At 74.0% G+C, this 53,523-nt stretch carries 59 protein-coding genes and 1 pseudogene (1 of these 60 only partly in view); 28 read left to right on the forward strand and 32 right to left on the reverse strand.

What is annotated here, in order from left to right:
• Nucleotides 1-137: 137 nt before the first annotated feature.
• From ACZ6ZR_RS27400 to ACZ6ZR_RS27455, 12 genes are all read right to left on the reverse strand, one after another.
• Nucleotides 138-713 carry an RICIN domain-containing protein gene (locus ACZ6ZR_RS27400; RefSeq protein WP_465646665.1) on the reverse strand — a complete coding sequence of 192 codons (576 nt, stop codon included), beginning with the start codon at nt 711-713 and terminating at the stop codon, nt 138-140.
• Nucleotides 714-860: 147 nt separating this feature from the next.
• A complete protein-coding gene (locus tag ACZ6ZR_RS27405) occupies nt 861-1,292 on the reverse strand; it encodes a hypothetical protein (protein ID WP_465646667.1) in 432 nt (143 codons plus the stop codon).
• A gap of 61 nt (nt 1,293-1,353) precedes the next feature.
• Nucleotides 1,354-1,683, reverse strand: a complete 330-nt coding sequence (locus ACZ6ZR_RS27410) for a cyclic-phosphate processing receiver domain-containing protein (protein WP_465646669.1) — start codon at nt 1,681-1,683, stop codon at nt 1,354-1,356.
• A 41-nt stretch (nt 1,684-1,724) separates the two neighbouring features.
• Nucleotides 1,725-2,078: a hypothetical protein gene (locus tag ACZ6ZR_RS27415; RefSeq protein WP_465646670.1), complete on the reverse strand. Its 354-nt coding sequence runs from the start codon at nt 2,076-2,078 to the stop codon at nt 1,725-1,727.
• Nucleotides 2,079-2,174: 96 nt separating this feature from the next.
• Nucleotides 2,175-2,681: a GNAT family N-acetyltransferase gene (locus ACZ6ZR_RS27420; protein WP_465646672.1), complete on the reverse strand. Its 507-nt coding sequence runs from the start codon at nt 2,679-2,681 to the stop codon at nt 2,175-2,177.
• The gene (locus ACZ6ZR_RS27425; protein ID WP_465646674.1) at nt 2,678-3,313 is read right to left on the reverse strand and encodes an isochorismatase family protein; all 636 of its coding nucleotides are present in this window, start codon (nt 3,311-3,313) and stop codon (nt 2,678-2,680) included. The genes ACZ6ZR_RS27420 and ACZ6ZR_RS27425 overlap by 4 nt, the downstream gene beginning before the upstream one ends.
• Nucleotides 3,314-3,352: 39 nt before the next feature.
• Nucleotides 3,353-4,978, reverse strand: coding sequence for a (2,3-dihydroxybenzoyl)adenylate synthase (locus ACZ6ZR_RS27430; protein ID WP_465646676.1), 1,626 nt, complete (start codon nt 4,976-4,978; stop codon nt 3,353-3,355).
• A complete protein-coding gene (locus tag ACZ6ZR_RS27435) occupies nt 4,975-6,168 on the reverse strand; it encodes an isochorismate synthase (protein ID WP_465646678.1) in 1,194 nt (397 codons plus the stop codon). Before ACZ6ZR_RS27435 ends, ACZ6ZR_RS27430 begins: the two co-directional genes overlap by 4 nt.
• Before the next feature lie 86 nt (nt 6,169-6,254).
• Complete coding sequence (locus tag ACZ6ZR_RS27440; RefSeq protein ID WP_465646679.1) at nt 6,255-7,004, reverse strand: 2,3-dihydro-2,3-dihydroxybenzoate dehydrogenase; 750 nt, start codon at nt 7,002-7,004, stop codon at nt 6,255-6,257.
• A gap of 225 nt (nt 7,005-7,229) precedes the next feature.
• Nucleotides 7,230-7,382 (reverse strand): hypothetical protein, encoded by a 153-nt coding sequence (locus ACZ6ZR_RS27445; RefSeq protein WP_465646681.1) that lies wholly within the window; start codon nt 7,380-7,382, stop codon nt 7,230-7,232.
• Nucleotides 7,383-7,612: 230 nt separating this feature from the next.
• Entirely contained in the window at nt 7,613-9,052 is a 1,440-nt protein-coding gene (gene pntB / locus ACZ6ZR_RS27450; RefSeq protein WP_465646683.1) for a Re/Si-specific NAD(P)(+) transhydrogenase subunit beta, read from the reverse strand.
• Between the two features lie 7 nt (nt 9,053-9,059).
• Entirely contained in the window at nt 9,060-10,631 is a 1,572-nt protein-coding gene (locus ACZ6ZR_RS27455) for a Re/Si-specific NAD(P)(+) transhydrogenase subunit alpha (protein WP_465646685.1), read from the reverse strand.
• Between the two features lie 226 nt (nt 10,632-10,857).
• Between ACZ6ZR_RS27455 and ACZ6ZR_RS27460 the strand changes: the two genes are divergently transcribed.
• Nucleotides 10,858-12,165 carry a cytochrome P450 gene (locus ACZ6ZR_RS27460; protein ID WP_465646687.1) on the forward strand — a complete coding sequence of 436 codons (1,308 nt, stop codon included), beginning with the start codon at nt 10,858-10,860 and terminating at the stop codon, nt 12,163-12,165.
• A 29-nt stretch (nt 12,166-12,194) separates the two neighbouring features.
• Here ACZ6ZR_RS27460 and ACZ6ZR_RS27465 read toward each other — a convergent pair whose 3' ends face one another.
• Together ACZ6ZR_RS27465 and ACZ6ZR_RS27470 are read right to left on the reverse strand one after the other, a co-directional pair.
• Nucleotides 12,195-12,815: an L-threonylcarbamoyladenylate synthase gene (locus ACZ6ZR_RS27465; RefSeq protein WP_465646689.1), complete on the reverse strand. Its 621-nt coding sequence runs from the start codon at nt 12,813-12,815 to the stop codon at nt 12,195-12,197.
• Nucleotides 12,816-12,873: 58 nt separating this feature from the next.
• Entirely contained in the window at nt 12,874-13,824 is a 951-nt protein-coding gene (locus ACZ6ZR_RS27470) for an AraC family transcriptional regulator (RefSeq protein WP_465646691.1), read from the reverse strand.
• A 152-nt stretch (nt 13,825-13,976) separates the two neighbouring features.
• Here ACZ6ZR_RS27470 and ACZ6ZR_RS27475 point away from each other — a divergent pair, with 152 nt between their 5' ends.
• Nucleotides 13,977-14,693, forward strand: coding sequence for an SDR family oxidoreductase (locus ACZ6ZR_RS27475; protein ID WP_465646693.1), 717 nt, complete (start codon nt 13,977-13,979; stop codon nt 14,691-14,693).
• 221 nt (nt 14,694-14,914) lie between these two features.
• Here the strand turns inward: ACZ6ZR_RS27475 and ACZ6ZR_RS27480 are convergent, their stop codons facing one another.
• Nucleotides 14,915-16,813 (reverse strand): CBM96 family carbohydrate-binding protein, encoded by a 1,899-nt coding sequence (locus ACZ6ZR_RS27480; protein WP_465646695.1) that lies wholly within the window; start codon nt 16,811-16,813, stop codon nt 14,915-14,917.
• Between the two features lie 179 nt (nt 16,814-16,992).
• Here ACZ6ZR_RS27480 and ACZ6ZR_RS27485 point away from each other — a divergent pair, with 179 nt between their 5' ends.
• From ACZ6ZR_RS27485 to ACZ6ZR_RS27505, 5 genes and pseudogenes are all read left to right on the forward strand, one after another.
• Nucleotides 16,993-17,976 (forward strand): WD40 repeat domain-containing protein, encoded by a 984-nt coding sequence (locus ACZ6ZR_RS27485; protein ID WP_465646697.1) that lies wholly within the window; start codon nt 16,993-16,995, stop codon nt 17,974-17,976.
• 124 nt (nt 17,977-18,100) lie between these two features.
• Nucleotides 18,101-18,341, forward strand: a pseudogene (locus tag ACZ6ZR_RS27490) (ATP-binding cassette domain-containing protein); the annotation flags it as partial.
• A gap of 71 nt (nt 18,342-18,412) precedes the next feature.
• Nucleotides 18,413-18,868, forward strand: coding sequence for an SAM-dependent methyltransferase (locus ACZ6ZR_RS27495; RefSeq protein WP_465646807.1), 456 nt, complete (start codon nt 18,413-18,415; stop codon nt 18,866-18,868).
• A 195-nt stretch (nt 18,869-19,063) separates the two neighbouring features.
• Nucleotides 19,064-19,627 (forward strand): RNA polymerase sigma factor, encoded by a 564-nt coding sequence (locus tag ACZ6ZR_RS27500; RefSeq protein WP_465646699.1) that lies wholly within the window; start codon nt 19,064-19,066, stop codon nt 19,625-19,627.
• Nucleotides 19,618-19,893, forward strand: coding sequence for a hypothetical protein (locus ACZ6ZR_RS27505; protein ID WP_465646701.1), 276 nt, complete (start codon nt 19,618-19,620; stop codon nt 19,891-19,893). The genes ACZ6ZR_RS27500 and ACZ6ZR_RS27505 overlap by 10 nt, the downstream gene beginning before the upstream one ends.
• A gap of 24 nt (nt 19,894-19,917) precedes the next feature.
• Here ACZ6ZR_RS27505 and ACZ6ZR_RS27510 read toward each other — a convergent pair whose 3' ends face one another.
• The 3 genes from ACZ6ZR_RS27510 to ACZ6ZR_RS27520 all read right to left on the reverse strand — a co-directional run bounded on the left by ACZ6ZR_RS27510 (nt 19,918) and on the right by ACZ6ZR_RS27520 (nt 21,454).
• Entirely contained in the window at nt 19,918-20,397 is a 480-nt protein-coding gene (locus ACZ6ZR_RS27510) for a GNAT family N-acetyltransferase (RefSeq protein ID WP_465646703.1), read from the reverse strand.
• Nucleotides 20,398-20,540: 143 nt separating this feature from the next.
• Nucleotides 20,541-20,924 (reverse strand): hypothetical protein, encoded by a 384-nt coding sequence (locus ACZ6ZR_RS27515; RefSeq protein ID WP_465646705.1) that lies wholly within the window; start codon nt 20,922-20,924, stop codon nt 20,541-20,543.
• 53 nt (nt 20,925-20,977) lie between these two features.
• Nucleotides 20,978-21,454: a YfbM family protein gene (locus ACZ6ZR_RS27520; protein ID WP_465646707.1), complete on the reverse strand. Its 477-nt coding sequence runs from the start codon at nt 21,452-21,454 to the stop codon at nt 20,978-20,980.
• Nucleotides 21,455-21,691: 237 nt separating this feature from the next.
• On the opposite strand from ACZ6ZR_RS27520, the gene ACZ6ZR_RS27525 reads away from it, so the two are divergent.
• Nucleotides 21,692-22,837: a DUF3103 family protein gene (locus ACZ6ZR_RS27525; RefSeq protein WP_465646709.1), complete on the forward strand. Its 1,146-nt coding sequence runs from the start codon at nt 21,692-21,694 to the stop codon at nt 22,835-22,837.
• 71 nt (nt 22,838-22,908) lie between these two features.
• On the opposite strand, the gene ACZ6ZR_RS27530 is transcribed toward ACZ6ZR_RS27525, so the two are convergent.
• Nucleotides 22,909-24,135 (reverse strand): cytochrome P450, encoded by a 1,227-nt coding sequence (locus ACZ6ZR_RS27530; RefSeq protein WP_465646711.1) that lies wholly within the window; start codon nt 24,133-24,135, stop codon nt 22,909-22,911.
• Nucleotides 24,136-24,210: 75 nt separating this feature from the next.
• The gene (locus ACZ6ZR_RS27535; RefSeq protein ID WP_465646713.1) at nt 24,211-24,408 is read right to left on the reverse strand and encodes a ferredoxin; all 198 of its coding nucleotides are present in this window, start codon (nt 24,406-24,408) and stop codon (nt 24,211-24,213) included.
• Nucleotides 24,409-24,720: 312 nt separating this feature from the next.
• Between ACZ6ZR_RS27535 and ACZ6ZR_RS27540 the strand changes: the two genes are divergently transcribed.
• Nucleotides 24,721-25,032, forward strand: coding sequence for a type III secretion system chaperone family protein (locus ACZ6ZR_RS27540; protein WP_465646714.1), 312 nt, complete (start codon nt 24,721-24,723; stop codon nt 25,030-25,032).
• Between the two features lie 36 nt (nt 25,033-25,068).
• On the opposite strand, the gene ACZ6ZR_RS27545 is transcribed toward ACZ6ZR_RS27540, so the two are convergent.
• Nucleotides 25,069-25,512 (reverse strand): hypothetical protein, encoded by a 444-nt coding sequence (locus tag ACZ6ZR_RS27545; protein WP_465646716.1) that lies wholly within the window; start codon nt 25,510-25,512, stop codon nt 25,069-25,071.
• 59 nt (nt 25,513-25,571) lie between these two features.
• Entirely contained in the window at nt 25,572-26,420 is an 849-nt protein-coding gene (locus ACZ6ZR_RS27550; protein ID WP_465646718.1) for an SDR family NAD(P)-dependent oxidoreductase, read from the reverse strand.
• A 137-nt stretch (nt 26,421-26,557) separates the two neighbouring features.
• On the opposite strand from ACZ6ZR_RS27550, the gene ACZ6ZR_RS27555 reads away from it, so the two are divergent.
• Nucleotides 26,558-27,142 (forward strand): TetR/AcrR family transcriptional regulator, encoded by a 585-nt coding sequence (locus ACZ6ZR_RS27555; RefSeq protein WP_465646720.1) that lies wholly within the window; start codon nt 26,558-26,560, stop codon nt 27,140-27,142.
• A gap of 28 nt (nt 27,143-27,170) precedes the next feature.
• Here ACZ6ZR_RS27555 and ACZ6ZR_RS27560 read toward each other — a convergent pair whose 3' ends face one another.
• Nucleotides 27,171-28,106: a LysR family transcriptional regulator gene (locus ACZ6ZR_RS27560; RefSeq protein ID WP_465646722.1), complete on the reverse strand. Its 936-nt coding sequence runs from the start codon at nt 28,104-28,106 to the stop codon at nt 27,171-27,173.
• Between the two features lie 134 nt (nt 28,107-28,240).
• Between ACZ6ZR_RS27560 and ACZ6ZR_RS27565 the strand changes: the two genes are divergently transcribed.
• Nucleotides 28,241-29,461 (forward strand): MFS transporter, encoded by a 1,221-nt coding sequence (locus tag ACZ6ZR_RS27565; protein ID WP_465646724.1) that lies wholly within the window; start codon nt 28,241-28,243, stop codon nt 29,459-29,461.
• 61 nt (nt 29,462-29,522) lie between these two features.
• A complete protein-coding gene (locus ACZ6ZR_RS27570; protein ID WP_465646726.1) occupies nt 29,523-30,617 on the forward strand; it encodes a vWA domain-containing protein in 1,095 nt (364 codons plus the stop codon).
• An 89-nt stretch (nt 30,618-30,706) separates the two neighbouring features.
• On the opposite strand, the gene ACZ6ZR_RS27575 is transcribed toward ACZ6ZR_RS27570, so the two are convergent.
• From ACZ6ZR_RS27575 to ACZ6ZR_RS27590, 4 genes are all read right to left on the reverse strand, one after another.
• Nucleotides 30,707-31,402, reverse strand: coding sequence for an HAD family hydrolase (locus ACZ6ZR_RS27575; protein WP_465646728.1), 696 nt, complete (start codon nt 31,400-31,402; stop codon nt 30,707-30,709).
• A 67-nt stretch (nt 31,403-31,469) separates the two neighbouring features.
• On the reverse strand, nt 31,470-32,732 hold the full coding sequence (locus tag ACZ6ZR_RS27580; protein ID WP_465646730.1) for a chymotrypsin family serine protease: 1,263 nt from the start codon (nt 32,730-32,732) through the stop codon (nt 31,470-31,472).
• A 271-nt stretch (nt 32,733-33,003) separates the two neighbouring features.
• Entirely contained in the window at nt 33,004-34,167 is a 1,164-nt protein-coding gene (locus tag ACZ6ZR_RS27585; protein ID WP_465646732.1) for a sensor histidine kinase, read from the reverse strand.
• The gene (locus ACZ6ZR_RS27590) at nt 34,164-34,847 is read right to left on the reverse strand and encodes a response regulator transcription factor (RefSeq protein ID WP_465646733.1); all 684 of its coding nucleotides are present in this window, start codon (nt 34,845-34,847) and stop codon (nt 34,164-34,166) included. Before ACZ6ZR_RS27590 ends, ACZ6ZR_RS27585 begins: the two co-directional genes overlap by 4 nt.
• Before the next feature lie 157 nt (nt 34,848-35,004).
• Between ACZ6ZR_RS27590 and ACZ6ZR_RS27595 the strand changes: the two genes are divergently transcribed.
• The 5 genes from ACZ6ZR_RS27595 (at nt 35,005) to ACZ6ZR_RS27615 (ending at nt 40,072) form a co-directional block, all read left to right on the forward strand.
• The gene (locus tag ACZ6ZR_RS27595; protein ID WP_465646735.1) at nt 35,005-35,586 is read left to right on the forward strand and encodes a M15 family metallopeptidase; all 582 of its coding nucleotides are present in this window, start codon (nt 35,005-35,007) and stop codon (nt 35,584-35,586) included.
• Entirely contained in the window at nt 35,583-36,581 is a 999-nt protein-coding gene (locus tag ACZ6ZR_RS27600) for an endonuclease/exonuclease/phosphatase family protein (protein WP_465646737.1), read from the forward strand. Before ACZ6ZR_RS27595 ends, ACZ6ZR_RS27600 begins: the two co-directional genes overlap by 4 nt.
• Nucleotides 36,582-36,817: 236 nt before the next feature.
• Nucleotides 36,818-37,924, forward strand: a complete 1,107-nt coding sequence (locus tag ACZ6ZR_RS27605; protein WP_465646739.1) for a sugar ABC transporter substrate-binding protein — start codon at nt 36,818-36,820, stop codon at nt 37,922-37,924.
• Nucleotides 37,925-37,937: 13 nt separating this feature from the next.
• A complete protein-coding gene (locus ACZ6ZR_RS27610) occupies nt 37,938-38,717 on the forward strand; it encodes an ATP-binding cassette domain-containing protein (protein ID WP_465646741.1) in 780 nt (259 codons plus the stop codon).
• A gap of 86 nt (nt 38,718-38,803) precedes the next feature.
• Nucleotides 38,804-40,072 (forward strand): sugar ABC transporter permease, encoded by a 1,269-nt coding sequence (locus tag ACZ6ZR_RS27615; protein WP_465646809.1) that lies wholly within the window; start codon nt 38,804-38,806, stop codon nt 40,070-40,072.
• Nucleotides 40,073-40,112: 40 nt separating this feature from the next.
• Here the strand turns inward: ACZ6ZR_RS27615 and ACZ6ZR_RS27620 are convergent, their stop codons facing one another.
• Complete coding sequence (locus tag ACZ6ZR_RS27620; protein WP_465646743.1) at nt 40,113-40,334, reverse strand: hypothetical protein; 222 nt, start codon at nt 40,332-40,334, stop codon at nt 40,113-40,115.
• A gap of 167 nt (nt 40,335-40,501) precedes the next feature.
• Here ACZ6ZR_RS27620 and ACZ6ZR_RS27625 point away from each other — a divergent pair, with 167 nt between their 5' ends.
• From ACZ6ZR_RS27625 to ACZ6ZR_RS27665, 9 genes are all read left to right on the forward strand, one after another.
• Nucleotides 40,502-40,762 carry a hypothetical protein gene (locus ACZ6ZR_RS27625; RefSeq protein ID WP_465646744.1) on the forward strand — a complete coding sequence of 87 codons (261 nt, stop codon included), beginning with the start codon at nt 40,502-40,504 and terminating at the stop codon, nt 40,760-40,762.
• An 81-nt stretch (nt 40,763-40,843) separates the two neighbouring features.
• Nucleotides 40,844-42,049 (forward strand): cytochrome P450, encoded by a 1,206-nt coding sequence (locus ACZ6ZR_RS27630; protein WP_465646745.1) that lies wholly within the window; start codon nt 40,844-40,846, stop codon nt 42,047-42,049.
• A gap of 71 nt (nt 42,050-42,120) precedes the next feature.
• Nucleotides 42,121-43,254 (forward strand): acyl-CoA dehydrogenase family protein, encoded by a 1,134-nt coding sequence (locus ACZ6ZR_RS27635; protein ID WP_465646746.1) that lies wholly within the window; start codon nt 42,121-42,123, stop codon nt 43,252-43,254.
• Nucleotides 43,251-44,453, forward strand: a complete 1,203-nt coding sequence (locus ACZ6ZR_RS27640) for a GNAT family N-acetyltransferase (RefSeq protein ID WP_465646748.1) — start codon at nt 43,251-43,253, stop codon at nt 44,451-44,453. Before ACZ6ZR_RS27635 ends, ACZ6ZR_RS27640 begins: the two co-directional genes overlap by 4 nt.
• Entirely contained in the window at nt 44,440-44,898 is a 459-nt protein-coding gene (locus tag ACZ6ZR_RS27645) for an SRPBCC family protein (RefSeq protein WP_465646750.1), read from the forward strand. Before ACZ6ZR_RS27640 ends, ACZ6ZR_RS27645 begins: the two co-directional genes overlap by 14 nt.
• Nucleotides 44,895-46,127 carry an aspartate aminotransferase family protein gene (locus tag ACZ6ZR_RS27650; RefSeq protein ID WP_465646752.1) on the forward strand — a complete coding sequence of 411 codons (1,233 nt, stop codon included), beginning with the start codon at nt 44,895-44,897 and terminating at the stop codon, nt 46,125-46,127. The genes ACZ6ZR_RS27645 and ACZ6ZR_RS27650 overlap by 4 nt, the downstream gene beginning before the upstream one ends.
• Nucleotides 46,128-46,153: 26 nt before the next feature.
• On the forward strand, nt 46,154-46,408 hold the full coding sequence (locus ACZ6ZR_RS27655; protein WP_465646754.1) for an acyl carrier protein: 255 nt from the start codon (nt 46,154-46,156) through the stop codon (nt 46,406-46,408).
• Nucleotides 46,405-47,670: a beta-ketoacyl-[acyl-carrier-protein] synthase family protein gene (locus ACZ6ZR_RS27660; RefSeq protein WP_465646756.1), complete on the forward strand. Its 1,266-nt coding sequence runs from the start codon at nt 46,405-46,407 to the stop codon at nt 47,668-47,670. The genes ACZ6ZR_RS27655 and ACZ6ZR_RS27660 overlap by 4 nt, the downstream gene beginning before the upstream one ends.
• Before the next feature lie 37 nt (nt 47,671-47,707).
• Entirely contained in the window at nt 47,708-48,733 is a 1,026-nt protein-coding gene (locus tag ACZ6ZR_RS27665; RefSeq protein WP_465646758.1) for an SDR family oxidoreductase, read from the forward strand.
• Nucleotides 48,734-48,740: 7 nt separating this feature from the next.
• Here ACZ6ZR_RS27665 and ACZ6ZR_RS27670 read toward each other — a convergent pair whose 3' ends face one another.
• Entirely contained in the window at nt 48,741-49,313 is a 573-nt protein-coding gene (locus tag ACZ6ZR_RS27670) for a TetR/AcrR family transcriptional regulator (RefSeq protein ID WP_465646760.1), read from the reverse strand.
• Between the two features lie 123 nt (nt 49,314-49,436).
• Here ACZ6ZR_RS27670 and ACZ6ZR_RS27675 point away from each other — a divergent pair, with 123 nt between their 5' ends.
• Complete coding sequence (locus ACZ6ZR_RS27675; protein ID WP_465646762.1) at nt 49,437-49,880, forward strand: nuclear transport factor 2 family protein; 444 nt, start codon at nt 49,437-49,439, stop codon at nt 49,878-49,880.
• A 152-nt stretch (nt 49,881-50,032) separates the two neighbouring features.
• On the opposite strand, the gene ACZ6ZR_RS27680 is transcribed toward ACZ6ZR_RS27675, so the two are convergent.
• On the reverse strand, nt 50,033-51,199 hold the full coding sequence (locus ACZ6ZR_RS27680; protein ID WP_465646764.1) for a Dyp-type peroxidase: 1,167 nt from the start codon (nt 51,197-51,199) through the stop codon (nt 50,033-50,035).
• A gap of 52 nt (nt 51,200-51,251) precedes the next feature.
• Between ACZ6ZR_RS27680 and ACZ6ZR_RS27685 the strand changes: the two genes are divergently transcribed.
• On the forward strand, nt 51,252-52,553 hold the full coding sequence (locus ACZ6ZR_RS27685) for a right-handed parallel beta-helix repeat-containing protein (RefSeq protein ID WP_465646766.1): 1,302 nt from the start codon (nt 51,252-51,254) through the stop codon (nt 52,551-52,553).
• Nucleotides 52,554-52,560: 7 nt separating this feature from the next.
• Here the strand turns inward: ACZ6ZR_RS27685 and ACZ6ZR_RS27690 are convergent, their stop codons facing one another.
• Nucleotides 52,561-53,334: a hypothetical protein gene (locus ACZ6ZR_RS27690; RefSeq protein WP_465646768.1), complete on the reverse strand. Its 774-nt coding sequence runs from the start codon at nt 53,332-53,334 to the stop codon at nt 52,561-52,563.
• Nucleotides 53,335-53,422: 88 nt separating this feature from the next.
• Nucleotides 53,423-53,523 carry the 3' end of an SdrD B-like domain-containing protein gene (locus ACZ6ZR_RS27695; protein ID WP_465646770.1) on the reverse strand. Its footprint extends 2,611 nt past the window's final position, so only the last 101 of its 2,712 coding nucleotides appear in the window; its start codon lies beyond the right edge, outside the window; its stop codon occupies nt 53,423-53,425.

Here is a 53,523-nt window from a genome sequence, read left to right on the forward strand (position 1 = left end):
GGTGCGCCGCCGGGCGCCCCCCCCCCCCCCCCCGCTGGGGGGCCCCCGGGGGTTCTGGGGCGCGGCCCCCCCCGGGGGGGGGGCGCCCCCCCCCCGGGGGGGGGGGGGGCCCGCCGCCGTGGTGGGGTGACCTGCCGTCAGTGCCAGATCCACCGCTGGTTGGACCAGCCGTTGCGGTCCCAGAGCTGGACCTTGGTGCCGTTCCCGCCGATGGTGCCCAGGTCCGCGTCGATGACGCGGGCGTTCTTCTTGGTCTGCAGCGTCTGACCGTCCCAGATCCAGATCTGGTTGTCCCAGCCGTTGCAGTCCCAGAGCTGGACCTTGGTGCCGTTGCCGCCGATGGTGTTGAGGTCGGCGTCCAGGCACTTGTAGTTCTTCTCGGTCTGGATCCAGTAGTAGCCGACCGGCTGGCCGGCGACCGGGGTCCAGATCCACGTCTGGTTCGACCAGCCGTTGCAGTCCCAGAGCTGGACCTTGGTGCCGTTGGAGTTGATGGTGTTGAGGTCCGCGTCCAGGCACCGGTTGTTGTAGCCGCTGGTGAGCGCGGTCGTGCGGTAGTTGGTGGCCGCCAGTGCGGCGGACTGGGAGGAGCTGCCCACGACCGGGGGTGCCGGGGACGCGGCCGCCTCGGCCGAGGTGGTGCCACCCACCAGGGCGAGGGCGAGGGAGCTCATGCCGGCCGCGATGCCGAGGCCGATCCGGAGACTGGTCATCTGTGCCTCACAACGTTTCGTCGCGCGTGCTTCCTTGGGCGGTGGCCGGGGGGAGGCGGATCGCCGTCCCCCCGACTGCCTCCTCCAAGGTATGGGCGAGATAAACGCCGCACATGAGGCCGTCGTCCCGGTCTGGTCCCGGGACTCCTAGAGCTCCTCGTCCCGGGCGAGTTCGTCCCACGGGACGTCGAGGAGTCCCGGGGCGGCCACCGTTCCTGACGGGAGCTCAGTGGTGGGCTGGAACCAGATCACGGTCAGCTCCGAGCGGTGCAGGTAGCGGGGCAGCTCCGGGTCGACCGGTTCGGAGGAGAAGACGCCCACGCACAGCACGGCGGGCAGCAGTTCGAGCGGCCCGAAGGCGCCGGCCGGGGTCTCGCCGTCCGGCAGTTCGCGGGGCGGCTCCACCAGGTGGCCGGGCCGGCTGCCGGCCGCTGCCTTCCGGCGCAGCCCCGCCAGCATCATCTTGTTGCCCGGTCGGCACGGGTAGCCCTCCAGCAGCCCGCCGTAGGTGGAGGAGAGTTCGACCTGGTCGAGGTCGACCGTGCGGCCGGAGGTGAGGGTGAGCCGTGTCAGTGCCATGCCGGTCAGGCTAACGCGGCGGCCCGGAGCCGTCGGCGGTGGTCCTCGGGCTGACCGGCCGTCAGGCGGCGGCCCGGCGGACGGGGTAGTCCCAGCGGCGGAGGGCGCGGACGACGGTCTCCGCGCCGCTGGGGTTGGCGCTGTGGACGTACACCGCGCCGATCCGGAACGGGCGGCCGTGGAAGGCGGCCTCCTCCAGCAGCGTCACCACCGGCATGATGCTGTCCTCGCCGCCGAGGTCGTGGTCGAGCCAGAGCTCGTCGACGTACACCTCGCGGTGCTCCTCCAGCAGCCGCACGCCCTCGCCGCTGGTGCGGGCGATCCGGGTGCAACGGGGGAGCGGCCGCAGGTCGTCGATGCCGAGGACGACGGGCGCGCGGGTGTCGTTCATGCCGGTATCTTCGCAGCTCAGGCGGCGGACCGCCGGGATTTTCAGCCGCGGTCGACGGTGACGCCGCCGACCAGGCCCCAGGCGTTGACGTGGACGGTCGGGCCGCCCAGGCGGTCCGGGCCGTCGTCGCTGACGCCGCCCAGGCGCAGGCCGGTGACCTTGACGGTGACGTCGGGGCGGACCCGGAGGCGGACGCCGCCGACCAGGCTGAGCTTGGTGATCTGGAGTTCGGCGTCCTGGGGGATCTCGACCTCGGTGAGGTCGATGTCCGCGCCCCCGACCAGGGAGACGGTCAGGGTGCGGGTGCGGACCTCCGGGCCCGCCAGGTGGGTGCCGCCGATGATGCTGATCCGGACGTCGGTCGTGCCGTCGTCCTGCTTCCCCGTGGTCGTCATGGTGTTCACGGTAGAGCCGGAGGGGAGTTGACGGACAGTGGGGCGACGCACGTACGGGGGATGACGGATGTCATCCCCCGTACACCGTCGGTTCCGTCAGGCAGGGAGGTGGAGGTAGGTGCGGGAGCCCCGGGCCGGGTCCAGGGTGGCGGTCCAGGCGGGCGGGGCGAGCGCGGGCGGGACTTCGGTGAAGCCGTGGCGTTCGAAGAGCAGGCCGGAGCCGGTGGTGGCGGTGCAGACGGTGTGCAGGCCGAGCCGGCGGGCCTCGGCGAGGACGGCGGTGACCAGGGCGCGGCCCAGGCCCGCGCCCTGGCGGCCGGGCCGCACGCAGAGGTTGTGCAGGACCCCGGCGGCCGGCCGCCCGGGCTCGGGCGGGAGCGGCCGCAGCGCCGCGCAGCCGTCCACGGTGGACCCGTCGGGGCCGGTCAGCAGCAGGAACTGAGCCGCCGTCAGCCGGTACTCGCGCGGGGTGCGCGGGCGCAGCGCGCCGGTCCGCATGAACGGCCGGGAGAGGGCGTACAGCTGGCCCGCGTCGGCCGGGACGGCGCGGCGGGGCCGCAGCCGGAGGCCGGGGACCGGGCCGGCCGGGGCGGTGAGGGTCATCGCAGGGCCGCCGCGAGCTGCTCGGTGGTGGTCACCACGCCGCACTTGCCGGCGATCCAGGCCAGCGCGCCCAGGTGCTGCTCGCGGCCGAAGTCGGCGGTGGCGTCGGCCACCACGAAGGCCTGGAGGTCGTGGCTCCAGGCGTCGGCGGCGGTCATCTGCACCCCGATGTGGGCGTAGACGCCGACGATCACCAACTGGTCGCGCCCGGCGGCGGCCAGTTGCGCGGCCAGGTCGGTGCGGGCGAAGGCGCTGTACTTCCACTTGGTCACGTGCCCGTCCCCGGGCCGCGGCGCGACGGCCTCGGGCGAGGCGAGCGAGACCGGGTCGTCGGGCATGCCAGGGCCCCAGAAGTCGTACTGGAGGCCGCGCTCCTCGCGGCTCTGGCCGCCGCGCTGGTGCGAGTGCAGCACCGGCACCCCGGCCGCCCGGGCGAGTTCGAGCAGCCGGGCGGTGTTGGCCAGGGCCGGGGCGAGCGGCTCGGCCCCGGGGGTGAAGCGGGAGAGGAAGTGGTGCTGGAGGTCGTGGACCAGGACGGCGGCCCGGGCAGGGTCGACGGTCCACGGCACCCGGGGCGCGGGGACGTCCCGCGGCCCCGGCAGCGGGTAGGGGGCGATGGTGGGAAGTGCCATGGCGGTGGGGGTCCCTTGGGGAGGAGCGTCGGCCGGAGCCTACTGGGCGGCGGAGGAGCGCAGGTCCTTCTTGCTGACCTTGCCGATGCCGGTCTGCGGGAAGGCGGTCACGAACTCGATCCGGTCCGGCACCTTGTAGTCGGCCAGTCCGGCCGCCCGGACGAAGGCGCGCAGCCGGGCGGGGCGCGGCGGCTCGGCGTCCTGACGCAGGATCACGTACGCCAGGGTCCGCTCGCCCAGGTACTCGTCGGGCACCGCGACCACCGAGGCGTCGTGCACCGCCGGGTGGCCGAGCAGCACGTTCTCCACCTCCTCGGCGGCGACCTTCTCGCCGCCCCGGTTGATCTGGTCCTTGGCCCGGCCCTCCACCACCAGGTGGCCGGTGGGCGTGCGGCGGACCAGGTCCCCGGTGCGGTAGAAGCCGTCGGCGGTGAACGCGCGGGCGTTGTGCCCGGGCGCCCGCCAGTAGCCCCGGATGGTGTACGGGCCGCGGGTGAGCAGGTGGCCGGTGGTGCCGTCGGGCAGGTCGCGGTCCTGGTCGTCGACGATCCGCACCTCGTCGTCCAGGTCGCTGACCGGGCGGCCCTGGGTGGTGAGGACGGTCAGTTCGTCGTCCTCTGGGCGGGTGTAGTTGACCAGGCCCTCGGCCATGCCGAAGACCTGCTGGAGCCGGCAGCCGAGGGCCGGGCCTAGGCGGCGGGCGGCCTCCTCGCTGAGCTTGGCCCCGCCGACCTGGAGCAGCTCCAGGCTGGAGAGGTCGTGCCCGGCGTGCGGGGCGGCGTCGGCCCAGGCCAGCGCGACCGGCGGCACCACGCCCGTGACGGTGACCCGCTCCCGGGCGATCAGGGCCAGCGCGGTGCCCGGGCTCGGGTCCGGGGCGAGCACCACCCGGCCGCCGGCGAAGAAGGTGCCGAGCGAACCCGGGGAGCTGAGTGGGAAGTTGTGCGCGGCGGGCAGGGCGCAGAGGTAGACCGAGGAGGGGCTCAGCCCGCAGATCCGGGCCGACTCGCGGACGCTGTAGAGGTAGTCGTCGTGGGCCCGGGGGATCAGCTTGGGCAGCCCGGTGGAGCCGCCGGAGAGCTGGAGGAAGGCGAGCCCGGTGCTGGCCGGCGGGTCGGCGACGGGCCGCGGCCCGGCGGCGCGCAGCCCGTCCAGCCGCAGGTGCGGGCCGGGCGCGCCGGCCACGAAGACCTCGATCGGCTCGGCCAGCGCGGCGAGCACCTCGGAGGCCAACTGCCGGTGGTCGTACCCGGCGTGGCGCTCCGGGACGAAGAGCGCCTTGGCCCCGGCGAACTCGCAGAAGTACGTCAGCTCGGCGCGGCGGTGCGCGGGCAGCGCCATCACCGGCACCACCCCGGCCCGCAGCAGGCCGAAGAAGACCTCGAAGAACTCTGCGGTATTGGGGAGTTGGAGCACCACCCGGTCGCCCCGGCGCAGGCCCCGGGCCAGCAGGCCGGTGGCGAGCTGGTCCGCCCGGCGGTCCAACTCCGCGTAGCTCCAGTGCCGTTCGCCGTCGGTGACGGCGATCCGCCCCGGCCGGGCGGCGGCGTGACGGCGGATCATCTCGTCCAGCCGTTCGCCGGTCCAGTACCCGGCCGCGCGGTAGCGGGCGGCGGTGTCGGCGGGCCAGCCGCCCAGCAGGTCGGGCTCCTCGGTGCGGGTCACTTGGCGTCCTCCAGGCCGACCGCGTGCAGGAAGGTGCCGAACTTGGCCGTGGTCTCGGCGAGTTCGGCCGCCGGGTCGGAGGCCTCCACCACCCCGGCGCCCGCGTACAGCCGCAGCCCGTCGCCCTCCGCCTCGGCGCAGCGCAGGGTCACCACCCACTCGCCGTCCCCGTCCGCGTCGCCCCAGCCCACCGCGCCGGTGTACAGGCCGCGGTCGAAGGGCTCCAGCTCGGCGATCAGCTCGCGGGCCCGGTCGGTCGGGGTGCCGCAGATCGCCGGGGTGGGGTGGAGCGCGAGCGCCAGCTCCAGGGCGGAGACGGCGGGGTCGCGCAGGGTGGCGGTGATGGTGGTGGACAGGTGCCACATCGCGGCTGTCCGCACCAGGGTGGGCCGCTGAGGGACGGTCAGCTCCTCGCAGTACGGCTCCAGCACCCGGCGGATGGCGTCGGTGACGAAGGCGTGCTCGGCCAGGTCCTTGGGCGAGTCCAGCAGCGCGGCGGCCCGGCGGATGTCCTCGGCCAGGTCGGTGGAGCGGGCGGCGGAGCCGGCCAGCGGGTTGGAGACCACGTTGCGGCCGCGGCGGGAGACCAGCAGCTCGGGGCTGGCGCCGACCAGGGTGGCGGCGCCGCCGGCCGGGACGGCGAAGGTGTGGCCGCCCGGGTCCCGGTGGATCAGCCGGGCCAGCATCGCGGGCAGATCGGCCCCGCCGGGCGCGGTCAGCTCCAGCGTCCGGGCCAGCACCACCTTCGACGGGCCGGTCCCGGCCCGCATCCGGCGCACCGCCTCGGCCACCGCCCGTGCGTACAACGGCCCTTCGGGGAACGGGCGTTGGGACCAGGCCGGGCTCGCGGCAGCGGTACGGCGGGCGGGCAGCAGGAAGGCCGGGTCCTCGGCGGCGGGGCCGGCCCGGTGCACCTCGGCGGGCACGAACAGGCGGGCCGGGCGGCCGGGGGCGAACGGGATGGCGCCGACCAGCAGCGGGGTGCCGCCCAAGGTACGGCGGGCCTCCCGCAGCGCCTCCCCGGCCTGCGCCGGGTCGGTGACCTGGCGCAGCGCTCCCCGGGCCAGCAGGGTGCCGTGCGGGCCGGTGAGGAAGGCCTGTTCGGGGCCGGGGCGGTAGGCGGCCAGCAGACTGCCCGGGGAGTCGGTGGGGGTGCCGGCGGGGGCGGAGGCCCGGTAGGCCGTGGTCATGCTGCTCCGTTCTTCGTCCGGCGTGGCTTCGGCGCCGGAGGCGGGGAGGGGCGGGGGTGCTCTGGTCGGTCGGTTGTGACGCCGCGTCAGGCCCGGAGCGTGGCGCCGCCGTCGACGTACAGGTCGTGCATGGTGATCTGCCGGGCGCGGTCGCTGACCAGGAAGGCGACGGCCTCCGCGACGTCCTCGGCGGCGCCGATCCGGCCCAGCGGGATGCCGACCCGGTAGTTGTCCGGGTCGCCGTCGAGCACGCGGCGCTCACTCTGCTCGTCGGTCCAGAACTGGCGCTGCATCTCGGTGTAGGTGGAGCCGGGGGAGACCAGGTTGCACCGCACCCCCTCCCGGGCCAGCTCCAGCCCGAGGACCTTGGTGAACATCGCGGCGGCGGCCTTGGAGGCGGCGTACGCGGCCATCCTGGTGCGGGGCACCCCGGCCGCGTTGGAGCCGACGGTGACCACCGAGCCGGAGCCGCGCGCGGCCATCCGGCGCCCGACCGCCCGGCAGGTGTGGAAGACGCCCGTGGTGTTGACCGCGAAGGTCTCGGCCCAGTCCTCGTCGGTGAGTTCGACCACCGGGGCGGGGCGCAGGATGCCGGCCACGTTCACCAGGATGGAGATCGGCCCGGTCTCGCGCTCGACCCGGTCCACCGTCGCCTCGACGGCGGCGCCGTCGGTGACGTCCAGGTAGGTCACGTCGTCGTGCGGGGTGCGGATGTCGGTGGCCACCACCTCGGCCCCCCGGGCGGCGAGCGCCCGGGCGACGGCCGCTCCGATGCCGCGGGCGGCACCCGTCACCAGGGCGATCCTGCCGTCCAGTTCACGTATGTCCTCGGCCATGCCGCTGTCCCTCTCCCGGTGGTGGTGCTTCGGCGCACGGGCAGGCCGGGGCGGGCCGGTGATCTGGTCGGGCGCAGCAGTTAGGTTAGCCTAACCGAACTGCTTTCGGGCGCCGGGTCCTGGCGTGGTGCGAGGGGCGGGAGGTGGGCCGTTCCGGGCCGGTGCCGAAACGGCGGACGGGCCGTCACCGTGGTGCTGGTGACGGCCCGTCGTGGATCGGGGTGCTCATGCGTTGACGCTGGTCAGTGCCTGACGGGCGCGCTCGTTGCTGCGCTTGGCGCGTTCGCGGAGCTTGAGCGCGCGGGCGAGGCGGAAGGTGCGGGCCTCCTGCAGGCGCATGTCGATGGTGGCCTGAGCGGTGGCGAGGTTGTACGTCATTTCGTCCCCCAAGGACCAGTGGCGTCCGTTGGCATCGTCCTGATGCCGGTTCCCCCGGATCGCCTGCTGTGCTTCTGATTCTACACCATCCTGGGCGTCCGCGCCTTCAATTAGCAGCCCCCCTGGGGGATGTGACTGTGGATCGAAGGGAAAAGGACTTGCACATGAACGGAAGGGAATGCAGTGCGCCCCTGCCGGGACCCGGCAGGGGCGCACTGGGGAGCTGGAGATCAGCGGCCGGCGGCCGCCGGGGTCAGGGCGTCGAGGGCGACCAGGATCTGGTCGACGCTCTGCTTGGCGTCGCCGAAGAGCATGCTGGTGTTCTCGCGGAAGAACAGCGGGTTCTGCACACCCGCGTAGCCGGAGGCCATCGAGCGCTTGAAGACGATGACCTGGCCGGCCTCCCAGACCTTGAGCACCGGCATGCCGGCGATCGGGCTGGCCGGGTCCTCCTCGGCGGCCGGGTTGACGGTGTCGTTGGCCCCGATGACCAGGACCACGTCCGTCCGGGCGAAGTCGTCGTTGATCTCGTCCATCTCCAGGACGACGTCGTACGGCACCTTGGCCTCGGCCAGCAGCACGTTCATGTGCCCGGGCAGCCGGCCCGCCACCGGGTGGACGCCGAAGCGGACCTCCACGCCGCGCTCGCGCAGCCGGCGGGTCAGCTCCGCGACGGGGTGCTGGGCCTGGGCGACCGCCATGCCGTAGCCGGGGGTGATGATCACCGACCGTGCCTCGGCCAGGAGTTCGGCCGCCTCGGCCGCCTGCACCTCGCGGTGCTCGCCCTCCTCCTCGCCACCGCCGGAGGCCGGCGCCTCGACGCCGAAACCGCCCGCGATGACCGAGACGAAGGAGCGGTTCATCGCCTTGCACATGATGAAGGAGAGGTAGGCGCCGGAGGAGCCGACCAGTGCGCCGGTCACGATCAGCAGGTTGTTGTCGAGCAGGAAGCCCGCCGCGGCCGCCGCCCAGCCCGAGTAGCTGTTCAGCATCGAGACCACCACCGGCATGTCGCCGCCGCCGATCGAGGCCACCAGGTGCCAGCCGAGCGCCAGCGCCAGCACGGTGACCGCGATCATCAGGCCCAGGCCCGGGCTGACGGTGAACCAGACCGTGAGGCCGACGAAGGCGCCGAGCGCGCCGAGGTTGAGCACGTTCTTGCCCGGCAGCATCAGCGGCCGGGAGTTGATCCGGGCGGAGAGCTTGAGGAAGGCGACGATCGAACCGGTGAAGGTGACGGCGCCGATGAAGATGCCGATGAACACCTCGGCGTGGTGGATGCCCAGCAGGTCCGCGCCGACGGCGGTCTGCGCGGCGCCGTGCGCCTCCACCTCCAGGTAGCTGTTCCAGCCCACCAGTACCGCGGCCAGGCCGACGAAGCTGTGCAGCACGGCGATGAGTTCGGGCATCTCGGTCATCTCGACCCGCTTGGCCCGCCAGAGGCCGATCGCCCCGCCGAGCGCCATCGCCACCACGATCAGGGTCACGGCCCCGGCGTTGATCGAACGGGAGGCCACGATCACCGTGGCGGCCAGCGCGAGGGCCATGCCGGCGATGCCGTACGCGACCCCGGCGCGGGCGGTGCGGTGCTGCGAGAGCCCCGCCAGGCTGAGGATGAACAGCAGGGCGGCGACCAGGTCCGCGGCGTTCGCGGCCGTCAAGGAAGTCATCGGGCGCTCAACGCCTTTCGGGGGAGGAGGAGAACATGCCGAGCATGCGGCGGGTCACGGCGAAGCCGCCGAAGACGTTGATGCTGGTGAGCAGGATCGCCACCGCGGAGAGCACGGTGACCAGGACGCTCTCGTGGCCGACCTGGAGCAGGGCGCCGACCACCACGATCCCGGAGATCGCGTTGGTCACCGACATCAGCGGCGTGTGCAGCGCGTGGTGCACCTTGCCGATGACGTAGTAGCCGATCACCACGGCGAGCGAGAACACCGTGAAGTTGCGGCCCAGTTGGGCCGGGGCGAAGGCCACCAGGGCGAACACCGCGAGCATCCCCGCGCCGATCAGGCCGAAGCGCACCGCCGGGGTCAGCCTCGACGCCTTCTGTTCCACCGGCGCGACGGGTGCCTTCACGGCGGCGGCCGCCGGGGCGGCCGAGACCGCGACGGGCGGCGGCGGCCAGGTGATCTCGCCGTCGCGGACCACGGTGACGGCCCGTTGGACCACGTCCTCGAAGTCGACCGTCAGGCGGCCGTCCTTGCCGGGGGTCAGCAGCTTCAGCAGGTTGACCAGGTTGGTGCCGAACAACTGCGAGGCCTGGGTGGGCAGCCGGGCCGCCAGGTCGGTGTAGCCGATGATGGTGACGCCGTTCTCCGTCACCACCGTCCGGCCGGCCACGGTGCCCTCGACGTTCCCGCCCTGCGAGGCGGCCATGTCCACGATGACGCTGCCCGGCTTCATCGCCGCCACGTCACGGGCCGTCAGCAGCCGCGGCGCCGTGCGCCCGGGGATCAGCGCGGTGGTCACCACGATGTCCACGTCCGCCGCCTGCGCGTGGTAGAGCTCGGCGGCGGCCCGGTCGTAGTCGGCCGAGGTCGCCTTGGCGTACCCGTCGGTGCTCGCCTCCTGCTCCACCTCCACCGGCAGGTACTCGCCGCCCAGCGACTTCACCTGGTCGGCCACCTCCGGCCGGGGGTCGGTCGCCCGGACGATCGCGCCCAGGCTGGAGGCGGCACCGATCGCGGCCAGCCCGGCCACGCCCGCCCCCGCCACCAGCACCTTGGCCGGCGGCACCTTGCCCGCCGCCGTCACCTGGCCGGTGAAGAACCGCCCGAAGACGTGCGCGGCCTCGATCACCGCCCGGTACCCGGCGATGTTCGCCATCGAGCTGAGCACGTCCATCGACTGCGCCCGGGAGATCCGGGGCACCGCCTCCAGCGCCAGCGCCGTCACCTGACGCTCCGCCAGCGCCTCCAGCAGCTCCGGCCGCTGGGCCGGGGCCAGCATCCCGATCAGCGTGCTGCCCTTCCGCAGCCGGGCGATCTCCTCGGGGGAGGGGGCGTTCACCTTCAGCACGACCTCGGCCGCCCAGGCGTCGCCGACGGCCGCACCCGCCTCGGTGAAGGCGTCGTCGGTGAACCCGGAGGCCGTACCGGCCCCGGACTCGACCACGACCTGGTAGCCGAGCGCGAGCAGGCCGCGCACCGTGGACGGGGTCGCCGCGACCCGGGTCTCCCCGGACGTCGACTCGGCTACCACGCCGATGCTCTGGGGAGGGTGGTGCGCGGAGTCGTCTGCAGACATCTCTCGTGATCTCTCTCGTCGGATGGAGCCGTTGAAAGGGGGGTGGTGCACAAGGGTGTTCGACGGTGTTCGACGCGGGCGCAGCAGTCGGCGGGAGCACCCCGGCGGGGCGAGCCGCGGAGTGTCCCTCGGAGGCAGGAACCTACACGTCCGGGCCCCGGTTGGGGACGGTGCGAAGCCGTGACGTGCTTCACCAATCGGCGGATCTGCCGTAGCGTCAGGGCCCGTGCCCCTGGACCAGGAACAGGTGAACCGGATCTTCCTCCCCGCCACCTACGCCGAAGGAGTGCCCTACGCGCTCTTCCGCGAACTCCGGGAACTGGCCCCCGTCTGCCGGGTCGAGGAGCCTGCGGTGGGCGACTGGCCGGCCGGGCCCGGGTACTGGGCGGTGCTGCGGCACGCCGACGTCCGGCACGTGCTGCGCACGCCCTCGACGTACTCCTCGCACCTGGGCGCCACCCAGATCCGCGACCCCGACACCGCCGCCGAGCTGGCCTTCGCCCGCACCACGATGCTCAACCAGGACCCGCCCGGCCACTCCCGGCTGCGCCGCATCGTGGCCGCCGCCTTCACCCCGCGCGCCGTCCGGGAGTTGACCGCCGGGATCGAGGCGCGGGCCGCGGCGGTGGTGCGGGCGGCCCGGCCGGCCGGTCCGGGGGACACGCTCGACCTGGTCCGGCTGGCGGCCGACCTGCCGGTCTGGACGCTGGCCCGGATCATGGGCGTGCCCGAGGAGGACCGCGCGCTGCTCGCGGGCTGGGCGGACCGGGTGATCGGCTACCAGGACTCCGACCATGCCCAAGCCGCCCCGGATACGTCAGGTCTGAGCGAGCTGGGGCGCGCCGCGGTGGCCGTCCGTCCGCGCCCGGAGGACCTGGTCCGGCCGGACGGACGGCCCGTCAACCCGCGCTCGCGGGCGGCGCTGGCCGACATGTTCGCGTACGCGCACGGCCTGGCCCGGCGGCCGGCCGCCGGGAGCGTGCTGGCCCGGATGGTGGCGGGCGGGCTGACGGAGGAGGAGTTCGAGACGACCTTCTTCCTCTTCGCGGTGGCCGGGAACGAGACGCTGCGCAACGGCGTGCCGGGCGGCCTGCACACCCTGCTCACCCACCCGGAGGAGTACCGGCGGCTGCGGGCCGACCCGTCGCGGACGCCCGCCGTGGTCGAGGAGATGCTGCGCTACTGGCCACCGGTGACCGACTTCCGACGCACCGTCACCCGGGATGTGGAGCTCGGCGGGCAGCGCCTGCGGCGCGGCGACAAGGTGGTCGTCTACCACGCCGCCGCCAACCGCGACCCGGCGGTCTTCGCCGACCCCGACCGCTTCGACCCGGACCGGGCGGGCAACGATCACGTGAGCTTCGGCGACGGCCCGCACTTCTGTCTCGGCGCGCAGCTGGCCCGGGTCCAGATGCGCGCCCTGGTCCGGGAGGTCGCCACCGCCCTCCCGGAGCTGGAGCTCGCGGGCGAGCCCGTCCGGCTGGTCTCCAACTTCCAGAACGGGCTCAAGTCGCTTCCGGTGAAGGTCCGTTGAGGGTCCGTTGAAGGACCCTCCCGGTGTCGCTACTCGAACCGTGAGGTGTCACCGGCCCCGCGCCGGACGATCGTCGCCTCGCCGTCCGAGAAGTCGATGACGGTGGTCGGCTCGGTGCCGCAGTCGCCGGAGTCCAGCACGGCGTCCAGGACGTGGTCGAGCCGCTCCTTGATCTCCCACCCCTGCGTCATCGGCTCCTCGTCGCCGGGCAGGATCAGGGTGCTGGAGACCAGCGGCTCGCCGAGTTCGGCGAGCAGCGCCCGGGTGACGGCGTGGTCGGGGATCCGGACCCCGACGGTCTTCTTCTTCGGGTGCAGGAGGCGCCGCGGGACCTCCTTGGTGGCGGGGAGGATGAAGGTGTAACTGCCGGGCGTGGCGGCCTTGACGGCGCGGAAGACGTTGTTGTCGAGCTGCACGAACTGCCCCAGCTGCGCGAAGTCCTCGCACATCAGGGTGAAGTGGTGCCGGTCGTCGAGCCGCCGGATCGTCCGGATCCGCTCCAGCCCCTCGTGGTTGCCGAGCTGGCAGCCGAGGGCGAAACAGGAGTCGGTCGGGTACGCGATGAGGGCCCCCGAACGGAGGCTGTCCGCCACGGTGCCGATGGTGCGCGGCTGGGGGGACTCTGGGTGCACGTCGAAGTACTTCGCCATTGGGTGACCCTACGGTATGCCGGAGACCGAGGGGCACAGCCACGGCCGCTGCCCTCGGTCAGCTGTGTCCGCCGCGCGGACCGCCGCCTGCCGCCCCGGCCTGCTTGCGGTAGGCCCCCGGCGGCGATCCGTAGTGCCGCTTGAAGGCCTTGGCGAAGGCGAACTCCGAGGTGTACCCGGTGCGTTGGGCGATCGTGCCGAGCCGGGCGGGGGAGTGCTGGAGCAGCCGCGCCGCGGTGGCCATCCGCCAGGTGGTCAGGTAGGCCAACGGCGGTACGCCGACCACCGAGGCGAAGCGGCGGGCGAAGGCGGCGCGGGAGAGCCCGGCGCGGGCGCTCAGGGACTCCACCGTCCACGGGTGCCCGGGATCGTCGTGGATCGCCCGCAGGGCCGGCGCGACCGCCGGGTCGGTCAGCGCGGCCGCCCACCCCCGGGTGCGGTCCTTCGGCAGCTCGGCGTACCAGGACCGGAGGACGTACAGCAGGAGCAGGTCGACCAGCGCCGTGACCACCGCGTCCGAGCCCGGCTGCGGCGCGTGGAACTCGGCGCACAGCTGGTCGACCGCCGAGCGCAGCACCGGGTGGCGGCCGGGCACGGCGGGCAGGTGGACCACCTCCGGCAGATCGCCGAACAGCGGGTGCGGGCGGTCGACGTCGATCGCGAACGCGCCGCACACCAGCACCGTGCGCGGCCCCGGCCCGTCCACGGTGACCTGGCCGATCGGCGAGGAACGGTCCACCCGCTCCGGCACGAAGTCCACCGGCTCCCGGCCCGGCAGGTCGCAGAGGGTGTGTCCGCTGCCGCGCCGCAGGAACACGATGTCGCCGGGGCCGAGCGGGACCGGCTCGCCGTGCGGCGGCAGGAGGTGGCAGCGCCCTTCCACGACCACGTGGAAGCCGGCCCCCGAGAGGGGCTGGAACCTCAGGGCCCACGGGGCGTACGCGTCGGTGCGGGTCACCATCGGGCGTCCGGTGCGCAGGACTTCGAGGGTGTTGCTGAGGATGTCCACCGCGCCACCCTAGTGCCCACGCGGCGAGACGATCTGACAGGTATTCAAGATTTTCGGCCATTCAACATCTCGATCCGGAGCCGTAGCTTCGTGCCGTGGCGGTCGCGGAACCCCGCACCGCAAGCACGACACCGACGAACGGAATCCCCCTCATGTCCCTCTCCGGCAAGAAGATCGTGATCATCGGCGGCACCTCCGGCATCGGCTTCGCGGTGGCCCGCCAGGCCGTGGCGGCCGGCGCGGAGGTCGTGGTCGCCTCCAGCAACCGGGACCGTGTGAACGCGGCCACGGAGCAGCTCGGTGGGCGGGTCGAGGGCCGCCGTCTGGACGTCGCCGACGGCGAGGCCATCGCCGCGTTCTTCGAGCAGATGGGGGAGTTCGACCACCTCGTCTACACGGCGGGCGAATCCCTGCTGATCAAGCCGCTGGCGGACACCGCCCCGCAGGAGGCCAGGGCCGTCTTCGAGCGCCGGTTCTGGGGCGCGTTCCTGGCCGCGAAGCACGCCGCACCGCGACTGCGCGCCGGCGGCTCGATCACCTTCAGCTCCGGCGTCCTGGCGAACCGCCCCCTCCCCGGCACCGCCCTCGCGGCGGGCATCACCGGCGGCATCGAGGCCCTGACCAGGGCGCTCGCCGTCGAACTCGCCCCCGTGCGCGTCAACGTGATCCGGCCCGGTGTGATCCGCACCGAACTGTGGGACAGCAGCGTCCCGGACCCGGATGCCTTCCTGGAGGCCGCGGGGGCAGGGCTCCTGACGGGGCGTGTGGGCACCGCCGAGGAGGCCGCGGCGGCCTACGTCTTCGCCCTGACCAACGCCTACGTCACCGGCACCACCCTGGCCGTGGACGGCGGCGCGGCCCTGGTCTGACCAACCCGATCCCATCGGCGGACGGACCAGGTCGGCGCGCGGGCCGCGCTGAGTGCCTCCGGCGGTCTGGCCCGTCGTCGCGGCCGTGCTCGCGGAGGGGCTGACGTGCGGTCACCGCCCGGGCTGCGGCTGCTCCGCGCTCCCCTCGTTCCGTCCCCGGACGCGAGCGCAGCGAGGGGGTACGCCGTGATGGCGTACCCCCTCGCCCTGCCGCCGGAGCGTCAGCTCACGTTGAAGTAGTAGTAGTGCGTCTCGTACCGCTTCCCGTCCCGGTCCTTCGCGTAGACGTTGAGCATGTGGAAGCCGCTCTCCTCAGGGGTCCAGGAGACCTGCGCCGTCCCGTCCGCCTCCACGGGGAGGGTCGTCTCGGTGCCCCAGTCGAAGGCGTAGGTGTAGGACGCCGTGTTCGGCACCTTCGAGGCGAACGTGAAGACGCCGGTGACCCCGACCCCGCCGCCGGCGTTGCCCTCGCCGAGGTCCTCCGGGTAGACCTCGGAGGTGACGGTGGGAGTGGTGTCCACGTCGGCGAAGATCCGGTTCTCGGAGCTGACCCAGCCGTTCGGGCTGTGGCTGCGGACCGTGATGGTGTTCCCGCCGGCGCTGGTGAGGGCGAAGGTCAGGTCGGCGGTGCCGTCCGGGCCGGCCTGAACGGTGCGCGGCTGCTCGTAGTTGAGCTGGACGGTGTAGCTGTCCACCGTGGCGATGCTCGCGTTCGGTGCCAGGTGCAGGGTGAAGGGCGTCCCGAGCAGTACCGGGTTCGGCAGGCCGGTCACGACCGGCGAGGTGTTGGGGACGAAGAACCGGTAGGAGGTCACCGGGGACGAGTTGAGCGCCCGGTCGAGGCTACGGACGTAGAGCCAGTTCGGGCCGCTGCTCGGCGGCGTCAGCGAGAGCGTCAGTGGACCGCCCAGCCGCGGAGCCCGGACGACGCCCGGCTGGGTGAACGGGTCGGTGTGCACCGGCAGGCCGTTGGGGCCCGTGGACCAGCCGAACACCGGGAAGTCCTGGCTCCAGCTGTACTGGTAACCCACCACGTCCGAGACCGAGTTGGCCGTGAAGGTGAAATCGCCGGGGACCCCGGCGGGCACGGTCTGCTCGGCCGGGTAGTTCGACGAGGTCACCACGGGCGCGGCGGTGGGCCGGCTGGTGTCGACGCGGAAGGTGCAGGGCTTCGACCAGGCGGACTGGTCCGTCCCGTCGCCGCCCCGGACCTGCCAGTTGTACGTGCCGCCGTCGACGAGCACCCCGGGCGGCACGGGCGCGCTCCGCCCGTACTCCTTGCGCATGTTCTCGCCCGTGAACTCGGTGCGCTGCTCCGGGTGCCCCGCCGGCCAGATCGCGAACTGGCCGGTGAGGTAGTCGTCGAACGCGTCCGCGTCGTGCTGCATCGCCGTCAGCGACGGGGTCAGGCTCGGCAGGAACGGGTGCGGCGTGCCGGCCGCGCAGGTGTAGTCCTGGCTGTAGAGATCGGTGGGTGTCCCGGGCTGGGTGTTGGACGTGGCGTAGAACCACATCCGGGGGTTCAGCCGGCGCCCCAGCGCGGTGTTCGACTCGTCCGCGTCGGGCAGCCGCAGCTCCAGGGAGAGCGTGTGGTTCCCGGCGGTCGCGGCGGCTGCGGCAGCGGCCGTCAGGTCCAGGCGCAGGTACGAGGCGGGGCCGCCGGCGCTGGTGATCACGGTGCCCAGCAGCTTGCGCTCGGCGGGCGCCCGGCGCCAGGTGATCGGGTTGCTCGTCGTGGCGGTCTGCCAGACCTCGACGCTGCGCGGGACGTAGCTGGTGGCCTCGGTCTCGCCGAAGATCATCCAGGCGGAGACCACGCGCTTCTTGGCGTCCTTGTCGGCGTAGCCCGCCAGGTCGAAGGAGGCGTAGACGCGCGACTTGTGGGCGGTGCCCGCAGCGTCGAGCCAGCTGCCGAGCGGCACTTCGCCGGTCGGCTGCGGGTAACTCGTGGTCGGAGTCTGCGCGTCCGTGTAGGCCAGCGAGACCTGCGGTACCTGCGTGATCGGCGGCGCGGCCGCCGCACCCGAGGCGGACAGGACCACCCCGGCCAGTCCGACCGCCGCGGCGGTGATCACGCGGACGGGGCGCAGGCCCCGCAAACGTCTCAAATTCCTTGCCATGATTGAGAACTCCTCCCCCGTCGCCCCGAAGGGCGGTGTCAGATGGCGGGCACTCTAGCCCCAACCCACGACAGATTGCGAAGGACTTGTGGACTCCCGGAGATGACCGCCGCGGGCACGGTGGCGGTGCCGTGATCGTTGGCGGGGCGGACGTGGGTTGTGCGGAACGGGAGTTGACGGTGGGTACGGAGTTCTTTGCGGTCGAGGGCGGAGTCCGGTCGTTGCACTGGGACGAGGAGGGGCTGCTGGACGCCGCTTCGGGCGGGCGGCGGTGGTCCGTGGGCGGGGTGGAACTGGCGGGCGAGATCTCCTCGTTCGGGCCGCTGTTCGACCGGGCGGTGGTGTCACCGTCGGGGCGGTTCCGGGTGCTCTACGCCGAGCGGGGCACCGAGGGGCTGGTGCTCGAACGCGGCCTCCCTTTGCGGGAGTTCGGCCGGAGCCACTACGAGGCGACCTCGTTCGACCACCCGGTCGCGGTCGGCCGGGCCGCCGACGGTCGGGAGCTGCTGGCCCACTGCCCGTCGCACCGGGGCGACCTGCGGCTGGTCGACCTGGCGACGGGGGAGCAGCTGACGCCGGGGGAGCGGGAGCTGAACCGGTTGTTCCACTCCCGGCTCTCGTTCTCACCGGACGGGCGGTACCTGCTGTCGCACGCGTGCGTCTGGGGTCCGTACGGGCTGGTGCGGGTGTACGACGTGGCGGCGGTGCTGGCGGACCCGGCGCTGCTGGGTGGGCCGGGAGTGCTCCCGTTCGACCTCTGGGACGTGGCCGAGGTCGGCGCGGCCTGCTGGCTGGACTCGGACCGACTGGTCCTCGCCACCACGCGGGACAGCACGGGAGACGAGGAGGAGACCCAACTCGGCACGGAGCACCTGGGCATCTGGTCGACGCCCGAACGGCGCTGGCTCCACCGAAGCCGGCTACCGCTGGTTCCGGGCCTGCTGCTCCCACGGGGCGAGCAGTTGCTGTCCCTGCACGGACACCCGAGACTCCTCGACGCGACAACTGGCCAACTGTTGGACGAGTGGCCCGAGTTCACAACCCCAGCCAAGGACCGCCCCTTCGAGAACCCACTACCGACCCCAACCGCTGCCCTCAGCCCCGACGGTACCCGACTCGCCTTGGCGCAACCGCACGGCATCGCACTGCTTGACCTGCCCTGAGCACCGCCCACTGATACTCTCCGGTGCCGGCTCTCCGACCGAGAGGTCACCAGGTCAACCCGCGTGTGCGGGGAACAGCATGAAGTCGAACGGGAGGTTGTCCCCGACACGGGGCCAACCCCGCGTGGCAGAGCTCTCCGCCGGGCAGCAGCGCCGCCTCCAGCTCGCCACCCTGGTGACCAGCCCGGCCGACCTCTTGGTCCTCGACGAGCCGACCAACCACATCGCCCTCGACCTGGTCGAGGACCTCCAGGTCGCCCTCGCCGCCTACCGGGGAGCGGTGGTCGCGGTCTCCCACGACCGGGGGCTTCCGGGAGCGGTTCGGCGGAGAGCAGTTGGAGCTGGTCTCCGGCCGTCGGCGGTGACCGGGTGGCTGTCGTAGGGTGCGGGGCGCAGGTGAGGATCATGACGAGGGAGAGCGGGGGATGAGGCTGTGATCGGACTGGAGCCCGTCGGGCACGTGGTCGGCGGCCGGGTGCCGGTGGAGGACGACGACTGGGCGGGGGTGGAGGCGGTGATCCGGCTCGACGCCGCGCGGTTCGGGCCCGAGGCGCTGTACGGGCTCGACGCCTTCTCCCACCTGGAGGTGGTCTTCCACTTCGACCGGGTCCCGCCGGAGCGGGTGGAGACCGGTGCTCGCCACCCGCGCGGCAACGAGGACTGGCCCCTGGTGGGCATCTTCGCCCAGCGCGGCAAGAACCGGCCCAACCGGCTCGGGGTCTCCCGCTGCACGCTGCTGCGGGTGGACGGCCTGGACGTCCACGTGGGCGGGTTGGACGCCGTCGACGGCACGCCGGTGCTCGACCTCAAGCCCTGGGTGGCGGAGTTCGGGCCGCGCGGGGCGCAGGCCCAGCCGGGCTGGGCCACGGAACTGATGGAGGGTTACTACTGACGCCGGGGTGTGCGGGCCGGATTTCGTTGCCGGAGAGCTGAATCCTTTTGGTTCGGTGGGCCTCTTATGGTCGAGCGGCCCTACGGGGCCGCCGGAGCGAGGGAGGTCCGATGACCGGAGTCGTGGTGGGTGCGGTGGCGCTGGCCGTGCTGGTGTGCACGTGCATGGTGGTGCTGAAGGTGAGGAAGGGACGGCGTGGTTAGGGCAGCGGCCGGTGCGTGGCCGGAGGAGCGGTTGGTGGTGGCGGCGCAGGAGGGTGACGAGGCGTCGATCGCCGTGCTGGTCTCCGGCGCGTACCCGCACGTGCGGCGGTTCGCCTTCTCGCTCTGCGCCAGCAGCCAGGACGCGGAGGACGCGGCGCAGGACGCGATGATCGTGCTGTTCCGGAAGGTGGGCACGCTGCGGGCGAGCGCGGCGCTGGCCTCGTGGATGTTCCGGATCGTGCGCAACGAGTGCCTGCGCCGGGCCCGTCACCTGGTGCACGGCGGGGAGCCGGCCGTCGAGGCGCTCGCGCCCTCGGCGGAGGAGGACGCGCTGGCCGGGCTGGAGGTGGAGCGGGTGGCCGCCGCCGTCGCGGCGCTGCCCGACGACCAGCGGCGGGTGCTGATCATGCGGGACGTGCGCGGCCTGCCCGGCCGGACGGTGGCGGACGCGCTCGGCCTGAGTACGGCGGCCATGAAGTCGCGGCTGCACCGGGCCCGCGCCGCGGTGCGGGAGAGTCTGGAGAACGCCCGGGAGGAGGAGGGGACGTGCCGGTGAAGGGGAGTGCGGGGCCCTCGTACGCGAGCCGGTCAGTGCAGGTCCACCTCCTCCGGGGTGGGGCCGGGTTCGGGGCGCTGGCGGGCGCGTTCGCGCTGCTGCCGGTGGCGGGGTGGGTGGCCCTGCTCCTCCTGCCGGTCGGGCTGCTGGCGCTGCGGGGGTGCCCGGCCTGCTGGGTGCTCGGTCTGGTGCAGACCGTCCCGCGGGGCAGGCTGGAGCGGCAGTGCGACGGTGGCAGTTGCCGTCTGGAGCGGCCGGTCGGGTGACGGCGGTCTGGGCGTGACGGAGGGTCAGGCTCCGCCCGTCGGCAGGGTGTAGCGCTGCTTGGTGGCGGCCCGGCCGCCGAGGCGGTCGTAGAAGCGGATGGCGTCGGTGTTCCAGGGCGGGGTCTGCCACTGGACCTGGCTGAGGCCCAGCGCGCGGGCCTCGGCGAGGACGGCCTCCATCAGGCGGGCGCCCAGGCCGTGACCGCGGTGGCCGTCGCGGACGAAGAGGCAGTCGAGGTGGAGGTACTCGGCGCCGTCCCAGGTGGAGAGCTCGGGGGAGCAGCTGGCGTAGCCGATCGGCCCGCCGCCGTCGCCGGGGTCGGCGACGAAGCAGCGCAGGCGGGGTGACGGGGCGTCGAAGAGCAGGGCGGCCAGACGGGTGTCGAGACCGGGGGCGGGCGGGGCGGCCCGCTCGTAGGCGGCGTGCTCGGCGGCCAGTTCGGCGATCCGGGGCAGGTCCTCGGCGCGGGCTCGGCGCACATGGGGAGTGAGGTCGGTGGGCATCGGGTCTCCTGACGGTGGCGGCCTGCCCCGATCATGTCGGTCCACCACCGGGCCGGACCAGCGGCGCGGGCGCCAGCGGACCTCCGGATCCCGCCGGGGCCCCGTCGGTTGTCCGGGCCCCGGCGGGTGTGCCGGTGCGGGCGTCAGGCGGTATAGCTGTCGAGCGGGCGGCGGGTGCACCAGTAACAGTCGCAGGAGGTCAGCGAGTTGGCGCGGCAGTGGGCGGTGATGAGCCACGGGAGCTCGGCGCACGGGCCCGGGTCGAGCAGGGTGCCGTCGGCGGGGACGGTGCGGTGGCAGGCGGAGCAGTCGACGGAGACCTCGACACCGGCCGAGCGCAGGCGTCGGGCGGCGGTGAGGGCGGAGTCCAGCGGGGCATCGGGCAGCAGGAGGGCGGGCAGCGGGCCGTCAAGGAGGCGCCGACTCTCCCACAGGCTCAGGCCGGCGAGCGAGCGGACGGCCTGCAGGGGTGCGGTGCCGGAGGGCGGGGCGTGGTCCACCGTGACGGTGAACTGGGGGTCCTCCACGGAGTGCTCCCGGGTGTGGTCGAGTGTGGTGGTGACGGGTGCGCGGAACGGGTTCAGGCCGTCCACAGGAGGACGGCCTGGTGGTAGCGGGCGGTGGTGCGGAGGAAGGCGAGGAGGTCCTGGTAGGCGGCCGCGGCGGAGTCGAGGGAGCCGTCGCGGTCCCAGTGGCCGAGGGGGTGGATGCCGGCGGTGGTGAGCTCGGCCGCGGTGACGTCCTTGGCGAGGGTGTCCGGGGTGACGGCCTCCAGGGCCTCGGCCATGCAACGGACTTGATCGGGCGTCAGGTAGCGGGGCGGGCCGTAGCCGAGGTCCGGGGCGCCGGGGAGTTCGGTGCCGCCGCGGGCCAGGTCGACCGGAAAGCCGCGGCGGCGGAGCAGGAAGGCTATGGCGTCCCAGTACGGGCCGACACTGTGCCGCCGGTCGGGCGCAGGTTGCTGGGGATCGGTCAACTCCCTTGCCGCGTCCGGGTCGGCGAGGGCCCGCCCGAGGTCGGTCGGGGAGACGCGTGCGTAGTACCCGTCGATGCTCATGGCCGGGATGCTAGGCCTTCGCAGGGGGTTCGCGCCGGACAACGGTCCGCCCTGCGGCCGGAGGGCGCCGTCGGCTGCTCGTCTATGCGCGTTCACGTGTTACGAAACGGCCGTTCGCCGTCCTGGGGCTTGAACCCGGGCGGGGTTGGCCCTTCACTTGTCATGTCGCCGACGCTCATGGTTCCCGGCGCTGCTCCTCCGCTCCGACGCCCTCACCCGACGAGTCTGGAGATCCGCATGCCCCGCAGTCACTCCCGCCTGCGCAGAGCCGCCGCCACCCTCGCGGTCCTGCCCCTGCTCGCCCTCGGCGCGGGCCAGGCGTTCGCCGCCCCCGCTCCGCTCCCCGCGCACGCCACCGCCGGCAAGGCCGCCGCCTCCCGGGTGGCGGCGATCGAGGACGGGGTCGCCCGCACGCTGGCCTCGGCCCTCGCCGACCCGGCCGTCCGCGAGCGCCTGCGCGCCGCGACCATCACCACCGACGCCCCGGCCGCGCTGGCCCCGCTCGCGGCCGCCGCAGGCGGCCTGGCCGCCCACGGTCTGGCCGAGGCCGCCACCACGGCCGACCGGGGCATCGCCGCCGCCAAGGGGCTGGGCGCCGACCTCGGCCCGCTGCTGCGGGTGCAGTTGGCAGACCCGTCGATGCGGCAGGCCCTGGCCGCGGGCGCCGCGCCGCTGGTGGCGACCGCCGTCACCGACGACCACGCCCGCACGGTGCGCGCCTACGACAGTGCCGGGAAGGCCCACGAGCTCGCCACCGACCGGCTGCCCGACCGTCCGGTCTACCTGGTCGACCTCGACTCGGCCAAGACCCTGACGGCCGGGATCGCCGTGCTGCAGCGGGAGTTGGGGGCTCGCGGGATCGCCCCGGCGGAGGCCGCGCAGACCCTGGCCGGGGGCTGGTGGGGCACGAAGATCACCTCGGTGCGGGTGTCGGACGACGAGGAGCCCTGGTTCAAGGGCGCGGCCGAGATGTTCGCGCTGGTGAGCGGCTTCGGGCTGGACGGCAAGGTCCGGGTCGACTCGGTCGCGATGCCGTACCTCCAGTACGACGGCACCACCTACTACCCGAACCAGATCCTGGTGAACTGGTCGAACTACAAGTACAACCTGGCCGACGTGGTCCTGATGGAGGACGACGGCGACACCAACTACCTGGCCCTCGCCCAGGCGATCGCCGCCGTGCTGCTCACCATCGCCGACCAGGGCGCGTACATCCCGCTGGTGAACGCGGTGCTGGGCGCCATGCCGGCCTCCTGGTGGGTGGACGACCCGGACTACGTGGAGTCCTGGTACACCCTGGCCCGGAACAGCTCGGGCCGCCTCAACGGCGCCCGGGGCAACGGCTGGATGACCGTCGAGCCGTACTTCGTCCAGCAGTTCTGAGTCCGGCAGTTCTGAGTCCAGCTGTGCGGCCCCGGCCGCCTTCCGTGGGGAGGGCGGCCGGGGCCGACGGTTCACCAGGTGACCGGCAGCTCCCGCAGGCCGTGGATCGCGGAGGAGCTGCGGTACTCCAACTCCTCGAAGGGGACGGCGAGTCGCAGGCCGGGCAGGCGGCGCAGCAGGGTGGAGAGGGCGATCCGCAGCTCGATCCGGGCCAGCGGCTGGCCCAGGCACTGGTGGACGCCGAAACCGAAGGCGAGGTGGCGCCGGGCGTCCCGGCTGACGTCCAGGGCGTCGGCGCCGGTGAACAGCTCCTCGTCCCGGTTGGCGGTGGAGAGCATGCAGACGACGCCCTCGCCCGCCCGGATCAGGGTGCCGCCCAGTTCGACGTCGGCCAGGGCCACCCGGGGGACGCCGTGGTGGACGATGGTCAGGTAGCGCAGCAGCTCCTCCACCGCGCCGTTGGTCAACTCCGGTTCGGCGCGCAGCCGTTCGGCCTGCTCGGGGTTGCGGAGCAGGGCCAGGGTGCCGAGCGCGGTCATGTTGGCGGTGGTCTCGTGCCCGGCCACCAGCAGGAGCAGGCCCATCGAGGCGGCCTCGGGCATGGTGAGTTCGCCGCGCGCGACCAGCCGGCTGATCAGACTGTCGTCCGGGGCGAGCCGCTTGGTCTCGGCCAGGTCGGTGAGGTAGCCGGTGAGCGCGTCCACCGCTTCGGTCACGTCCTCGACGGGGGCGGAGAGGTCGAGCAGGGTGCGGCTGTGCTGCTGGAAGAAGTCGTGGTCCCGGTAGGGCACGCCGAGCAGCAGGCAGATCACCAGGGACGGGATCGGCAGCGCGAACTCGGACACCAGGTCGGCGGGCCCGCCGCCGGCGGTCATCCGGTCGAGCGCCTCGTCGACGATCCGCTGGATCTCCGGGCGCATCGACTCCACCCGTTTGATGATGAACTCCCCGGTCAGCATGCGGCGTTGGCGGGCGTGCTCGGGGTCGTCCAGGCGGATGAAGCTGGGGGTGGTGCGGGTGGTGAGCTCGCGCCGCCCGGGGGAGAGGAACGGGAAGCCGGGGTGCCGGGCGTCGGCGCTGAAGCGCGGGTCGGAGAGGGCGGTGCGGATCTCCTGGTAGCCGGTCAGCAGGTGGCAGGAGGTGCCGTCCCAGAGGCGGGCCCGGGTGACGGGGGCGGCCTGGGCGGCTTGGTGGTACGCGGGCAGCGGGTCGAAGGGGCAGCGGCCGGCGGCCGCCGGCAGCTCGGTGGGGGCGGGGCGGGTGTGGCTCTGCTGCGGGGCGGGGGTGTCGATGCTCATGGGGGCAGCGCTCCTTCCGACGTCCAACGGGAGTGGGGGACGGGCAGCGGGTCGTGCGATGGGCTGTGCGGCGGCTCAGGCCTGAGCGTCCGTCAGGGTGATGGCCCCGCCCGGGCACAGCGCGGCGGCGAGCCGGACGGCCGGGTGCTCGGTGGGCCCGGGGGCCGGGTCGAGCAGCTGCACCAGGCCGTCGTCCTCGCCCTGGTCGAAGACGGCCGGGGCGGTCAGCACGCACTGTCCGGAGCCGCAGCACCGGTCCTGATCAACGGTCACCTGCACGGAGGGCACCTCGGTTCCGTCTCGTGAATCGGTTTCCCTAAGCAACCAAATCACTCTAGCCCCATACCCATCGCACACGAAGGTCCGGCGCACCCCGCACCGGATTTGGCGGAAAACCGCCCCCGGGCCAGGACTCGGAGCCGCCGTCACCGCCCGCGCCTAGGATGACGGCGTCCGGCCCCGAACCCCAGGAGACCTCCGATCGCCGCCGACCTCGCCGCCCTCCTCCGGGGCGCCCTCGACCTGCTCGCCCGCCCGGACCTGCGCCCTCGCGAGCTGGACGCGTACGCCACCAGCACCGTCGACGTGGCGGGCCGCCCGAGCGTCTGCCTCGCCGCGGCGCCGGACGGGCCGGTGGTCGTCTGGTCCGCGCTGGGCCCCTACGAGGAGAGGCTGGCGGCCGGTCCGGCCGGGCCGTACCTCGTGCTGCAGTTGGAGCCCGACTCCGGGTACTTCCACCTCGGGCAGCCGGCGCTGGTGCGCGAGCGCGGGCAGCTGCGGCTGGTCGCCGAGCTGCGGCCGGAAGTGCTGGCGGCGGAGCGGGAGTTGGCGGCGGCGCTGGAGGTCTTCCTGGACCGTCAGCGCCGCGCGCACGAGCTGGTCACCGGCGTCGGCTGAACCGTAGCCGTGGCTGATGCCGGTGCCGGTGCCCCGTCAGGTGCGGGTGGTGGCGTTCGCCCGAAGGTGTGCGAGCAGGGCGGGCACGTCGTTGTCCGGGTCGCCGTCGCGGGTGAACGCGGTCATCGCCTGGAGGGCGGCCCGGGCCAGGCTGCCGTTGCCCGCCGGGGTGTCGGGCACGGTCCGGGCCCAGCTCTCCAGCAGGTAGGCCCACTGGATCAGCAGGCGGGAGGAGACGCCCTTCTCCAGCGTCGCGAGCTGTGACTCGCGCTCGGCCGGCGGCCGGTCGGCCAGGCCCAGCGCCTCGGTGAGCAGGGTCTCCAGCGCGTAGGCGCTGTACCGGGCGACGAGCACGGCGAGGGCCGGCTCGCCCTGGCCGTGCCGGGCGAGGGAGGTCAGGGCCGGCTCGTCCTGTTTCCAGGCGGCCTCCAGGGCGTCCACGGCCCGCAGCATCTGATCCGGCGTCATGTCGGGTCTCATGGCCGCACCGTAGCGGCCGCGCGGGGCACCTCGGTGCCGCAGCGCGACTGCGGAGCCGGTCAGTCGACCCAGGTGCGGGTCATGTCCTGGACGGCGGAGCCGTCGAGGTCGGCGAGCTTGGCGCCGGTGAAGTCCCGGGCCCACTGCGAGGTCTGGACGCGGAAGGCCGGCCGCTCCTCGGTGAGGGCCGCGACGATCGGGGCGGCCGCCTCGGCGGCGGACTGGGCGTTGGAGAAGGAGGTCTGTGTACGGGACAGGTACGCCTGGAGGGCCGGCGCGTACGGCCCGGCCTCGGCGAGCAGGGCCGGGACGTCCAGGCCGAGGTTGGCGACGAACTCGCTGGCCACCGCGCCCGGTTCGACCACGGTGACGCCGACGCCCACCGTGGCGGCGACGGGGGCGAGCGACTCCATGAAGCCCTCGACGGCGAACTTGGCCGCGCAGTACGCCTCGTTGAAGGGCTGGCCGACGATGCCGCCGACGCTGGTGACGGTGACGACCCGGCCGCCGGAGGCGCGCAGGTGGGGGAGGGCGGCCCGGGTGGTGGTCACCACTCCGAAGAAGTTGACCTCCATGGTGGCGCGGACGGCGTCCACGCTGCTCTGCTCGATGGTGCCGACCCCGGCGGCGCCGGCGTTGTTGACCAGCGCGTCGAGGCGGCCGTGCTCGGCGATCACCTCGTCCAGGCAGGCGGTGACGCTAGCCGGGTCGACCACGTCCAGGCGCTTGACCAGGACGCGCTCGGCGAGGCCCTCCTCGGCGGCCGCCTTGAGCAGGGGAGCGGCCTTGCCGGTGTCGCGCATGGTGGCGATGACGGTCCAGCCGGCCCGGGCGGCACCGAGGGCGGCGGCCAGGCCGATGCCGGAGGAGGTGCCGGTGATCAGGACGGTCTTCTCGGTGGTGCTCATGGGTCCCTCCAGCGGGATGGCGGTCGGCCGGCGGGGCCGATCGGGCTAACCGGGGAACTCCCCGGTTCCATTCGAAGGTAACCGGGGGACTCCCCGTTTGTCCAAGTAGACTGATGACCTGACGAGAGGAACCACCCGTGCCGAGCCAGTCAGCCCAGCCCAGCCCCCTGCGGGCCGACGCCCGCCGTAACCGGGAGCGCATCCTCGAGGCCGCTGTCCGCGCCTTCGCCGAGCAGGGCCCGGACGTGCCGCTCGACGCCATCGCCAAGGCCGCCGGCGTCGGCTCGGCGACCCTCTACCGCCACTTCCCCCGGCGGGAGGAGCTGGTCGAGGCGGCCTACCGCAACGAGCTGGCCCGGGTCTGCGACAGCGCCGCCGAACTGCTGGCCGAGTTCCCGCCGGACCGGGCACTGCGGATGTGGATGGACGGGTTCATCGAGTACCTGACGGCCAAGCAGGGCATGGCGGACGCGCTGCGCGCTGCCGTCGCCTCGGGCGCCGACCCCTTCGCCGAGACCCTGGAGCGGCTCGGGGGCGCGATCGACTCGCTGCTGCGGGCCGGGGCCGAGGCGGGCCTGCTGCGCTCGGACGTCGAGGCCTTCGACGTCGGCCTCGGCCTCACCGGCGTCGCGCAGGTTACCGCCGCACCCGGCCAGCGCGAGCGGGCGGGCCGGCTGCTCGACCTGATCCTGGACGGCCTGCGCTACGGGGCCGGGCGGTAGGGGGCCGTCCGCGTGGGCTGACGGCGCGTCAGTGCTTCGGGGTCCACGAGGGGGTCCAGGTGCCCGGGGCGTCGTGGCCGGGGGCGGTGGCGGCGAGGTGGGCACGCAGGGTCGCGAGGGCCGGGTGGGCGTTGTCGCGGTGCCAGAGGAAGGAGTGCGGGTAGACCGGCGTCGGGTCGGTGACCGGGATGCGGCGCAGGTCGTGCCCGGCGGGCCAGATCAGCCGGGTGTGCCCGCCCATGAAGGTGGCCAGGGCCGGGGTGTCGGCGATGGTGTCCAGCAGGACGTCGGAGCCGAAGTTGGGGCCGGTCGACTCGATGGTGAGGCCGAACTCGGCGGTCAGCTCCGCGTAGTAGGCCGCCCACTCGCTGCCGGGCAGCAGGCCGGGCATCCAGATCCGGTGCGCGGCCAGCTCGGCGAGCGTCACCGACCTGGCGCGCGCGAGCGCGTGGCCCGGGCCGGTGAGCAGGTACAGCGGCTCGTCGAGCACCCGGACGGAGCGGATCTCCTCGGGCAGCGGACGGCCCGGCGCGCCGACCGCGCGGAAGGACCCGTCGACCGCCCCCGAGCGGACCGCGCCCACCGCCTCCTCGATGTCGAGCAGCATCAGCACGTCCAACTCGGTCTCCGGGTGCGCCTCGTGGAAGCCGCGCATCAGGCCGGAGCCCGCGCCGCGCGAGTTCAGCACGTCGACGCGCAGCGCCCGGTGGCCGGTGCGGACGGAGGCCAGGGCGCGCTCGGCGGCCCGCAGCAGCTCGCGGGCGTGCGGGAGGAAGGCCCTCCCGTCGATGGTCAGCTCCGCGCCGCGCGGGGTGCGGGTGAACAGCCGCACCCCGAGGCTGCGCTCCAGCGCGGCGATCCGCTTGGAGACGGCCTGCTGGGTGAGCGTCAGCTCGTCGGCGGCCTCCTGGAACCGGCCGGAGTCGGCGGCGGCCACGAAGGTCCTGACGGTGTCGAGATCCATGGTCGGACACTGTACGGGAACAACTGTTGGTTGTGGCTGGTCGCCATATCGGTTGTTTGACCCCCGAGGATCGCGAGAGGTCTGATGCCGGAGGTCGCCCGTCGGTTGTGCGGGCCGAGGCGCGGGGTGGGCTGATGGGTCGTCGGTTCGGTTGGTTCCAGGGCGCGTACGGCGTCAGCGCGCTCGGCACCTGGCTGGCCTTCGGCGCGTTCCCGATGATCGCGGTCCGGGTGCTGCACGCCGGGCCGGCCGAGGTCGCGCTGCTCTCCTCGGCGGCCGTCCTGACCGGAGCCGCGGCGGCGCTGCCGCTCGGGGCCTGGGCGGAGCACCGGCGCAGGCGGCCGGTCATGGTGGCCGCCGACCTGGTGCGCTGCGCCGCGCTGCTCACCGTCCCCGCCGGGTACGCGCTCGGCCTGCTCACCCTGCCCTGGCTGCTGGCCGTCGCCGCGCTGCTGGCGGCGGCCGAGGTCACCTTCCGCGCGGCCTCCGGCGCCTACCTGCGCGAACTGCTCCCGGCCGGGGAGCTGCTGGCGGCGAACTCCCGGCTGGAGGCGACCGCCTGGACGGCCACGGCGGTCGGCCCGCCGCTCGGCGGAGCCCTGGTCGGCCTGCTGGGCCCGGTCGCGACCGTGGCGGCCGACGCCGTCAGCTACCTGTTCTCGGCGCTGGGTCTGACGGTGTCGGGCCGTGCGGAGCCAGGACCGACGGCTGCGGGCCCTACAGCGTCCGGTAGTTCGGACCTGCTCGACGGCTGGCGGCTTATCCTCGCCGACCCGGTGCTGCGGCCCCTGCTGCTCCACACCGCCCTCTTCAACGGCCTGGTCACCGCGACCGAACCATTGCTCGCCGTCCTGATGCTCGGCCAGCTCGGCTTCGCCCCCTGGCAGTACGGCCTCGCCTTCGCCCTGCCCTCCCTCGGCGGCCTGCTCGGCGCCCGCCTGGCCCGCCCGCTGGCCGCCCGCTTCGGGGAACGCCGGGTGCTGCTCGCCGCCGGCGGGCTGCGCGCGCTCTGGCCGCTCGGCCTGGTCCTGGTCGGCCCGGGCTCCGGCGGTCTGCTGACGGTCATGGTGGTGGAGGGCGGGCTGATCGTCTGCTGCGCCGTCTTCAACCCGCTGCACGCCACCTGGCGGCTGCGCCGGACCGCGCCCGGCCACACCGTCCGGGTGCTCTCCGCCTGGACGGTGACCACCCGCGCCGCCACCGCGCTCCTGACGGCCGTCTGGGGCGTGCTCGGCAGCTTGCTGGGCGCCCGGACGGCGCTCGGGCTGGCCGGCGCGCTGGTCCTGGCCACACCCCTGCTGCTTCCGCCGGGCCGTTTCTGTCAGTGGTGGGCCATAAAGTGGAACCAACGCTGAAGGGAGCGCCGGAAAGGCGCCCGAGTCGCGTTTCCACTGTTCTGGCAATTGGGGGATCCGTATGTCCGTCAACAGGATCAAGCACAAGGTCAACCACGTCTCCCTGGTGGTCGACAAGTCGGGTTCGATGCGCCAGCACGAGGCCCAACTGGTGCGTGTGGTGGACGAGTTCGTGAAGGGCCTGCAGGAGGAGTCGGACCGTCTCGGGCACGAGACGCGCATCAGCCTCTACGCATTCGACCACGAGGTGCACAATCTCGTCTGGGACATGGACGTCAAGCACCTGCCCTCCCTCAAGGGCCTTTACCGGGTCGACAATGGAGCGACCGCGCTGATCGAGGCGGCGGTGAAATCCGTGGACGACCTGAAGAACATCTGGGAGGGGTACGGCGAGCACTCCTTCCTCCAGGTCGTCGTCACCGACGGCGAGGAGAACGCCTCCGGCTTCTCGGAGAGCGGCACGATGCACATCCGGCAGAAGGCCGGCACCGGCGCCGCCGTGCTGCGCTCCTGGACGGAGCGGATCCACACCGCCCTGGACGGGCTCCCCGACCACTGGACCTCCGCGATCCTGGTGCCCAACTCCCTGGCCAAGCGCACCGCCCAGGGGTACGGCTTCCCGGCGGGGAACATCGCGATCTGGGACGCCGACTCCAGCAAGGGCGTCGAGGAGGCGATCGGCACCGTCAAGTCGGCCGCCACCAGCTTCCTGCGCGGCCGCGAGCAGGGCGTGCGCGGCACCAAGAACCTCTTCGCCATGGGCCAGGACCTCAAGGCCGCCGACGTCAGCGCGAACCTGGACGCCCTCGACGCCGGCAAGTACATCCTCGTCCCGGTCGACGAGCAGCTGCCGATCCGTCAGTTCGTCACGGCCGCCGGGCACCCGTACAAGACCGGCTGCGCCTACTACGAGCTCTCCAAGCGGGAGAAGATCCAGGGCGGCAAGCAGCTCGCGGTGGCGGAGAAGGACCCGGCCACCGGCCGGATGACGGGGCGGGTCTTCTCGGGCCCCGCCGCCCGCCGCCTGCTGGGCCTGCCCGCCGCCACCGAGGCCAGCGTGAAGCCGGGCGACAACCCGAACTTCACCGTCTTCGTGCAGTCCACCTCGGTCAACCGCAAGCTGGTGGCCGGGACCAAGCTGCTGGTCATGCTGTAGTCGCGGGAGCGATCCGGCGTGGAGCGGCCCGGCCCGGGGACCGTCGTCTGCACCGCCTGGCCCCGTCCCCGTGGCGGCCTGACCCGCCGTCAGCGCTGGAGCGTGGCCACCGTGACGGCGGCGGTGAGCGAGGGGAGGTACGGGCCGGGCCAGTCGTCCTCGCGGGAGTGGGCGTCGTTGGCCGCCCAGTCGTCCGCGCGGAGCATCATCGCCGTCATGCCCTGTCCGCTCGCGCCGGTCAGCTCGCCGCCCCCGCCGTCGCCGATGTAGAGGCAGTCCGACGGGGCGGAGCCGACCGCTGCGGCGATGCGGCGGAACAGTTCGGGGTCCGGCTTGCGGCGGCCCTCCCGGCAGGAGAACACCACCGCGTCGACCAGCGGAGCCTGCGGCAAGTCCGGCCAGAGTTCGGCGAGTTCGACCGAGCAGTCGGTGAGCACGCCGATCCGGAGACCCAGGCCGCGCAGCCGCTCCAGGGTGGCGAGGGCGTCGGGGCGCAGCACGAAGAGTTCACGCTGCGCGCCGAGCCGGGCCTCGACCGCGGCGGCCAGCGCGGACTGGTCCGGCTCGACGCCGCAGCGGGCGGCCAGGGTGCGGAGCGTCTGCGGGAGGTCGCCGAGCACGCCGGTGGCCCGCTCCGGGAAGGACGCGTCGAGCGCCCGACGCCACTCGTGCGGGGGGATGCCGAGCGGGGCGGCGCTGCGGGCCGCGTGCTCGTCCCAGACCGGGCCGGGAGTGCTCGGGGTCAGGGTGCCGAAGAAGTCGAAGACCACGGCCGAGAAGCGCATGGCCGGGACCCTACACGGTCCGTCAGGGCCCGTGCCGGGGCGCGCTGTTCGGGAGTGCGGGGCCGGCTCAGGAGAGGGAGAAGCCCGTCTCGCGGACGATCGGGGTCATCGGGACGTAGAGGACCTGCCAGTAGCAGGTGGTCGGGGTGGCGGTGGAGCGGGGCGGGCAGCTGACCGAGCTGGCGGAGCCGCCGGCCACCACGACGCCGCGGGCCTCCATGTCCTGGTCCGCGCCGTAGGGGTTGGCGAGCACCGGGCCGCCGCTGTCGCCCTTGGCGACGATCGAGCGGTGGTCGCCGCCGCGTGACTCGGCCACGTCCACCGGCTTGGTGACGGAGCCGTCCGCGCCCTTCGCCTGGACGTCGACCGCCGTCACCTTGACGTCGCAGGTCCAGCCGGTCTGGGCGCCGCTGAGGCAGACCAGGTCGCCGACGTTGTTGCGGCCCGGCCCGTAGACCCGGCGGGAGCTGCCCCGGGTGTCGGACCAGGCGCCGTCGTAGACCCGGCCGGAGCCGTCGCCGTTGATGCCGACCAGGCCGACGTCGAAGCTCTCGTTGGCGGCGATCCGGTCGCCGACGTACCGGTCCGCGCCGTTGTAGTAGCGGCCCGGGCCGCAGTGCGCGGCGGTGAGCACCACCTTGGCCGAGCCCTTCCAGCCGGTGAAGGCCGTCGAGCAGAACGCCGCCTTGTCGGTGCGGACCTGGGAGCCCGCGTAGTAGGGGGAGTCGTCGCCCTGGCGGCCGCCGGAGAGCGGGACGGCGTGGCCGCCGGCGCGGACGGTGACCGGCAGGCCGGCCAGTGCGGCGGCCCGGTCGGCAGGGCTCGTCCCGGCCGTTTTGGAATCGCGGCCCGCCGCCGGATCCTGGGTGACGGTGATGCCGCTGCCGTCCTCGTTCGGCCCGGCCGAGGTCCAGGAGTCCGGGGCGGCCCGCGCGGTGAAGCGCTCGACCGCCGCCGTCATCTCGGCCCGGGAGTAGCGCCCGGTGCGGAGCTCCACGGCCAGCCCCGGCGGGGTCAGCCGGCTGACCAACTCGCGGATCCCACCCGGGACTTCACCCTTCCAGTAGATCTGGGCGCGGCCGGCCGCGGCATCGATCACGGTGCCCGCGTAGCCGCCGCTGCCGGGAAGGCCGGACTCGGCCCAGTCCTGCACCGCGTCGGTGGTCCGGTGGAGTTGACGCTGGGTCAGCGGATCGGCGGCCAGCACCAGGGACTCGCCCGGCACCCGGACGCCGCCGCCACCGCCGTCGGGCTGGTCGGCGGCCGCGCCGACGGCAGCCACCGCGGCGGCGGTCAGGCCCAGGACGAGCGCGACACGGACGGGGCGCATCCCGTACTTCCTCTCAGGGGGTGGCCCTCAGCGTAGGGGTGCGGGCGCGACCGGCCGGCCCGGAGAAGGCGGAGATCACCCGACCGGACGCACGCCTCGCTCCAGGTGGCGCGGCGGCTCCGTCCGCCGGAGACTCACGGCACGTCACCCGCCTGCCGGGGCAGGGGAGTCGACCCCGACGCCCTCGTCCGGCACCGGGCCGAGACCGTGATCCACACCCGTTCGGCCGCAGGTTTTCACCGGAGAACCGATTCTCAGGCAGTGACGTCCGTCAGCTCGAAGCGCCGGTCGCGGAGGCGGAGTCGTGCGGCGGGGTGCCGGGGAGGTCGAGGGTGACGTGCAGGCCGCCGTCGGGGCCCGGGGCGAGGTGGAGTTCGCCGTGGTGGGCGGTGGTGACGGCGCTGACGATGGTGAGGCCCAGGCCGTGGCCCCGGCGGGCGGGGTCGGTGGCGGCGGTGCGGCCGCGGCCGCGGAGGAACGGCTCGGTGAGGGTGGCGACGGTCTCCGGGGTGAGCGGGGCGCCGGTGTTGGTGACGGTCAGTCGGACGCGGTCGGGGCGCCGCGGGTGCGGGCCGGTGGTGAGCGTGACGGCGCCGCCGGTGGGGTGGTTGTGGCGCAGCGCGTTGTGCAGGAGGTTGAGCGCGGCCTGACGGAGCAGCACCGCGTTGCCGGTGGTGGGTGCCGGGTCGAGCGTGGCGGTGACGGCGACACCGTGGGCGGCGGCCTCGTCCCGGATGGTGGCCAGGGCCTCCCGCGCGGCGGTGGCCAGGTCGGTGGGGGTGAGTTCGGGCGGGGCCTGGTCGAGGTCGGCGAGTTGGAGCAGGGCCTCGCTGACCTCGATGCCGCGCTGGTTGGTGTCCTGGAGCCGGGTGACCAGCCGGCCCCAGTCCTGGCCGCCCGGGTCGGCGGCGGCGACCTGGAGCATGGTGCGGGTGATGGCCAGCGGGGTGCGCAGCTCGTGGGAGGCGTTAGCGGCGAAGCGCTGCTGGGCCTCGAAGGAGTGCTGGAGCCGTTCGAGCATCTCGTCGAAGGCGTCGGCGAGTTCGGTGAACTCGTCCCGCGGCCCGGTCAGCGCGACCCGGTGGCCGAGCGTCCCGGCCGCCGCACGGCGGGCCGCCCCGGTGAGGTCGTGGAGCGGCCGCAGCACCCGCCCGGCGATGAACCAGCCGCCGGCCAGGCCGACCGCCGTCATCAGGGCCAGGGCGTAACCACCGGCCACCAGAAGGGAGTTGAGGATCTCCTCGCGGGACGGTGCCTCCTCGCGGTAGCGCGGATTGGAGGAGGTCAACGGGTAGTTCGGCACGTACTTCATGCCGACGTAGATCACGGCCAGCGAGAGCGTCCCGGCGACCAGCGTGAAGAGCGTGTAGCTGAGCGTCAGGCGCATCCGGGCCGTCAGGCGGCGCGGGCGCGGGCGCGGGCCGGCGGCGGTCACCGCGCGCCGCCCTCGGGCTCGGGTTCGCCGAAGCGGTAGCCGACACCGGGGACGGTGTGGATGACCCAGGGCTGGCCGAGGCGCTTGCGCAGGCCGGAGATGGTGATCCGGACGGCGTTGGTGAACGGGTCGGCGTTCTCGTCCCAGGCCCGCTCCAGCAGGTCCTCGGAGCTGACCACCCCGCCCCGGGCGGCCATCAGCACCTCCAGGACGGCGAACTGCTTGCGGGGGAGCGACACGTACCGCCCGTCCCGGTAGACCTCGCGGCGGAACGGGTCCAGCCGGATCCCGGCCTGCTCCAGGACCGGCGGGGCGGCCTCGGCCGGGCGGCGGGCCAGGGCGCGCAGCCGGACGACGAGTTCGGCCAGGTCGAAGGGTTTGGTCAGGTAGTCGTCGGCACCGAGCTCGAAGCCGCCGACCTTGTCACCCAGCCGCGCGGCGGCGGTGAGCATCAGCACCCGGCAGCCCAGGCCGCGCTCCACGATGATCCGGCAGACCTCGTCCCCGTGGGTCCCGGGGATGTCCCGGTCGAGCACGACCACGTCGTACGCGTTCACGGCGAGCCGCTCCAGCGCCGCGTCGCCGTCGCCCACCACGTCGGCGGCGATCGCCTCCAACCGCAGCCCCGCCTGCACCGCTTCGGCGAGGTAGATCTCGTCCTCGACCACCAGGACCCGCACGTTCCGTTCTCCTGTCTTCCCAGCTCACGTCCAGTCTTCAGGGTCCATTGGACCTCATCGGGCGTATCGAAAACGTATCGGCCCCCGCATACGCCCCGGCAACACCGGCTCCCGTCGAATGGGTCTGGCAACGCCGACGAGGAGAACGGGAGCAGGAATGGCCAGGGAACGGACCGGCAGGAGGCGGCTGATCACGGGGGCCGTCGCGCTCGTGGTGCTGAGCACCACCGGGGTCTGGGTGGCCGGCTCGGGGACGGCCGGGCTGCGCGGGATCACGGCCATGGTCGGCGGCGGCTCGACGGGTCCGGAGGACGGGGGGATCCCCGGGGGAAGGCTGAGCCCCTTCGACACCGAGGCGCCGGCGGTCCGCAAGCTCGACCCCGCGCTGCGGGAGGCCCTCCAGCGGGCCGCCACCGAGGCGCGGGAGAAGCAGCGCATCGAGATCTCCGTCACCTCCGGCTGGCGCAGCCGGGAGTACCAGCAGGGGCTGCTGGACCGGGCGGTGGTCGAGCACGGGAGCCTGGAGCAGGCCCGACGGTTCGTCAACACGCCGGACGCCTCCACCCACGTGTCGGGCAAGGCGGTGGACGTCGGCCCGACCGACGCCGCCTACTGGATGGCCCAGTACGGCTCCCGGTACGGGCTCTGCCAGGTGTACGCCAACGAGATCTGGCACTACGAACTGCTCACCACCCCGGGCGGGACCTGCCCGGCCCAGCTCCCGGACGCCGCCGGATGAGCGGCACCGTGGCCGAGGCCCCCGCGCGGGACGCGGGAGATGCGCGGCAGGAGCGGCAGGAGCAGCAGGAGCGGGTGGAGGCCAAGGAGCTGTGGCGGCGCGGGCCGCTCCCGGCGGTGGTGGGCGTGGTGACCACGCTCGCGCTGGCGGGGCACCGGATGCTGCCGGACCCGGGGGTCGGGCTGCGGAGCCTGTGGGAGAGCGTGCTGCCGTGGAGCCTGGTGGTGGCGGTGGTCCTGCTCGGGTGGGCCACGTTCCGGCGGGCTCCGGCGGTGGCCTGCTCGGCGGGGCTGCTCGCGGTGGTGTGGGCGGTGATGTTCGTACCGCTGCTGACGGCGTCTCAGGAGGCCTCGGGCGGGCCGGGCCTGACGGTGGTCACCCACAACGTGCTGGCCGGCAACCGGGATCCGGCCGCGACCGCCCGTACCCTGCTGGCCGCCCACCCCGACCTGGTCGCGCTGGAGGAGGTGACGGAGGCGGCCTGGCCCGCGTACCGGGCGGCGCTCGGCGCCGAGCTGCCCCACCACGTCAGCACCGGCACGGTCGGCCTGTGGAGCCGGTACCCCTTCGCGCAGGCCGGACGGCTGGTCATCGACCCGGGGTGGAACCGCTCGCTGCGGGCCGAAGTCACCACCCCCACCGGGCCGTTGGCGGTCTACGTGGCCCACCTCAACTCCGTCCGCCCGCACCTCACCGGCTTCGTCACGGGCCACCGCGACGGCAACATCGCGGCCCTGGCCCAGGCGGTGGCGGCCGAGCCGGTGCCGCGGGTGGTGGTGCTGGGCGACCTCAACGCCGCGCCCGACGACCACGCCCTGGACCCGCTCACCGGCCAACTGACCCTGGCCCGAGGAGGGTTCGACTTCACCTGGCCGGCCGCCTTCCCGGTGGCCCGGATCGACCACCTGCTGACCCGCGGCCTGACGGCCGACACCTGGACCCTCCCCGCCACCGCCAGCGACCACCTGCCACTGGCGGGGAGGATCCGGATGTAGGCCGCTACGGCGCCGGACCGGAGAGGTGCTACAGGCCCGCCTCGCGGCGCCGGGCAGGGGCCGGCCAGCAGGGCAAGCAGCTGTCGTCTCATCGCGTACCCCCGTAGCGAGAAATGGTGACCGGGAGTGACGGGTGGCGGCGGACGGTGCGGGTGCCCCAGGGGTGGTTTCGCTGAGTGGCCGGGACGGGGTGACACTGGGCGGTGGGGGTGGCCCCGAAGTGAAGAGGCTCCGTCATGAGCAGTCGGCTCCGCCGCCTGGGTGCGGCATCGGCAGTGGTTACCTTGGGTCTCGGTCTCGGCCTCAGCGCCTGCGGCGAGGCCAAGCAGTCCACCGGGGGAGGAGGTTCCTCGGGGAGCGCCGGTCCGGTCAAGATCGGGTTGCTGCTGCCGGAGACCAAGACCACCCGGTACGAGCAGTTCGACCGGCCGCTGATCGAACAGAAGATCAAGGAGCTGGCCCCGCAGGCGCAGATCGACTACTACAACGCCAACGAGAACGCGACGACCCAGCAGACCCAGGTGGACACCGCCCTGACCAAGGGCGACACGGTCCTGCTGCTGGACGCGGTGGACGCCAAGGCGATCCAGTCCTCGGTGCAGAAGGCGCACGACGCGGGCGTGAAGGTGATCGCCTACGACCGGCTCGCCCAGGGCCCGGTGGACGCGTACGTCTCCTTCGACAACCGCAAGGTCGGCGAACTCCAGGGCCAGGCACTGGTCCAGGCCGTCGGCGCCAAGGCCGGTGCCGGGTCGATCGTGATGATCAACGGCTCGCCCACCGACCCGAACGCCGCCGACTTCAAGGCCGGTGCGCACAGCGCCATCGACGGCAAGCTGAAGGTCGGCAAGGAGTACGACACCCCCAACTGGGACCCGAACAACGCCAACCAGGAGGCCGCCGCGGCGATCACCGCGATCGGCGGCTCCAACGTGGTCGGCGTTTACTCGGCCAACGACGGCATGGCCGCCGGCATCGCGACCGCCCTCAAGGCGGCCGGCCTGAGCGTGCCGCTGACCGGTCAGGACGCCCAACTCGACGCCGTGCAGCGGATCCTGGCGGGCACCCAGACGATGTCGATCTACAAGCCGTTCAAGCCTGAGACCGACAAGGCCGCGCAGCTGGCCGTGGACTTCGCCCAGGGGAAGACCCCGGACGCCGCGCTGCTGCCCGTCCAGGTCACCAACGGCAGTGGCAACCAGGTGAAGGCCGACCTGATCACCCCGGTCGTGCTGACCAAGGACAACGTCAAGACCACCGTGGTCGCGGACGGCCTCTACACCGTCGACAAGATCTGCACCCCCGACTACGCCGCCGCCTGCAAGGCCGCCGGCCTCCAGTAGGGGAACGGTCGTCATGACGGGCGAGACCGTACTGGCCCTGCGCGAGGTCTCCAAGCGGTTCGGCGCCGTGCAGGCGCTGACCGGCATCGACCTCGAGGTCAGGGCGGGGGAGGTGCTGGCCCTGGTCGGGGACAACGGGGCCGGGAAGTCCACCCTGGTCAAGGCCATCGCCGGGGTGCACCAGCCGGACCGGGGGCAGATCGAGTGGCAGGGCCGCCCGGTCACCATCCACCGGCCGCAGGACGCCCAGCACCTGGGCATCGCCACCGTCTACCAGGACCTGGCGCTGTGCGACAACCTCGACGTGGTCGGCAACCTCTTCCTCGGCCGCGAGCTGCGGCACTTCACCATCCTGGACGAGGTCGCGATGGAGCAGCGCTCCCGGGCCCTGCTGGACACCCTGTCCATCCGGATCCCCAGCGTGCGGATCCCGGTCGCCTCGCTCTCCGGCGGTCAGCGCCAAGTGGTCGCCATCGCAAGGGCGTTGATCGGCTCGCCGAAGGTGGTGCTGCTGGACGAGCCGACCGCCGCGCTCGGCGTCGAGCAGACCGCCCAGGTGCTGGACCTGGTCGAGCGGCTGCGCGAGCAGGGGCTGGGCGTGGTGCTGATCAGCCACAACATGGCGGACGTGATGGCGGTCGCGGACACCGTCGCGGTGCTTCGGCTGGGCCGCAACAACGGTGTCTTCGACCGCCGTTCGACCAGCCGGGAAGAGATCATCTCGGCCATCACCGGCGCCACCGACAACGCGGTGACCCGCCGGCAGGCCCGTGGTACGGAGGGCTCGCCATGACCGAGCAGACTCCCAGTGGTGGCGGCGGCAGCAGCGGTGGCGGCGAGCGTGGTGGCCGCGAGCGCCACCCGCTGCCCGAGGACCGGATGTCCAAGGGCGGGGTCAACGCCCCCGTCCCGGTCGCACCGAACGCCACCCCCGCGATCGACCCCCGGCTGATCGTCCGTCAGGAGGGCCTGCGGGGCTACCTGGGCGAGTTCCGGCGACGGCTGCACAGCGGCGAGCTGGGCTCGCTGCCGGTGGTGCTGGCGCTGGTGGTGATCTGGGCCGTCTTCGGCAGCCTGGACAGCAGCTTCCTGTCCGCCCAGAACCTCTCCAACCTCTCGCAGCAGATCGTCGGCACCGGCATGATCGCGATCGGCGTGGTCTTCGTGCTGCTGCTGGGCGAGATCGACCTCTCGGTCGGCTCGGTCAGCGGCCTGTGCGCCGCGATCTTCGCCGTCCTGAACGTCACCCACGGCGTCAACGCCTGGGTGGCGATGCTGGTCGCCATCGCCGGCGGCACCGTGGTCGGCGTGGTCCAGGGCCTGTTCTTCGCCAAGGTCGGGGTCCCCGCCTTCGTGGTCACCCTGGCCGGAAACCTCGGCTGGAACGGCGCCATGCTGCAGATCCTCGGTGCCAACGGCACCGTCAACCTCTCCGGGAAGGACATCGTCTCCCGGCTCTACAGCACCATCTACGGCCAGCAGGCTGCCGCCTACGGAGCGGCGGCCGTCGCCGTGGTGCTCTTCCTGGCCGCCTCGCTGCTGGAGGCCCGCCGCCGTCGCAGCGCGGGCGTGCCGTCCCGGCCGGCGGTGGACATCGCGCTGCGCACCGCCGTGCTGGCGGTGGTCGCCTTCCTCGCCGCCTACACCCTCAACCAGTACAAGGGCCTGCCGCTGGCGCTGCTGGTCTTCCTGGTCTTCATCGTGGTGCTGGACTTCGTGCTGCGCCGCACCTCCTACGGCCGCCAGGTGTTCGCCCTGGGCGGCAACATCGAGGGCGCCCGGCGGGCCGGCATCAACGTGGCCTGGATCCGGATCAGCGTGTTCGCCATCTGTTCGACCATGGCGGCGGTCGGCGGCCTCTTCCTGGCCGCGCAGATCCAGTCGGCCAGTCAGACCTCGGGCGGCGGCAACCTGCTGATGAACGCCATCGCGGCGGCCGTCATCGGCGGCACCAGCCTGTTCGGCGGGCGCGGCTCGACCTGGTCGGCGCTGCTCGGCGCCCTGGTGATCGGCTCCATCCAGTCCGGGATGAACATCCAGGGCCTGAGCAACGCCATCCAGTTCATGATCACCGGCGCGGTGCTGCTCGCCGCCGTGGTGGTCGACTCGCTGGCCCGCCGCACCCAACGGGCGGCCGGCCGCGCCTGAGGGGCGGGGCGAGCTTGAGCCCTCGGGCGCGCCCGAGGGCTCAACCGAGCAGGTACTCGGCCGCGTTGACGTGCCGGGCGCCGACCAGCCAGCCCGTGCCGGAGCCGTCGTCGTTGCGGCTGACCACGGTGGTGGACGAGCCCGCGTGGACGTCGCGGTGCGGGGCGGCCTGGGCGGCGGCGGCCAGCGGGGGGAGGGCCAGCAGGGGGAGTGCGGCGGCGGTGGCGCCGAGCACCGTGAGCAGGCGCAGGATGGAGGTCATGCCGGGTCCAACGGCGCGAACCGACGGAGCGTCACCCCGGCTACCCCGCCCGGGCCGTGCGCGGACTGCGCCAAGCGGGTGGCATCCCACCCCCAGGGGTTCGTCGTTCGGCCGAACGAGCTACACGGCGTGACCTCGGGGCTGGGCCGTTTGCCATGATCGGCCCCATGCGAACTTTCGGTAAGGCGTTCGGCGCCTTCATTGCGGCATGCGCTCTTTCGGCCCTCCCCACCACCGCCTTCGCGAGCAACGCCACCGGCCAGGCCGGTAGCGGGAACGTGGCCATCGGCCAGGGCTCCCGGGCCGACGACGGCGGGGTCTCCTCCAACTACGCCAACGTCACCTCGGTGACCGCGGCCGACTCCAACGTCGGCAACTCCCTCGACCTCTGGCCGGGAGCGGTCCTGGTCGTCCCGACCGCCCACTGACGCACGGACCGACGGCGGGCCCCGGCCGGAGCGCTACGGCCAGGGCCCGCCCCTCGCTCGATTGGACCTGAGGCCGGACCGGTGAACGCGGAGACGATCCTCCTGTCGGTTTTCACTCCCGAGGGCCGGGAGAACCCCTATCCGGCGCTGGCCGAACTGCGCGGCACCGCACCGGTGTTCCTCAGCCCGACGATCGGTTCGTACGTCCTGACCGGCTTCGCCGACTGCCAGTCCGTGCTCGCCGATCCCGGATTCCTGGTCCCCGACCGCGCATGGTGCGAACGGAACCTCCCGGACGCCGCCGGCCACCCCTCCGCCGAGTTCTTCTACTCCTCGATGCTGGCCACCGACCACGCCGCCCATGACCGGCTGCGCCGTCTGGTGGTCCGCGAGCTGAGCGCCCGCCGGGTCGCCGCCCTGGCGGACCGGGTGGAGCGGCTGTGCACCGAACTGCTGGACGGCTTCGCCGCAGCAGCCACCACGGGCGGGAGCGCCGACTTCCAGGAGCTGGTCGCCGTCCCGCTCCCGGTCGCGGTGGTCGGCGAGCTGATCGGCGTCCCGCCCGCGGACCGGCCCCGGCTGCGGCTGCTCGGCGACGAGGCCGGCCGCCTGCTGGAGCCCGTCCGCACCCCGGAGGACTGGGCCCGCGCCGACCACGGCGTCACCGGACTGCGGGAGTACTTCGCCGCCCTGCTGCGCGAACGCCGCGCCCGGCCCGCCGAGGACCTCGCCTCGGCGCTGGCGGCCGCCCACGGGAGCGGACTGACGGAGCGTGAACTCGTGGACGTGCTGGTCCTGGTGTTCGCCGCCGGGTTCGAGACCGCCTCCGGCATGCTCGGCCAGGCGGTGCACGCCCTGCTCACCCACCCCGGGCAGTGGGCCCTGCTGCTCCGCCGCCCCGAACTGGTGCCGGCCGCACTGGAGGAGTCGCTGCGCTGGGACGCCCCCGTCCCGATGACCGAGCGGATCACCGCGCGGCCGGTCCGGCTCGGCGGGGTGAGCGTCCCCGCCGGGGCCAGCGTCATCACCGTGATGGCCGCCGCCCACCGCGACCCGGCGTGCTTCGCCGACCCGGACGCCTTCCTGGTCGAGCGCACCGACGGCCAGGTGCTCGCCTTCAGCGCGGGTGCGCACTACTGCGTGGGCGCCGCGCTGGCCCGCCTCCAGGGTGCTGCGCTGCTGCGCCAACTCCTGGACCGATTCCCGGAGTTGAGGCAGGCCGGAGCACCGGTCAGGCGGACCGGGGACGGGCTGCGCGGCTTCGTCCACCTGCCGCTGGCCGTCTGACCCTCCCCCGTACCGCCCCGACGTCCCACCCGACGTCCCACCCCGATCTCCGTTCCCGGAGGAGCCACCCCGTGTACTTCCTGCAGCGCGAACGCGCAGCCCTGGAGACCTGTCTGCCCGGCCTGGACGCCGCCCTGGCGGCCCAGCCCCTGGAGCGTCTGGAGAGCGCGCCCAGCCCGGCGATCGGCGCGTTCCGCGCGGCCGGCGGCCCCGGCCTGCTGGTTCCCCGTGTCCTGGGCGGCAAGGAGGCGAGCGCGCTGGAGGCGGTGCGCGTCCAACGGGCGGTCGGCTCCCGCTGCCCCTCGCTGGCGGTGGCCACCACCATGCACCACTTCTCGGTGGCCGGACTGGTCCGCTCCGCCGCCCCGGGGGGTGCGGAGGAGCAGCTGCTCGCCTCGATCGCCGCCGACCGGTTGCTGCTGGCCTCCGGCTTCGCGGAGGGCCGGGCCGGTCAGAACATCCTCAAGCCCCACATCACCGCCCGCCGCCAGGGGGAGAAGGTGGTGCTCAACGGCAGCAAGATGCCCTGCAGCCTGTCCCGCTCGATGGACCTGCTGACCGCCTCGGTGCTGCTGGCCGACGAGGACGGCGTCGAACGCCTCGCCGTCGCGCTGGTCCCGGCCGCCACCCCGGGCGTCGAGGTGCGCCCGTTCTGGCGCAACCCGGTGCTGGCCGGGGCGGAGAGCGAGCAGGTGGTGCTCACCGAGGTCGAGGTGGACCGGGAGCAGGTGCTGCTCACCGAGGTCACCGCGGACGCGGTGCCGGACGACCTCAACACCGCGGGCTTCCTCTGGTTCGAACTGCTGCTGACGGCCGGCTACCTCGGCGTGGCCTCCGCCCTGGTGGAGCGAGTGCTGGCCAGGCCGTCCGGCCCGCCCGAGGACCCGGCCGCGCTCCTGGTGGACCTGGAGGCCGCGATGCTCGCGGTGGAGGCGGTCGCCCGCGCGATGGCCGACCAGGACCAGCCCTGGGACGACGGCCTGCTGGTGGCCGCCCTGACGGCCCGTTACGCGGCCGAGGACGCCATCGCCCGCACCACCCGGCGCTGCCTGTCCGCCCTCGGCGGCATGGCCTTCGTCGGCTCGCCGGAGGGCGGCTACCTGGCCGCCGCGGCCGGCGCGATCGGCTTCCACCCGCCCGCCCGCGCCCGGATGGCCGGCCCGCTGCGCGAGTACCTCGGCGGCCGCCCGCTGCGGATCGGATGACCGGCGTGACGGCCGCCACCGCCTACCGCGTCGAGGTGGTGCACGGCGTCGACGCGCTCCCGCCAGGGCTCTGGGAGCGCCTGGCCCCGCCCGACGACCCGGTCTGGTCGCGCCAGGTGCTGCGCGCGATGGAGGCGGGCGCGATCGGCCCGGACGGCTACGCCCACCTGGTGCTCCGTCAGGACGCCCCCGGGGAACGGGAGGCGCTCGCGGTGCTGCCGGTCGCGTTCTTCCCCCGGCTGCGGCTGGACGAGGTGGTCGGCGCCGAGGACCGGCGCCGCCTGGCCCCCGTCCGGCGGGCGCTGCCCGGGCTGCTGCGGGTGCCGATGCTGTTCTGCGGCCACCTGCTCGGCCAGGGCCACCTGCTGACCGACCGCCGCCTCCCGCCGCCGGCCCTGGACGCGCTGGTGGCCGGGGCGCTGGCGCTGGCCCGCCGCGAACGCCTCGGCACGGTGGTGTTCAAGGACTTCGCCCCCGCCGAACTGGCCGTCCTGCGGCCGTCGCTGTCCTCCGCCGGGTTCTTCTTCCTGCCCGCCCTCCCCGACACCGAACTGCGCCTCGGCGCCGGAGGGTTCGAGGAGTACCTGACCCGCCTGCCCGCCAAGGCGCGGCGCAACGCCCGCAGCAAGCTGCGCCGCGCCGCCGCCTGGCCCGGCCTGCGCACCGAGGTGCTGGCGGACTTCGCCCACCTGCTGCCGCAGATGCTCGGGCTCTACCGGCAGGTGATGGCCCGCGCCGACCAGCGGCTGGACGTGCTGGACGCCGCCTTCCTGGCCGCCGTCCACGACGGGCCCCCGGCCGGCCGCCGGCTGGTGGCCTGCTTCGAGGGCGAGCGGCTGGTCGCCTTCCTGCTCTGCCTGTTCGCCGGGACGGGAGCCACCGGCGCCCGGATCGGCCTGGACTACCGGATCGCCCACCAGGCCGGGCTCTACCACGCGGTGCACCACGCGGCGATCCGGCTGGCCCTGGACGCGGGGTGCACCCACATCCGGTTCGCCCAGACCGCCTACCAGCCCAAGCTCGAACTCGGCTGCGAGCTGGTCGAGCAGTGGTACGCGATGACCCACCTGAGCCCGCTGCGGCGGGCCCTGCTGCGGCGCGCGCTGCCCCCGGCCCTGACCGCCGCCCGGGCCCGGGCCCTCGGCCCGTCCGCCACACCTGTCCCCGATCCCAGGAGGTTGTCCCTTGCCGCACGTTGAGGTCGAACTGCCCATCGCCGCACCGCCGGACGTGGTCTGGGCGGCGGTGGTCGACGTGGAGTCGTACCAGCACTGCATGGAGAGCGTGGAGGAGGTGGTGGTGGTCGAGCGGGCCGACGACCGCCACCGCACCACCGCCTGGTCGGTGCGGCTGGACGGCTCGGTGCTGCGCTGGACCGAGGCGGAGCTGATCGACCCGGTGGCCCGGCGCTTCGACTTCCACCAACTCACCGGCGACCTGGGCGAGTTCCGCGGCCACTGGGAGGTCAGGGAGGGCCCGGACGGCGGCAGCCTGGTGGCGCTCCGCGCCGAGTTCGACATCGGCATCCCGCTGCTCGCCGACATGCTCAACCCGCTCGCGGCCGAGGCCCTGCGGGAGAACGCCGAGCAGATGATCGCCGCCCTGCGGACCCGCCTCGTCCCCCTCGCGGCGGTGACGGCGTGACCACCGCGACGGCGACCGAGGTCTTCGACCAGCTGCGCCGCCACCTCTCCGCCAAGCTCGCCCTGACCGGCGGCTTCGCCGGCCGCGGCGCGGTGGAGGCGGCCGCCGAGGGGGCCCGGGTGACGCTCTCCGACGGGCGCCGCGTGCTGGACTTCGGCTCCTACGCGGTCACCCTGCTCGGCCACCGCCACCCCGAGGTGCTGGCCGCCGTCCGCCACCAGCTGGACACCATGCCCACCGCCACCCGCAGCCTGGCCAACCCCGTCGCCGCCCGCGCGGCCGGCTTGCTCGCCGCCCACCTCGGCGGCACCCTGCCCAAGGTCCACTTCGGGCTGAACGGCTCCGACGCGGTGGAGGTCGCCGTCAAGCTCGCCCGGCTGGCCACCGGCCGGGCGAGGGTGCTCGCCGTGCGCGGCGGCTTCCACGGGAAGTCGCTCGGCGCCCTCGCGCTGACGCACAGTCCGCTCTACCGGGTCGGCCTGCGCGGCTGCGCCGTCGAGGTGGCGCACCTGGACCCGCAGGACCCGGACGCCTTCGACCGGGAGCTGGCCGCCGGGCCGGTGGCGGCCCTGGTCTTCGAACCCGTCCAGGGGGAGAACGGCGCGGTGCCGCTGCCGGCCGAGGTGCTGCGCGCCTGGTGCGCGGCGGCGGCCGGGCACGGCGCGATGGTGATCGCCGACGAGATCCAGTGCGGCCTGCGCCGCTGCGGCGAACCCTCGCTCGCCCTGGCCCGCGGCCTGCCCGTGGACGGCGTGCTGCTCGGCAAACCGCTCGGCGGCGGGGTCGTCCCGCTCTCGGCCCTGGTCTGCTCCGAGCGGCTGTACGCGCCGCTGGAGGCCGACCCGTTCCTGCACTCGGCGACCTTCGGCGGCCACCCGCTGAGCTGCGCCGCGCTGCCGCCCGCGCTGGAGCTGACGGAGCGTCTGGCCGGGCACGGCCGCAGGCTCTCCGCCCTGCTGGACACCGGCCTGGCCGAACTGCGCGAGCGCCACCCCGAGGCGGTGCGCGAGGTGCGGGGCCTGGGCCTGCTGCGCGGGGTGGACCTGGACACCCCCGCCCGCGCGGGCGCCACGGTCCTCGGCCTGGCCGCCCGCGGCCTGCTGGTCTCGCCCTGCCTGGGCCGCCCGACCACCATCCGGCTGCTGCCGCCCGTGGTCGCCACCGAGGCCGAACTCGCCGAAGGGCTCGGCCTGCTGGACGCCACCCTGACCGCGGTGACCACCCGATGAACCCTCCGGCTCGACGAAGGACGGACATGCCCACGCGTGAGGAACTGGCCCTGGTGGTCAGGACGACCATCTCCGACGTGCTCGGCACGGAGGTCGAGGACGTCCAGGAGCACACCAGCCTGCTGGCCGACTACGGCATCGACAGCCTGGAGCTGATGGAGATCGGCTCCCGGCTGGAACGCACCCTGGCCCTGCGGATCGCGGTCGAGGACCTGACCCGGGCCGAGGACGTCGGCCAGGCGATCGACCTGCTCACCCTCCGGACGGCGGAGGCCCGGTGACGGCACGTCGGCCGGGGCGGCGGCCGGACGGCGGCCACCGGGTCGCGGTCACCGGCATCGGCCTCAAGTCCCCGGCGGGCAACGGGGTGCAGGAGGCGTACGAGACAGTGCTCAAGGCCCGGCCCACCGCCACGGTCTCCCCGCTCCTCAGCGAGCGCGGCGTCTCGGTGCGGATCGCCTGCCTGGTCCCGTCGTTCGACGTGGAGGCCTACCTGACCCGCCGGGAGTCCCGGCAGCTCGACCGGGCCGCCACCCTGCTGCTCTGCGCGGCCTCCGACGCCGTCGCCGCCGCCGGGTTCACCGACTGCGGCGGCCTGTCACCCGAGCGGGTCGGGGTGCAGATCGGCACCGGCATGGGCGGCCTGGCCAGCATGGAGCAGGTCACCACCGACCACTGGGACAGCCCCGGCGACCTCCCGGTGCACACCGTCCCGCGCACCATGGCCAACTCCTCCGCCTCCCGGCTGGCCCTGCGCTACGGCTACCAGGGCGCCTGCACCACCTACTCCTCGGCCTGCGCCAGCGGCACCACCGCCATCGGCGAGGCGGCCCGGCGGATCCGCCACGGCGAGCTGGACGCGGCGCTGGCCGGGGGAGTGGACGCACCGGTGACCACGGTGATCGTCGGCGCCTTCGCCAAGATGCGCGCGATGTCGGCCCGCAACGACGAACCCGCCCTGGCCAGCCGCCCGTTCGACACCGACCGGGACGGCTTCGTGATGGCCGAGGGCGCCGCGGTGCTGGTGCTGGAGCGCTGGGAGGCGGCGGTGGCCAGGGGCGCGGCGATCCTGGGCGAGGTGGCCGGGTACGCGGACAACTGCGACGCCTTCCACATCGTCGCCCCGATCGAGGACGGCGGCATGGCCGCCCGCTGCATGAGCCGCGCGATCGCCGACGCCGGGCTGGCCCCCGCTGACATCGGCCACGTCAACGCGCACGGCACCTCCACCGTCCTCAACGACCGTGCCGAGGCGCGGGCGATCGAGCGGGTCTTCGGCGCCGGGGCGCTGCCGGTCACCGCGATGAAGGGCGTGACGGGCCATCTGATCGGCGGCTCCGGCGCCCTGGAGGCCGCCCTCGGCCTGCTCTGCGCCGCCCGCGGCGAGGTGCCGCCGATCGCCAATCTGCGCGGCAGCCCGGAGGCCGCGCTGGTCGACCTGGTCCGCGCGGTGCCGCGCGCCGTCGGACCGGGGCGGCCGGTGCTCTCCAACTCCTTCGGCTTCGGCGGCCAGAACGCCTCGCTCGTGCTCATCCCCGCCTGATCCGCCGTCACCCCCCTTCCAACGCTGGGACGATGCCATGCGAATCCTGTTGACCGGCGCCACCGGAGTGGTCGGCACCGAGGTCGGCGGCCTGCTGCGGGCCACCGGCCACACGGTGGTGCCGGTGGCCCGCCGGGCCACCCCCGAGGCCCCGCTCTCCTGGCGGATCGGCGCCGAGCCGCCGCCCGCCGGGCTGGCCGGGCACTGGGACGTCATCGTGCACGCGGCCGCCACCACCCGCTGGACCCTCACCCGCCCGGAGGCCGTCGCCGCCAACCTCGAACCGCTGCGGGCGGTGCTGGCCCTGGCCGACCGCGACACCCACCTGGTGCAGGTCTCCACCGCCTACGTCGGCGGCACCCGCAGCCCGGCGGACCTGCGCGGCGCCGAGTTCGAGGGCTACCGCAACGGCTACGAGTGGTCCAAGGCCCGCTGCGAGGAACTGGCCCGCGGCGAGCACCCCGGCCCGCTCACCGTGGTCCGCCCGCCGCTGGTGGTCGGCCGCTCCGACGACGGGCGGATCGCCCGCTTCTCCGGCCCGTACACCATCCTCCAGGCCCTGGTCTCCGGCCTGGCCGCCGTGGTGGTCGGCGACCCGGGCGGCTACGCCGAGATCAGCCCCGTCGACCAGGTCGCCGAGGTGATCGCCGCCGCCGCGCTCGGCGCGCCGCCCGCGGCCCCGCGCACCGAGGTGATCGCGGCGGGTGCCGGGTGCCTGACCCTCTCCGAGCTGCTGGACGTCATCTGCTCCACCCTCGACTCCTGCCGGGCCGCCCACGGAGTCGCACCGGTCGCCCGCCCGCCGCTGGTTCCGGCGGAGAGTTGGGACCGCTTCTTCCTGCCGCTGGCGGACCGTCACCTCTCGCCGTTCCAGGCCCAGGCCGTGAAGCTGCTCGCGATGTTCCAGAGCTACACCGCGATGACCGAGCCCTTCACCCCCACCCACCCCGTCGCCGACCCGGCCGCCGTGATGGCCACCGCCGTCCGCCACTGGGCCGGCGCCAAGCCACGGCTGGCGCTGGCCCGGCCGGAGCCGTGGACCCGCTTCGCCACGGTGTCCTGAAGGGGCGTCAGTGCGGCCGCAACCCGTCGGTGATCACCGTCAGGACGCGGTCGCGGGCGTCGGCGTCGGCGCCGAGCTGCTCGACCGCGCCGCCGGTGGCGACCAGCAGGGCGATCAGCTCCGGCATCGCCAGCTCCGGGCGGACCGCGCCGGCCCGCTGCGCGCTCTCCAGCAGCGTGGTGAGCCCCGCCCGGACCACCTCGCTGGGCCCCCTGAGCGCGGTGTGCGCGTCCACGCCCGCGGCCGCGAGAGCCCGGGTGAACTCGCCCTTGCCGACCGAGCTCTCGACCACCAACCGCAGGCAGTCGAAGAAGGCGGCGGCCGGATCGGCCGCGGCGGCGAGCTCGGTGACCCGGGCCGCGACCTCCTCCAGCCGGCCGACCATCACCGCCTCCAGCAGCGCCTCCTTGGTCGGGAAGTGCCGGAACAGCGTGCCGACCCCGACGCCCGCGGCCCGGGCGATCTCCTCGGTGGGCACGCCGGTGCCGCGGGTGGTGAAGACCTCGGTGGCGACCTCCAGCAGCCGGGCCCGGTTCCGGGCGGCATCCGCTCGCAGCGGGCGTTCCTGACGGTCGGTCACCCTGCACCACACCTCTCGTCCGCCGGGGGCGGGAAAGCCTGGACAAGCGGAGTCGCCAGTCCGTATCGTCGTAAGCGGAGTCGCTGGTCCGATTCTAGCGACCTGACCGGACAGGGGTCGACCATGCCCGAAACCATGTCACCGAGCGCCGTCTTCCACCGGCTCGTCGACGCGATCGGCCAGGAGCGGTACGGCGAACTCGCCGCCCTCTACGCCGAGGACGCCGTGGTGGAGACGCCCTTCCAACCCGTCGGCCCGCGCCGGATCGAGGGCCGGCGCGCCCTGGCCGAGCGGTTCGCCCTGGTCGCCGAGGCCTCCCCGGTCCGGCTCACCGCCACCGACGTGGTGGTGCACCGGACCGAGGACCCCGAGGTGGTCGTCGCCGAATGGGACTACCTGGTCCACCACCGGCCCAGCGGACGGGAGTTCACGGTCGCCAACGTCCAGATCCTGCGCGTGCGCGACGGCCTGATCGTGCACAGCCGGGACTTCCATGACCACCTCGCCCTGGCCGCCGCCGACGACCGCCTCCCCGAGCTGATGGCCGCCCTGCGGGCCCCGGCTTAGCCTGTTCTTCGTCGCGCTCATTCATCACGGCCCTCACGTCGATTCCCTTACCTCGTAGCCGAGTTCAGGGTCACGTGAAGGCCGCACCATCGTCTTCGGAACACCCATACGAGTGACACGGGAGGCGATGGCCGCGCAGTTCCGCTGCTCCTCTAGAGGTTTGCGCCCAGGTCCCGGCCCGGGGGCGCTCCGGGGAGGACCCAGGCGGTGGCGGAGGCGGTGTGGGTGAGGAAGGGGGTGAGGGCGTCGCGTTCGGCGAGGCGGGTCTGGACGCGGGTGAAGAGGGCGGGGTCGCGGAGGAAGGCGGAGAAGAGCAGGCCGCGGTCGGTGGGGCCGTCGTCGTAGGACCAGCCGCGCCGGAGCATGCGGGCGCCGCCGTCGAGGCGGGGGCTGCTGAGGCGGACGTGGGCGTCGGCGGGGATGACGTAGGAGCCGTCGGGGTGCTTGGCGTAGACGTCGGGGTCGTCGTGCTCCGCGTGGCCGGTGAGCGGGGCGCCGGTGTCCGCCCGCCGTCCGACGGCCAGGTCCTGACGGTCCTTCGGGAGGGCGGCGAAGGCGGCCGTGTCCATCCGGATCCGCCGGTAGACCAGGATCGTCCCGTCGCCGTGCGGGCCCGGCGGGCCCCAGAGGGAGGGGTCCTCGGGGGCCGGGTTCGCGGTGCCGTCCTTGAATCCGAAGAGGTTGCGCGGCGTCTGCCCGGCGGGGACGGACGGGAGGAAGCCGGCCTGGCTCCAGCGGACCGCCGCGCCGCTCCGCCCGGCCGCCGTGACCAGGTGCTCGGTCAGGACGCCGGTGGTCCAGGGCTGGTCGGAGGCGAGCTGGACCAGCAGGTCACCCCCGCTGCGGGCGGGGTCGAGGCGGTCGCCGGCGAAGGCCGGCAGCTCGGCGAGGGCCGAGGGGACGTTCAGTCGCAGCCGCCCGGCCAGGCCGGGACCGACCGCCACCAGGGAGGTGACCGGCGGCGTGCCGTCGAGCCGGGAGTCACCGAGCGAGCCGTCCGCCGCCCCGGCCAGCACCGCGCCGATCGAGGCCAGCAGTCCGCGCAGCGCGTCCCGGCCCGCGCCGTCCGGCAGGTCGAGGGCGAGCAGCCGGACGGCGGGCAGCTGAGGGTGGGTCAGCCCGGACTGCCGGGCGCCGTGGAACGGCACGGCGCCCGGCGGGGGCGGCGCGGCCGGGGCGTGGTCCCGCTCCCGGGTGAACGCGGCCGCGCCGGCGGCTCCCGCCCCGGTGGCCAGGGCCGCGGTGAGCAGGGTCCGACGGTCGAACCGGGGGCGTGCGGGGGTGGCCGCGCCCTGCGGGTTCGCGTGTTCGGTGTGCATGCCGTCCATTCCAGACGGTAGAACACGATCCATGCAATTCCTCCGTGGTTCCATGAAGTTGACGACCCGTTGGGCCGGGGCGGTACTGGCGGGGCTGGGCCTGCTGGCGGCGGTCTCCGGCTGCTCCTCCGGCGGCCCGGGCGGGACCTCCGCGGACCGCCACCCGCCGGGGGCGGTGATCCGGGTGCCGGCCGACGTCCCGACGGTGCAGCGGGCGGTGGACGTCGCGGTGCCCGGCGACCTGGTGCTGGTCTCGCCCGGCACGTACCGGGAGAGCGTGCGGATCACCAGGCCCCGGGTGGTGCTGCGCGGCACCGACCGCAACGGGGTGGTGCTGGACGGCGGCCTGAAGCTCGTCAACGGGATCACCGCGACCGGTGCGGGCACCGTGGTGGAGAACCTCACGGTGCGCGGCTACCTCGCCAACGGGGTGCTGTTCACCGGCGTCACCGACGATAAGCTCCAGCGCCACGGCGCGGGCGGCTCGGCCTACGACCCGCTGGACACCACGCGCTTCCCCCCGGTGGAGGGCTTCCGGGCGAGCCGGGTCACCTCGTACGGGAACGCGCTCTACGGCATCTACGCCTTCGACGCGCGCGGCGGGATCATCGAGGACTCGTACGCCTCGGGGATGGCCGACTCGGGGATCTACGTCGGCCAGTGCCGGCCGTGCGACACCCTGGTGCGGGGCAACACGGTGGAGCGCAACGCGGTGGGCATCGAGATCACCAACGCCTCGGAGAACCTGACCGTGGTCGGCAACCGGGCGGTGGGCAACCGGGTCGGAGTGACCGTCAACTCCAACGACCTGGAGTCGCTCGCGCCCCAGCACGGCGCGGTGATCGCGGGCAACGTGGTTGCCGACAACAACTCGGCGGACTCCCCGCAGCAGGCCGACGGCGGATTCGGCATCGGCATCGGGATCGGCGGCGGCGTCGACAACCGGGTGGAGCGCAACCTGGTCACCGGCAACCGGTCGGCGGGCGTGGTGGTCACCGACCCGCCCGGGCACCCGGCGAGCGGCAACCGCGTCGCCGGCAACCAGGTCACCGGCAACGGGGTGGACCTGGTCGGGGCGGCGGCCGCGCCGAGCAACTGTTTCACGGGCAACGGCCCGGGCGTCCAGAGCCCGCCCGGGCTGGAGCAGTTGGCGCCCTGCGGGGTGACCGGCTCCGCCCCGGTGCCCAGGGGCCGCGCGGCGGTGGTCCAGGCCCCGCCCGGCACCCCGTTCAACGCCGTCCCGGCGCCGCCCGCGCAGCCCTCGCTGCCCGACCCGAACGCCCCCGCCGTCCCGGCCGTCGCGCTGCCTGGCCCGGTCGACCCGGCCGCCTACCCGCTGCCGACGGGCGTCTGACGCCACGTCAGCCGGCCGTTGCCCAGGGCGCCTGGGGGAGCCGGGCGTCCGGCTGCGGCCCCTCCAGGTCCAGGGTGGTGGGCGTGGGGAGCCCGGCGATCCGCATGGTGACCCGGCGCAGGCCGCCGTCGGCGTCGATCCAGTAGGTGAGCGGGGAGGCGGCGGTGTCGCGGTCGGCGGCCCCGCGCGGGCGGGGGCCGGAGATCCGGTCGTGGTCGCGGCCGTCGATCCGGTCGCGGCCCAGCCAGCGGGGGCCGGACTGGGCGAGCAGCAGCGGGTTGTCGGGCCGGTCCGCGCCGAGCTGGGCCAGCAGGTTGAGGCCGGCGTCGAGCGGGCCGGTGCCGAAGGGACGGGAGGCCCAGCCGCTGCGCGGCACGTGGTCGGCCTGCTCCCAGGCCGGGCCCGCCGCCGCGGCGGCGGGCGCCTTCGCCAGGCCCAGTCCGCCCGCGTCCCACACCACCAGTCCCTCGTCGACGGTGCCGGCCGGCCCGCGGACCAGGTAGCTGCCCGCCGCGTGCCGGGTGCGGTAGTCGATGACGCCGTGCACCTCCGTCACCAGGCCGCCGCTCTCCTCGGCGGTGAGCGCGACCTTGACGGGGCCCTTGCCGTAGAGGGTGAAGCGCGACAGGGCCAGCCGGGAGGCCTCCTCGGTGCTGAGCGGGCGGCTCTCCTCCTGGCGGTCCGTCAGCTGCCAGGCGGTCACCCCGCCGGCGGCGAGCAGGGCGGCCGCGAGGGCGGCGGCCACGGCGGTGCGGCGCTTCTTCGGTCTCAGGTGTGCCATGGCGGGTCCGTCCTCCGTGGGCCGAGCTCGGGCAGGGGCCCCGGGTACGTCCCGGGGCCCCTGGTGTTCGAGTTTTCCTCTCGGTGTGTCAGGTGGTGCGGCGCTTGCGGAGCACCACCAGCGTGACCGCGCCGAGCACCACCAGCAGGCCGCCGCCGGCGACCAGGTACGGTGCGCTCCCGCCCCCGC

It is taken from the genome of Kitasatospora sp. NPDC088742 (genome assembly GCF_055584905.1).

Bases quoted from the DNA above. Each gene is read 5' to 3' on its own strand.
- ACZ6ZR_RS27400 (WP_465646665.1), bottom strand. From the start codon at position 713: ATGACCAGTCTCCGGATCGGCCTCGGCATCGCGGCCGGCATGAGCTCC.
- ACZ6ZR_RS27405 (WP_465646667.1), bottom strand. From the start codon at position 1,292: ATGGCACTGACACGGCTCACCCTCACCTCCGGCCGCACGGTCGACCTC.
- ACZ6ZR_RS27410 (WP_465646669.1), bottom strand. From the start codon at position 1,683: ATGAACGACACCCGCGCGCCCGTCGTCCTCGGCATCGACGACCTGCGG.
- ACZ6ZR_RS27415 (WP_465646670.1), bottom strand. From the start codon at position 2,078: ATGACGACCACGGGGAAGCAGGACGACGGCACGACCGACGTCCGGATC.
- ACZ6ZR_RS27420 (WP_465646672.1), bottom strand. From the start codon at position 2,681: ATGACCCTCACCGCCCCGGCCGGCCCGGTCCCCGGCCTCCGGCTGCGG.
- ACZ6ZR_RS27425 (WP_465646674.1), bottom strand. From the start codon at position 3,313: ATGGCACTTCCCACCATCGCCCCCTACCCGCTGCCGGGGCCGCGGGAC.
- ACZ6ZR_RS27435 (WP_465646678.1), bottom strand. From the start codon at position 6,168: ATGACCACGGCCTACCGGGCCTCCGCCCCCGCCGGCACCCCCACCGAC.
- ACZ6ZR_RS27440 (WP_465646679.1), bottom strand. From the start codon at position 7,004: ATGGCCGAGGACATACGTGAACTGGACGGCAGGATCGCCCTGGTGACG.
- ACZ6ZR_RS27445 (WP_465646681.1), bottom strand. From the start codon at position 7,382: ATGACGTACAACCTCGCCACCGCTCAGGCCACCATCGACATGCGCCTG.
- pntB (WP_465646683.1), bottom strand. From the start codon at position 9,052: ATGACTTCCTTGACGGCCGCGAACGCCGCGGACCTGGTCGCCGCCCTG.
- ACZ6ZR_RS27455 (WP_465646685.1), bottom strand. From the start codon at position 10,631: ATGTCTGCAGACGACTCCGCGCACCACCCTCCCCAGAGCATCGGCGTG.
- ACZ6ZR_RS27465 (WP_465646689.1), bottom strand. From the start codon at position 12,815: ATGGCGAAGTACTTCGACGTGCACCCAGAGTCCCCCCAGCCGCGCACC.
- ACZ6ZR_RS27475 (WP_465646693.1), top strand. From the start codon at position 13,977: ATGTCCCTCTCCGGCAAGAAGATCGTGATCATCGGCGGCACCTCCGGC.
- ACZ6ZR_RS27480 (WP_465646695.1), bottom strand. From the start codon at position 16,813: ATGGCAAGGAATTTGAGACGTTTGCGGGGCCTGCGCCCCGTCCGCGTG.
- ACZ6ZR_RS27510 (WP_465646703.1), bottom strand. From the start codon at position 20,397: ATGCCCACCGACCTCACTCCCCATGTGCGCCGAGCCCGCGCCGAGGAC.
- ACZ6ZR_RS27520 (WP_465646707.1), bottom strand. From the start codon at position 21,454: ATGAGCATCGACGGGTACTACGCACGCGTCTCCCCGACCGACCTCGGG.
- ACZ6ZR_RS27525 (WP_465646709.1), top strand. From the start codon at position 21,692: ATGCCCCGCAGTCACTCCCGCCTGCGCAGAGCCGCCGCCACCCTCGCG.
- ACZ6ZR_RS27530 (WP_465646711.1), bottom strand. From the start codon at position 24,135: ATGAGCATCGACACCCCCGCCCCGCAGCAGAGCCACACCCGCCCCGCC.
- ACZ6ZR_RS27545 (WP_465646716.1), bottom strand. From the start codon at position 25,512: ATGAGACCCGACATGACGCCGGATCAGATGCTGCGGGCCGTGGACGCC.
- ACZ6ZR_RS27550 (WP_465646718.1), bottom strand. From the start codon at position 26,420: ATGAGCACCACCGAGAAGACCGTCCTGATCACCGGCACCTCCTCCGGC.
- ACZ6ZR_RS27560 (WP_465646722.1), bottom strand. From the start codon at position 28,106: ATGGATCTCGACACCGTCAGGACCTTCGTGGCCGCCGCCGACTCCGGC.
- ACZ6ZR_RS27565 (WP_465646724.1), top strand. From the start codon at position 28,241: ATGGGTCGTCGGTTCGGTTGGTTCCAGGGCGCGTACGGCGTCAGCGCG.
- ACZ6ZR_RS27570 (WP_465646726.1), top strand. From the start codon at position 29,523: ATGTCCGTCAACAGGATCAAGCACAAGGTCAACCACGTCTCCCTGGTG.
- ACZ6ZR_RS27575 (WP_465646728.1), bottom strand. From the start codon at position 31,402: ATGCGCTTCTCGGCCGTGGTCTTCGACTTCTTCGGCACCCTGACCCCG.
- ACZ6ZR_RS27580 (WP_465646730.1), bottom strand. From the start codon at position 32,732: ATGCGCCCCGTCCGTGTCGCGCTCGTCCTGGGCCTGACCGCCGCCGCG.
- ACZ6ZR_RS27595 (WP_465646735.1), top strand. From the start codon at position 35,005: ATGGCCAGGGAACGGACCGGCAGGAGGCGGCTGATCACGGGGGCCGTC.
- ACZ6ZR_RS27600 (WP_465646737.1), top strand. From the start codon at position 35,583: ATGAGCGGCACCGTGGCCGAGGCCCCCGCGCGGGACGCGGGAGATGCG.
- ACZ6ZR_RS27605 (WP_465646739.1), top strand. From the start codon at position 36,818: ATGAGCAGTCGGCTCCGCCGCCTGGGTGCGGCATCGGCAGTGGTTACC.
- ACZ6ZR_RS27610 (WP_465646741.1), top strand. From the start codon at position 37,938: ATGACGGGCGAGACCGTACTGGCCCTGCGCGAGGTCTCCAAGCGGTTC.
- ACZ6ZR_RS27615 (WP_465646809.1), top strand. From the start codon at position 38,804: ATGTCCAAGGGCGGGGTCAACGCCCCCGTCCCGGTCGCACCGAACGCC.
- ACZ6ZR_RS27620 (WP_465646743.1), bottom strand. From the start codon at position 40,334: ATGACCTCCATCCTGCGCCTGCTCACGGTGCTCGGCGCCACCGCCGCC.
- ACZ6ZR_RS27625 (WP_465646744.1), top strand. From the start codon at position 40,502: ATGCGAACTTTCGGTAAGGCGTTCGGCGCCTTCATTGCGGCATGCGCT.
- ACZ6ZR_RS27640 (WP_465646748.1), top strand. From the start codon at position 43,251: ATGACCGGCGTGACGGCCGCCACCGCCTACCGCGTCGAGGTGGTGCAC.
- ACZ6ZR_RS27655 (WP_465646754.1), top strand. From the start codon at position 46,154: ATGCCCACGCGTGAGGAACTGGCCCTGGTGGTCAGGACGACCATCTCC.
- ACZ6ZR_RS27665 (WP_465646758.1), top strand. From the start codon at position 47,708: ATGCGAATCCTGTTGACCGGCGCCACCGGAGTGGTCGGCACCGAGGTC.
- ACZ6ZR_RS27675 (WP_465646762.1), top strand. From the start codon at position 49,437: ATGCCCGAAACCATGTCACCGAGCGCCGTCTTCCACCGGCTCGTCGAC.
- ACZ6ZR_RS27680 (WP_465646764.1), bottom strand. From the start codon at position 51,199: ATGCACACCGAACACGCGAACCCGCAGGGCGCGGCCACCCCCGCACGC.
- ACZ6ZR_RS27685 (WP_465646766.1), top strand. From the start codon at position 51,252: ATGAAGTTGACGACCCGTTGGGCCGGGGCGGTACTGGCGGGGCTGGGC.
- ACZ6ZR_RS27690 (WP_465646768.1), bottom strand. From the start codon at position 53,334: ATGGCACACCTGAGACCGAAGAAGCGCCGCACCGCCGTGGCCGCCGCC.